Source organism: Roseobacter denitrificans OCh 114 (assembly GCF_000014045.1).
Taxonomy (GTDB): Bacteria; Pseudomonadota; Alphaproteobacteria; order Rhodobacterales; family Rhodobacteraceae; genus Roseobacter; species Roseobacter denitrificans.
In genome coordinates this window covers 2,195,057-2,252,727 of sequence record NC_008209.1, presented here as the reverse complement: position 1 = coordinate 2,252,727, position 57,671 = coordinate 2,195,057, and the positions used below count along the sequence as shown (strand labels likewise).

The window sequence follows — 57,671 nt, the reverse complement described above, 5'->3', positions numbered from 1 at the left end:
CTCATCGGGGTCAAATTCCCTCGGGCGTCCGGGTTGCTGCATGTGTCATTGTCCTCGCGAAGCTGTGAACAGATAGTTGTTGACCGATTGGTCCGTAATCTCTAGGTGTTGGTCATCGGCACTGACGCCGCACAGCTTTACCCAAATAAAGACCACTCGGTCAAGAAAGGAAACACATCATGACACATGTCACAGAAACCCCCGCCGCCGCCGTGAACCTCGCCGATCTGGGCGACACCGTGGCGAATGCGGGCACCCATGCGATCCGCTTTTCCAGCGCGATCGTGCTGGGCTGGATCGGCGCGATGAAATTCACCGCCTATGAGGCGGGCGCCATCGAGGGTCTGGTCGCCTCCAGCCCGCTGACCAGCTGGCTCTATTCGGTGTTTTCGCTGCAGGGGGCGTCGAACCTGATCGGATCCGCCGAGATCGCGATTGCCCTGCTGCTGGTGGTGGGTGCGAAATTTCCCAAGGTGGCGCTGCTGGGGGCCCTGGGCGCGCTGGCGACCTTCTTTGTGACGGCCAGCTTCCTGTTCACCGCGCCCGTGACCGAGCCGAGCCTCGGCGGCTTTCCCGCGCTATCGGTCGTGCCGGGCCAGTTCCTGCTCAAAGACATCGTCCTGCTGGCCGCCGCGCTGTTCTTGTCCGGTGACGCCCTGCGCCGCATCGCCCGCAGCTGACCCATCACCGCCCCCGCCAATGCGGCGGGGGCGCAGACCCGGAGACACCCCATGCCCCCTGAAATCACACTCTACACCAAGGGCTATTGCCCCCATTGCAAAGCCGCCCGCGCCCTGCTGAGCGCCAAAGGCGTGCGCTTCGTGAACCACGACATCGACATCACCCCGGAGCGGCGCGGCGAAATGATCGCCCGCGCCGGCGGGCGCACCACCGTGCCGCAAATCTTCATCGCAGACTTCCACGTCGGCGGAAACAGCGACCTCACCGCCCTCAACTCATCAGGCACCCTCGACGCGCTGCTCAATATCAAACAACCAGCGTGAAACCACTGCACGCACAGGATGCGCCCTGCCCGGCAGAGCGCATCTTTCACGTCTTGATCGGCATCTCAATTAGGTTTGTGCGGAACGCGGCGCAAACCATAGCTCTTTGGTTTCGGGAAACTCCCGGGCTGCAAATTGATAGGTCGGATCAAACAATTCACGCAGCTTATGTTTCGTTTCTTCTTTCACCGGCTGTTCCGAGCGCGATTCATAAAACCGCTTCTTCACCCTTTCGGGCATGTAGGCCGCGCCCATGAAGGTGGACACACGCTCGACCTCCTCAAGCTGAAACATCGTCTCGTAGAGACCGAGGTAGACATTCTGCGCACCGAATACACTGCGCGCCTGCGTCACGGTATGCTCATAATTGGCAATGAGATTGTGATGCGTGGACGTTGCATAGCGCAATATCGCGCGATCAAAATCACCGAAGGGCGGCACGCTTTCGCGCCAATCCCGCTTGCGGCGGTTCATGCGCGCCGCCGAAATCGCCCTGGTCACCGGATCGCGCATGATGAAGAACACTTTGACGTCAATGCCTGCCTGCGCGAACTGGTCGCGGATAGTGCAAAGCGTCGGCGCAGAGAGACCCGAATAGGAGGGCGTCACATCCCCGGTCATGCGAATGCCCGGCTGCGCAAGCCGTTCCTTGAAATAGGAGAAATAGTTTGCGGGATCATCCTGCAGATGCCCCCTCAATTTCCATGCATTTGACGCACGCCCCCGCACCCGACTTGTCAACGCCACCACGAGCCGGTTAACGGGTTTCGATGGCCGCACGTCGAAATAGGACATTTCCGGAAGCTCAAGCGCGTCCCATACGCGATATTCCTTTAATCCACCAAAGTCCGCCGCAGGGTCAGCATTCAGATAATGATACAGCCAGCTTGTTCCGGCCTTTTGCGCGCCCAAGCCCAGAACGAATGTTTTTTTGTCAGATGTCATATAAACGCGGTCATATCAGTCTTGTGCAAATGGTCAGTTAAGGGTGTGCCAGCATCTTGATGCATAACCTCTTGATACAGAAAACCGCATAAATCAATTGGTGACCTGCATCAAAGGCCAGATATCGCTGCCGCGTCCAAGCCTGAGACCGGCAGGCAACAGAGTCCAAGGGTTAATGCTTTGTCCGGCCCCAGAGCGCTCACATCGGAATAAGTCAATTTTTGTGCGCCACCCTGTGCACTGATCGAAGTGACCATGTGGGGTGGCCGGGCGTGCACAGAATGCTGCGGGCAGACAAAAGCTGCGCGGCATCCGTGCTTGCGCCTTCTGCATGCCTTGCCTGCGCGACCACTGCGACACGAATGACCCGTCGGTGCCCTGGCACCCTTTGTAAACAGAACAACGGCAATGTTTAGGACTTATAATCCATGAATATACTTAGTCTCGGCGTCAGCCAGTCCACGACGGCCCCTCAGATCAAGATGTCAGTCGCATCTTCCTTTGACACGACTGCAATGCAGTTGAGACTGAGGCTTGCGCGGTTGCGCGCGGATGGGCCCGTTGATCTGACCTTATCGGAACTGACCCTTGATGATCGTGATACAAGTGCCTTGCTGCGCGACGCGCCAACCAGCCCTGAACTCGCGGAAATGGTGAGCAGCCTTTCTGCACCCTCAGAGGATGGCAGCACTGTCGCAGCACAACTGACGCAAACGCTGGAGGTTGGTGCGCGCTATCTTGTATCCTATGAAATTCGTGAAGCGGGCCCCTCGGCGCATGTCTATTTCCCCGCTTCTGGCTGCCCGTTTGACTTTGCGCACCTCAACGCCGCGCCGGGGGTGCACAATCGCCTTGTGACAGCAACAAATGACACCGACACGACGCTCATGCATACCCAAGGCGACGTCGTTTTGGGATTTGCGTCCTGCCGCAAGGCGGAATGGACCGTCGATCTGCCCCTGGGCACGTCGGGCGAAGAGCTCAGCAACACCACGGCAGGCCGCTTCAGCGGATCCGGCGCAGCCATAGCGACAGCATCGCGCGCTTTGACCACTGGTGAAGATTACGTTCTTTTTTATGAAATCACAGAAGATGGCGGCTCAAACGGGCTGTTCACGGCGATCAATGGCCCGTTCGGCTTTCGCCAACTCCCCCGGAGCGTCGGTGTGCACAACGTGATCCTGACCTGCCGTAATGAGGGGTTGAACCCGTATTTGCGTATCAACGGCGATCTGACCTTTGGGGTGATATCACTTCGCCAGCGTGGTCCGGATGCCGGTCGACGGATCAACTGGGAGGTCGGCGCGGGGGAGCTGCGCCGCGCAGGCAAAGCCTATGTCCCTTCGGCGGATATCTATGTTGCGCCCACAGGCAGTGACAGCCTCGGAACCGGGGCGGCCACGAACCCCTACCAGAGCCCGGAATATGCCACATCCAGAGCCATGCCCGGTGACACGGTCTTTCTGCTCCCCGGCGTCTACGATCCCTTCGAGGTGCAAGGCAGCGGCAGCCCCGGCAGCCCGCTTACCATCACGGCCCTGCCCGGCGCGGAGCGGCAGGTCATCATACGGGGCGATTTACTGAGCCATGTGACCTATGGCGGCCCCGGTGTGCCTCAGAATAATGCCATGCGTGATGGCATTCGGATCGTGGGCAAAAACTACGTGGTGCTGCGGGGACTGACTGTGGAGTACTGCTGGCGCAATGGCATCTTCATCGCGGGCAATGGCGAAAACACGATCACGGGCAACCATATTGTCGAGGATTGTTTCACGCAACACACCGGCCTCAGTGGCATCCTCGCCTGCGGCGAACGGCCGGAACTGTCCGTGTCCCCCGATGATCCCTTTCGCACGCGTCAGATCATCATCCGCAACAATGAGGTGACACAGACCAATGTGGTCACCGATTACAATGATACGGTCACGAACTCCTTCGGCGAACCGGGTGGCGTTGGCGAAGCGATCACCGTCGCCAATAGCGTGCAGCACGTTTTTGTTTACGGCAATACCGTCCACAACAGTCGCCAATACGGAATCGACTTCAAGAATCACGTGGTTGATGGCGAGATTCATGGCAACCGGATTGACCGCGTCATCCGCTATGGGATTTATCTGGATGCGGGTGAAACCGATATTCGCAGAATCTCCGTCAGGGATAACGTGGTGACGCATTGTCGTGCGGGCATTGTTCTGTCGCGTGAAGAAGACGGCGACGACAGTGGCGACGGTCTTGTGTTCGAAGACATTGATATCGACAACAACACCCTCGCCCATCTCTCGCGCATCGGTATTCACTTTCAGCGGCACCCCTCAAAGGACTTGCAGGACATTGGTCACATACGGCGCATCCGCGCACGGTTAAACACGCTTTACAACACGAACACGGACGGCTTTTACCGCGATCTCAACATTGATGACTGGGCGACATTCGGCACCAATCTGGCCGGTGAACCGATCTTGGAGGGAATCGAATTGCGCGGCAATATCGCGTGGAACCCGGATGGCGAGATGCGCATGAGGGTGGATGTGGCAGGTGATCCGCGGTTTACAGTGGTCGATAATTTCAATGTTGCGGACGGGCAAACCACCGGCATCGACCCTTTGTTCACCGATCCCCTGAACGGTGATTTTACATTGCAAACGGGATCCCCTGCCGAGGCGATGGTCAGGCGCGTGCGCCTTGCCTTGGGGTTGGAATGAAGCGCCCGGACTTGCGATCCGCACCGCTTTAATAAATCGCCGTAATTTATTGTTATCGTGACAGATTATATGCGGCTATTTATTCGCTCCATGCGCGTTTTCGGCAAGGCACAGCGCTGATGGTTTTCATGCTGCGCAGGCCACGCCGAGTGCTGCGGTTTCATGATCCCGCAACGCCAGCCCATGGCGCGGCTGGCGCCCCCGCGCGACATCCACGCCGTTTTCAAACAGTGCAAAAGTGTAATGCAGTCCCGCACGACGTAATGCGGCCTCCAATCAGACGCTTCAACGCGCTACATGACCCTTCATGTTTCAGGATTCTCGTCAGAGACCCTAAAGCACCGCGGTTAGGCGTCAGTCCATCTTCATCGCTTCGGTTTCGATCTGGATATCCACCCTATCGCCGACCAGCCCATTGCCGACCGCGTAGGTCATGCCAAAATCACTGCGCTCAATTGACGCCTCGATCGACAGTCCGAGCGTCATGCGTTTGTGACCAAATGGATATTCGGCCGCCTTGTTCAGCGTTACATCCAGCGTCACAGGCCGGGTCTGTCCCAGAATGGTCAGATCCCCCGTCACGGTGCCTGCCGTATCGCTCGTCGGGGTCCCGCCGGTGGCCACAAATGTGATCTCCGGGTGGTTTGATACATCCAGAAAATCCTTGTTTCTGACATGCCCGTCCCGCGCGTCGTCAAACGTATTGACGCTTGCCGCATCGATGCTGACACGCACATCGCTCAGATCCTGCGTCTCCATGTCATAGGTGAATTCGCCACTGACGGTGCCGAAAATGCCCAACGTCTTGGCGTAACCGATGTGATCCACGGTAAAGAAAACAGCCGTATGGGAGGGGTCCAGTTCGAACCGTGCTGGCTCGGCCAGAGCGGTTGTGCCAAAGATGGCCGTGGCGACAGCGGTACACGTCAAAATGCGCATGATCTTCTCCCTTTTCGGTTTGCTCTCCATTAAGATAATTCGATTTCAGGTTTCCGACAGGTGCGCAGCCGCTGTTTTATCCGAATGACCTCAATGTGACCGAAAAGGCAGGCGGGTTTGAGGGAGTTGTCCCGCAAAAAATGCGGCATCTGATCACCATCCGGCAGTTGCCATGCTCACTGTCGCGTGAACAGGCGTAAAAATGCCACTTACAACGGGTCGCTACCGTAGCCGTGTTCCATCCGTGACCTAAGTCCTTTTAATGGAGACGAAAGGTGGGACCTAGGTGATCGAAAGCAATCGGCAGAATGTTTGGACAGACCGCATCGCGCCGGGTCCGCAGTCGCTGTTCGCGGTGCTGAGTCTTGCGCTGTTGGGGCCCGTTTCATTTGCTGCGCTGGCGATCTTTGGCAATCTCGCTGTGCCGATTGCTTTATTTGCATTCACGGCTGGCATCGCCCTGCGTGGCATTCTGGTTCACTACCCGCACCGCGCGCTTGGAATGGGCAATGGCGTCACGTTGATACGCGCCGCACTGGTTGCGGTGCTTGCCGGGGCGGTCATGGCCCCGCACCCCGCAGGCTGGGTCGTGTTTGCGCTCGCCTGCGTGGCCTTTGCGCTGGATGGTCTGGACGGATGGCTTGCCCGCCGGTCCGGCCTTACGTCTGCTTTCGGCGCGCGTTTTGACATGGAGATTGACGCGCTGCTCGCCGCCGTTCTGGCACTCATTCTGCTGAGCGACGGTCACGTTGGCCTCGAAATCCTGTTCCTGGGCTTCACCCGTTATGCATTTGTCATCGCAAGCCTGTTTTTGGACCGACTGCGCAGACCCCTGCCCGACAGCCTGCGACGCAAGACCATATGTGTTATACAAATTGCAGCGCTGATCGCATTGCTGTGCCCGCTGACGCCTCTGTGGCTGATGCCACCACTGTCGTGGGGCGCTGCGGTATTGCTGCTGTGCTCCTTTGCAACAGACATACGTTGGTTGCTGGGCCGTCCTTGATGATAAAGATCATAAGCCTCGCACTTGCCGGTTTCACAGTTTTTCTGGCGCTCGTTCTGCCCAATCATCCGGGCACGATGTCGCTTTCGGCCCTCAACCGGTTTCCGCTGGAACTGCCGGTGCTGCTTCTGGGCATGATTGCGCTTGGTAATCGGCGATGGGTCATCGCCGCGCTGGCCCTGATCCTGCTTGCCGCGATATTCCTGAAACTCGCCGATTTTGGTATGTTCATCGCCTATAATCGCACCTTCAACCCCGTCCTTGATGCCTTTCTGATCAAGGCCGGGATCGCGCTGCTGAGCAATAGCATCGGCACGCCACTCACATATCTCGCCATCGCCGGCGCTATAGTCCTGCTGGCCATGATGTATGTTGCGCTGATGCGCAGTCTGCGGGCTTGGGCGACGCTTGCCCTGCCGCGCTGGGGCCGGATCTGCAGCCTGATTGCGGCATTCGGGTTTGGGGGTTGGGCCGTGGCAGATGCGGGTCATCACCTCGATTATTGGAATTTCGAACGCAGCCCTCCTGGCACCGCGTGGACATCGCGCCTTGTGTTCAAACGCGCCGTGGAAATGCAGGAGACGACCACCGATCTGATCCGCTTTGCCGAAGAAGCACAGACCGACGTTTTTGCCAGCGCCACCGGTTTGCTGGATCGGCTGGACGGGCGTGACGTGATCATGATCTACATCGAAAGCTATGGCCGCGCGAGCTTTGACAACCCGCTTTATGCCCCGCAGCATCTCGAAACGCTGAAGGCGGGCGAGACCGCGCTTGAAGCGGCCGGTTTTGCCATGCGCAGCGGTTGGCTCACCTCTCCCACGGCGGGCGGTCAAAGCTGGCTAGCCCACGGCACGCTCGCCAGCGGGCTGTGGACGAGCGACAACGGGCGCTACACCGCCATGCTGGCCAGCGGTCACAAATGGCTGTTCCATTTCGCGCAAGACGCAGGCTATCGCACCACGGCCATCATGCCCGCGATCACGCTGAACTGGCCGGAAAGCAGCAAGATGGGGTTTGATCAGGTCTTTGCCGCAGCCGATATTCCCTACAAGGGCGATCCCTTCAACTGGGTCACCATGCCTGATCAGTTCACACTGGCGACCTACCCCCGGCTCATCTCCGATGATCCGCGTCCGGATTTCATACAAATTGCGTTGATCTCGTCACATGCGCCTTGGGTCCCCGTCCCACAGGTGCTTGAATGGGACGACATTGCAGATGGCACGGAATTCAACGAAATGGCAGCCCAAGGCCCGACCCCGCGCGAATTATGGAAAGACCGTGACAAGGTGCGCGCCGCCTATCGCGATGCGATCGATTACTCCTTGCAGGTGACACTCTTCCATATCGCGCAACTGGGCGCACGCGCGCCGCTGGTGATGGTGATCGGCGATCATCAGGCCGCAGGTTTCGTTGCAGGCAGCGACAATCGCGACGTTGCGGTGCATATGATCGGACCCGCAGACCTGCTGGCGCAGATTGACACATGGGGGTGGCGCGACGGGTTGATCCCGGATGCAACCACTCCCGTGCGCCGCATGGACAGGTTTCGCAACGATTTCCTGTCGGCCTTTTCCACGGCGCAGCATATGGTCGGGGTGGTCGAGTGATGCGATGGTTTGTCAAGCTTGCCACCTCATCCGCGGTGATGGCCGCGCTGCTGTGGTGGACCGACCCGGTCATCGTGGCCAATCAGCTGCGCGGTGCGGATGCGAGATGGCTTTTCGCTGCGCTCGCCTCTCTGACCCTGCTGACCGCCCTGATGGCATGGCGCTGGCAACATGTGGCACAAGCCTTTGATATCCGGATTTCTTTCACGCAGGCGTGGCGCGAATACTATATCGCGCAACTGGCGAATATGGCTCTGCCCGGCGGGGTCGTTGGCGATGTCGGGCGCGCGTATCGCATCCGGCGACAGGGCGACCTTGTGCGTGCCGCGCAATCTGTCGCGGCAGAGCGGCTGATCGGTCAGATTTCGATATTTGCGCTGATGGCGGCAGGCTTTTCCTGTGCGCTGATGATCCCGGGCGGGGCTGCATGGCCTGTGTGGACGTGGCTCGCCATTGCGGCCTATTGCATCGCGATGTGCGGCGCGGTGGTTTTTGCGCGCGGCACATCTGCATCCGCGCGCTTTATGAGGCTGACGCTTGTTCTGCTTAAAGCCCCGCGCATGATCGGGCTCGCGCTGGTGATTACAGCCCTGTTGATTTTCAGCTTTTACGCCTGCGCCCGCGCCACGCAGACCGTTATTCCGCTGGCCGACCTTGCCACGCTCGTGCCCCTGATCCTCTGCGCCATGCTGATCCCGCTGTCTGTGGGCGGCTTGGGGTGGCGCGAGGGTGCCGCCGCCGCCCTGTTTCCCCTGATCGGCGCCAGTCCAGGTGCAGGGATCGCAGCGGGCATCGCCTATGGTGCGGTGATGCTGCTGGCCGCCCTACCCGCTGTTTTGCTCGCGCTCAAACCTACACAGACCCACCCTATCCCTCACACCTCGAAAATGGACGTTCTATGAAACAGATTACCCCCTCCACCCGACGCGCTTTTCTTCAGAGCAGCGGGGCTGCTTTGGGTGCGACCGCCCTTGGCCTGCCGGGTCTGGCCCGTGCTGATACAGCTGTCAATTTTCAGCTTTCGTGGCTGCATTCCGTGCAGTTTGGCGGCAGTTATATCGCGCTGGATCGTGGCTACTGGGCGGACCGGGGGCTTGATGTTTCCCTCTCCCAGGGCGGCCCCAATGCCCCGGTCGAGCCGCCGGTTGTCTCGGGAACGGCACTGGTGGGCATCTCGGCCGCCGATTATACCGCCGCCGCCGTGGCACAGGGTGCGCCTTTCAAGATCATCGCGGTGGCCATGCAAAAGAACCCCTTTGCCATTGCCTCGCTTGCGGCCAACCCGGTCAACAGCCCGGCGGATCTGATCGGCAAGAAAATCGGGATGTCCGTGTCCAATACCCCCGTCCTGCAAGCGTTGTGCACCATCAACGACATCGACATCACACAGATCGAGATCGTCCCGACCCAATATGACCCTGCCCCGCTGGTCAGCGGACAGGTCGATTGCCTGCTCTGTTGGGAGACGGACCTGCCGGTCGCCATGGACATCCAAGGGGTTGAAAACACCACGATGCTGATGGCGGATCACGGCTATTCCGTGCATTCGCAAACCTATATCGCAACCGAAGACAGCATCGCCAACCGCCGCGCGGATCTTGTCAGCCTGCTCAAGGGCGAAGTGATGGGGTGGAACGATTATCTGTCCGACACGGATGCCGCCGCCGCGTTGACGGTCGGGATGTTTCCCGATGCGGGCCTTGATTTGGCCACACAAGAGTTGCAGGCGAAGCGGCAGGTGCCGCTGATGTTCTCGGATTTGACGCAGGCCAGTGGCTTTGGCTGGTTCACGGATGAAACCATCGCCGCCAATGTGGAAACGCTCGCGCTGCTGGGCCGGAACGTCAGCGCGGATTTATGGGACAGATCGCTGCTGGAAGAGGCGCACGCGTAAACCCCCATGTCAGGCAAGGACATTTGCTGCGCGGGGCTTACCAAACGCTTTGAGGATGGCGCGGCCATCGGACCGCTTGACCTGACCTTTGAAGCCGGTCAGACGACGGCTCTGGTCGGGCCGTCGGGCTGCGGTAAATCCACGCTGTTGCGGTTGATCGCCGGGCTGGATCAGCCCACCGATGGCACGCTGCGCATCGGCGACAAGCGCCCTTGGGACGTCGCCCGATCCGGCGCGCTCTCGATGGCCTTTCAGGATCACGCGCTGCTGCCCTGGCGGACGGTGCGCGCGAATGTCACCTTGGGCGCACGGCTTGCGCGCAAACCGGCTGACCGTGCGGATGCCCTGATCACCATGGTGGGTCTGGCGGGGTTCGAAGGGCACCGTCCGGCAGAACTGTCGGGTGGAATGCGTCAACGCGCGGCCATCGCGCGCGCTCTGGTTTCGGAACCTGATGTGCTCTTGCTCGATGAACCCTTTGGCGCGGTGGATGCGCTGACGCGCAGCAAGCTGAATGCCGAATTGCCCCCCCTGTGGCGCGACCGGGGCACGACGACGGTCATGGTGACGCATTCCGTGGAGGAGGCAGTGCTGCTCTCCGACCGTGTCATCGTCCTCTCAGAGCGTCCCGCGCAGATCGTTGCGGATATTCCGGTGATCTTTGAGCCCCCGCGCGGCATCTCCGTCACGCGGTTGCCGGCGTTTCAATCCAAAACCAAAGAGGTGCTCGACGCCCTTGGGGTCATCCTCTGAATGTCCATTCGGCGCGGCACAATCGCAGCGGTTGTGCTGCTGGGTCTTTGGGAAGGGGCGGCGCAGGTCCTTTCGGATGGCGTGTTATTCGTCGGCCCCCTCGGGATCCTGTTCCATATCGGCGCAAACCCCGGTCTTTTGGTCCGCGCCACGGCCACCACGACCCAGAATGCCGCGCTCGGGTTCCTCTGGGGAAACCTTGCTGCCGTCCTCATGGCCAGTGTCGTGGTTGTGCTGCCGCGCACGGAGCGGGTGATTTCCTCTGCCGCCCTTGTGGTGTTCTGCCTGCCGCTTGTGGCAACCGGGCCGATCCTGCGCGTCATTTCAGGCCCCGGCGATACGCCACAGATCGCCCTCGCAGCGCTGGCGGTCTATTACACGACATTCCTTGCAATGCGTGTGGGGTTGCGTGCGATGCCGGCCAACTGGTCCGACCTGATGTCTGTTTACGGGCGGGGGGCCCTGGCGACCCTTCTCACCGTGCGTGCACGCGCCAGCCTGCCCTATTTGTTTGTCGGCCTGCAGATCGCGGCCCCCGCCGCCTTTCTCGGCGCGATGATCGGAGAGTTCACGGGCGCCGAACGCGGCCTTGGCGTGCTGACGCTGCGGGCGATGCGCAGCTTGGATGTCGAGGCCACATGGTCACTTGCGGTGATTTCCGCCGCCATGGCGATGCTGCTTTATGCACTGGTGGGAGCAGCGGGGCGTTGGCTTGTCGGATACACCCCTGACATCATCCTGTCCCCGCCCCGCACGATGGCGCACAACCGCTGGACGGGGATGCTTCAGGCATGTGGCGCGGCACTGCTGTTGATCCTGCTGTGGCAGATCAGCATGGATCTGGCAGACCTCAACCGTTTCTTTGCAAAACGCCCAGCAGATGTGCTGAGCTATCTGCTTGCCGATGCCCCGGCCCGCGCCACATTGCTGCGCGCGCTGGCAGAGACAACGGCGACCACGATCCCCGGTTATCTTGCCGGGCTGGTGCTGGGGGCCGCACTTGCGATGGGCGTCATCCTTCTTCCCAGGGCCTCAGGTGTCGTTTTGCCCGTGGCCGTCGCCTTGCGCGCGATCCCCATTATCACCACCGCACCGCTGATCGTGCTGGCGCTGGGGCGCGGCGCGACCGGCACGATCGCGGTCATTGCGGTGATGATCTTTTTCCCGACATTCGTGGCCTGCCTGCAGGGGTTGCGGCAAACGCCTCGGGCCGTGAGCGACCTTTTTCGCAGCTATGGCGCCGGCCCCGTGACCGTCCTGTACCTCGCCCAGATCCCGGGCATGCTGCCTGCATTCTTTGCTGCGGCGAAAATGGCGGTGCCTGCCGCCATTCTGGCCGTCACAACGACGGAATGGCTGGTCACGGGCAAAGGGATCGGGCTGTTGGTGGCCTTGACCTCCACCACCTCCAACTACAATATGTTGTGGTCCTGCATCGTTGCGACAACGGTGCTTGCGGTCGTGATCTATGCGGTTGTGGTCCGGGTGGAGCGCGTGGTTTTATCAAAATATGCAAGTGAACAGGTGATATGACACGGGCGGTCTTTGCAATTCCGGGCGACAAGGATCGCAGAACCGGCGGCTTTCTCTATGAGGCCACGGTGTTGCGTGTGCTCAACGATATGGGGTTTGAGACCGCGCATCTGCAACTTCCGGATGGGTTTCCCGATCCATCCGCCCGCGACATGCAATGCGCACTCGCAGCCCTGCGTGATGTGCCCGCAGATGTGCCGATCATTCTGGATGGTCTGGTGTTCGGGGCCATTGACCCTCAGGGGCTGGCGCAGGTGCAAGCACCGATCATCGCGATGATCCACCATCCCCTCGGCACTGAAACCGGCCTGTCACCAGCGCGCGCGGCCTTCTTGCGCGCCAATGAGGCGGCGGCGCTTGCGCATACGGCGCAGGTGATCGTCCCGAGCCCGCACACCGCGCAGGTGCTGACACAGGAGTTTGGTGCCGACCCCGAAACGATCACCGTCGCGCTGCCCGGATTTGACCGCCCCACGAGGAGCAGCGCCCCGGTTGACCCCCCGTTGATCCTCTCTGTCGGCCTTCTGGCAGAGCGCAAGGGGCATGACGTGCTGCTCGATGCGCTGTCGAGGATCAGGGATCTGGACTGGAGCGCGGCAATCGTGGGGCAGGCGCATGATCCGCTGGTTGCCGACAAGCTGCGTGATCAGTGCCGTGACCTTGATCTGTGCGCGCGTGTCCGTTTCGCCGGAGAACTGGGCGAAGCAGCGCTGCGCCAGCATTTCGAGGCGGCGTCGATCTTTGCCCTTGCCACCCGCTACGAGGGCTACGGCATGGTGTTGAGCGAGGCGATGCTCTTTGACCTGCCGGTCGTGTCCTGCCATGTCGGGGCCGTGCCGGAAACCGTTGGCGGCGCAGGTTTGCTGACACCGCCCGATGACCCGAGCGCCTTTGCGGCTGCGTTGCGGCGCATTCTTGAGTGCCCGGAAACCGCGGCGCAATTCAGCGCTTTGTCCAAAACCCGCGCCAACGCCCTGCCCACGTGGCAGGACACGGCGACAATATTTAAAACCGTTGTCCAAAAAGCGTCCCCCTAGACGCAGCACCCCTTGGCAGAAAACATCAGCTTCGCAGCGGCCAAGCGGCACCGCCTGCCTCTGCTCCTTCGGGGCGTTCCTGTGCCATGTCGCCCTATCTGATCGATCTGTTTCAGGTCATCGGTAGGTGGGAATATCCGCCCTTTGCGCACCCCGCAACGGCTTTGCGGCATTGAAGCGTCATGCAAAAATCTTGCTTCACATAACGCTGCCTGAAATCAAAGATTTCAACGCGTTACGTGATACGCGATGTTTCAGGTATTTCGTCAGACGCTCTAACTGCGCCTCAACACTTATTGCGCGCGCGCCTGCAATGCGGCAACGCGCGTACCCGACAGAAACGCAGTGAGGTCCTTTTCGTTCACGACGAAGCCAAGCTTCGCGTAAAAGGCGCGTGCGGGCGCATTGTCCGAATAGACCGTCAACCTGATCCCCGAAGTCTGCCACCGGCTGGCCCCTTCGGCGGCGGCAGCGGCCAGCAAACGTCTTCCAAGCGACTGTTTGCGCACCGAGGCATCGACCCAAAGGTCCGACACATATAGCACGGCACCGCCGCCCAGCGTCGTGAACAAGGGGGCTGCAAAAACCGCGCCAAAGACTTTACCGCCCTGCCGGGCCAGCAAGGCCATGGTGAAGCTGTCGGGGCCGAAAAGCGCCTTGGATACATCCTCTGGTGTGACCTTGAAGGGATCATCCAGATTGCGCGCCAGTGCCTGCAAAGCCGCCATCAAATCCGGCACATCAGCAGGACCCACCGTTTGGATGCGCACCTTGGAATCAGACATATTCAACCCCTTTCAACCCCGCTACGTCGCGTGTCACAGCAGCGGTTGCAACCCTGTGGTCCGGACTTTCGACACACCTTCTGATCTTGCAACCAGCCGCAAGGCCAATTCCTGTTGCGCGGCAACGACAATTGGCAAGCATCAGGCCGTTGAGGTAACGCCCAAAGCGTCGCGCAAAAACCTGAAGCATCCGCCGCTGACTGAAATCAGGGATTTCAACGCGGTAGGCGATATGCGGCCAATCTGGAGTTTCGTCAGACGCAATCGACAAGGGTGCGACGTCACACAGACCGTTTGCATCCCATGTCGATGCGTGCAAGCTAGCGGCATCAGGCGGCGGGACATTGCGTTCGCGCGCCTGGCAACTTTGGTATTTACCCGGTGAGACAAAAAGACATCGCTGACCAGCATGCGGGAGCACGCCATGAGCCGCTTTGAGCCGACAACAAAACCGATCGTTGCCGTCACCGGGGCCAGTCGTGGCATCGGGCACGCCATCGTCAAGAAGTTCTACGAGGATGGCTGGGACGTGCTGACGCTGGCGCGCACCCCCTTCAGCCAGGTGTGCCCATGGGCGGAAGGCATCGTGCATCACATCGAGACGGACCTGTCGGATGAAGCCTCTGTGCGGGCGGCGGCGCTGAACCTTCGCGACCGCCTCGGGGGCCGTGGGCTGGATGCGCTGGTGAACAACGCCGGAATCTCGCCCAAGGATGCGGCCGGCGGGCGTCTGCTGGCCACGCAAACCGAGATCGAGGTCTTTCGCAGAGTGGAGATGGTCAATCTGATCGCGCCGCTCATTCTGGTGCGCGAACTCCTTGACCCGTTGATGCAGGCGGGTGGGTCGGTCGTGAATGTCTCCTCCATCGCCGCCACGCAAGTGCACCCGTTTGCGGGCGCGGCCTATGCGATTTCCAAGGCCGGGCTGTCCGCGCTTACGCGCGAACTGGCGCATGAATTGGCCGCCAAGGGCGTGCGCGTCAATGCCGTCTCGCCCGGAGAGATCGAAACCTCGATCCTGTCACCGGGCACCAGCGAAGTCGTCAGCCGGGATGTGCCGATGAAACGGCTCGGTCATCCCGGAGAGGTTGCGGATGTGGTGGCTTTCCTGTGCTCAAAGGCATCATCCTACGTGAACGGCGCTGAAATCCCGATCAACGGCGGGCAGCATCTGGCGTGATCACGCCACCTCCGATGCGAAGGTTTCAAGGCTTTTCTCAACGATATCCACCATGTCGGAAACCTGTTGCTGCGTGATGATCAGCGGCGGGCAAAATGCCATTGCATCCATCACATTGCGCGAAATCAACCCGTTCTTGTGGAAAATCCGGTTCATATGCAGTCCAAGCGCCCCCGGCGCACGCGCATCGCCCGCCCCCTCGGGCGCGACAAGCTCAAGCGCTGCGATCAGGCCAACACCGCGGGTTTCACCCACCAACGGATGATCGGCGAAGCGCGCCAGTCCCGCCTGCAATTCCGCGCCACGTTCGGCTGCATTGCCGACGAGGTCACGCTCTTCGATGATCTTGAGGTTTTCCAGCGCAACCGCCGCGCCCACCGGATGCGCGCTCGCGGTATAGCCATGGCCGAGAATACCGATGCGGTTACCCTCATCCGCGATGGGCTCATAGACCCGCTCATTCATCATGAAGGCCGAGAACGGGAAATAGGACGAGGTCAGTTGCTTGGACATGGTCATGATGTCCGGTTTGATGTCATAGGTGTTTGATCCGAACATCTTGCCGGTGCGACCAAAGCCACAAATCACCTCATCCGCGATCAGCAGGATGTCATATTTCGCCAGAACCCCCTGTATCTTTTGCCAATAGGTCGCCGGTGGCACCACGACGCCCCCTGCCCCCATGATCGGTTCGGCAATGAAGGCGGCGATTGTGTCGGGCCCCTCGGACTGGATCATCGCGTCCAGATCCTCAGCACAGCGGGTCGCGAATGCCTCTTCACTTTCGCCGTCCCGCCCCTCCTTCCAGTAATGCGGGCATGTGGTGTGCAACACGCCCTCAATCGGCAGATCGAACGAGCGGTGATTGTTCGGCAACCCGGTCATGGACGCCGATGCAATGGTCACGCCATGATAGCCGCGCAGGCGTGAAATCACCTTCTTCTTCTCAGGTTTGCCAAGCGCGTTCGAGCGATACCAGATCATCTTGAGGATCGTGTCATTCGCTTCGGACCCCGAGTTGGTGAAAAACACCTTGCTCATCTGCACCGGTGCCATGTCGATCAACCGCTCCGCCAGATCAATCGCGGGTCCGTGCGATTTATGCGAAAAGCTATGGTAATAGGGCAGCGCGCGCATCTGGTTCTGCGCGGCGTCCACAAGGCGGCTTTCGTTGAACCCCACCGCGACGCTCCACAGACCGGCCATCCCTTCGATGTAGCGCTTGCCCTGATTGTCAAAGACATAGACCCCCTCGCCACGCTCGATCACCATCGGACCCTGCTCTTCATGTGCCCTGGGGTTGGTGTAGCCATGCAGATGATAGGCAACATCACGGGCTTCTATCGAATTGGGGCGCATTTCCATCAGGCTCAACCTTTTATTGTCATCCAGAATCAAAAGCCAATGGCATGAAAACGCACTGACCTGTTCCAATCATTGCTAGCGGTTCGCGGGCGGGTATGGCAACAGGTTATCATGACGAACATGCGCACACAGGTGGTGATCATCGGCGGCGGGCCCTCCGGCCTGTTACTGGCGCAGCTGCTGCACACATGCGGCATCGACAGTATTGTGCTGGAACGCCGCACGCGCGCGCATGTGCTTGCCCGGATCCGCGCGGGCGTGCTGGAAACCGGGTTGATCGACCTTTTGGAACAGGCAGGGGCCGGGGCGCGCGTGCGGCAGGATGGCATGCCGCATGAGGGCACATGGATCAGCTACGGGGACGAAGCCTTTCGCATTGATTTCGCCAAACACACGGGCAAATCCGTCATGGTATACGGACAAACCGAAGTGACCCGCGATCTTTACGCCGCGCGCGACCGCACCGGCGGGCAGACTGAATTTGAGGTCGAGGACGTCCGGATCGAGGGGGCCGACAGCGATGCACCGGCAGTCAGCTATCTGCAAACGGGCCAGCGCAAACGCATTGCCTGCGATTTCATTGCCGGATGTGACGGGTTTCACGGGGTCAGCCGCACCAGCATCCCTGAGGCCAAACGACGCTACTATGAAAAGACCTACCCCTTCGGCTGGCTGGGCATTCTGAGCGAAACGCCCCCGGTAAACGATGAGCTGATCTATGCCAATTCTGATCGTGGCTTTGCCCTGTGTTCCATGCGCACCCCGTCCCTGTCGCGGTACTATATCCAGTGTGAGGCAGGCGATCACACCGACAACTGGAGCGATGACGCCTTTTGGGCGGAACTGAAACGGCGGCTCCCGGCGGAACAGGCCGCCAATCTGATCACCGGCCCGTCGATTGAAAAATCCATTGCGCCGCTGCGGTCATTCGTCTGCGAGCCGATGCAATGGGGCCGGTTGTTTCTATGTGGCGATGCCGCCCATATCGTGCCGCCCACGGGTGCCAAGGGGCTGAACACGGCGGCGTCGGATGTGCATTACCTCTTTTCGGCGCTATCCCGCTGGTATCAGAACAATGATGCGGATGCGGTGGCGCAGTATTCGCAACATGCGCTGGCGCGGGTCTGGAAGGCCGAACGGTTCAGCTGGTGGTTTTCAAAACTCATGCACCGGTTCCCACATCACTCGGGCTTTGATTTGCGGATGCAGCGCGCCGAGATCGAATTTCTGCGCAGCAATCAAGCCGCACAGCAGGCCATGGCAGAAAACTACGTGGGCCTGCCCTACGACGACTAAAGCGTCATGCGCAAAAACTGAACCACATAACGCCGCCTGCAATCAAGGATTTCAACGCGTTACGTAATACTTGATGCGTCAGGTATTTCGTCAGACGCTCTAGCCCGCCAGCGACGGCAAAAACAGCACGATAGCGGGAAAGGCGACCAACAGCGCGATGGTGACAGCATCGGCCAGAAAGAACGGCGTCACACCCTTGAACACATCCTGCACATTCAGATCATCGCGCACCCCGGCAACCACGAAACAGTTCAGACCGATGGGCGGCGTGATCAGACAGAACTCCGCCATCTTGACCACCAGAATGCCGAACCAGATCGCACACATGGGCCCGGACATCCCGAAAGCACTGTCCGCAGCGGTCACGTATTCACCACCATTCAGCGCCATAACCGCCGGGTACACCACCGGCAGCGTCAACAGCAGCATGCCGATCGCATCCATGAACATGCCGAGGATGGCATAGGCCAACAGGATGCACACAAGGATCAGCATGGGCGACATATCCAGACCGGTGATCCAGCCCGCAAAGGCTTCGGGCAGTTCGGCAAAGCCGAGAAAGCGGACGTAGATCAACACTCCCCAGATGATCGAAAAGATCATCACGGTGAGTTTCGCGGTATCCAGCAAGGCGGTTTTAAGCTGCGACCAGCGCATGCCCCGGTAAAGGGCCATCAGGAAGATGATGAAAGCGCCGATGGCCCCCCCTTCGGTCGGGGTGCCCCAGGCATCTCCGAAAGGGTTGTAGACAAAAAACACGATGATCACGACCACCGCCACAATGGGCAAGGCGGGCGGCAGCGATTCAAACCGTTCGCGCCAGGTAAACCCGCTGACCGGCGGCCCGACGGATTTGAAAATGACCGCGATACCGATGATCAGCGTTGCATAGACCAGCGCGGAGAACATACCGGGGATAAACCCCGCGAGCAGCAACATGCCCACGTCCTGTTCCACGATGATGGCATAGATCACCAGAATCGCCGATGGCGGGATCAGCGAGGCCAGCGTGCCACCGGCGGCCACAACACCGGCTGCAAATTGTTTGTTGTACCCGATCTTCAGCATTTCGGGGATGGCAATGCGGGCAAAGACCGCCGCCGTCGCCACCGATGCGCCTGACACAGCCGCAAAGCCGGCGGTGGCGAATACCGTTGACACCGCAAGCCCACCGGGCACCCATGCGATCCAGCGTTTGCAGGCGGTAAACAGCGCCGTGGTCAGTTTGGCATGATAGGCCAGATAGCCGATCATGATGAACACGGGGATCAGGCTCAGCACCTGTGCGGACACTTTGGAATGCGGCGTGAGGCCCGCGATCTTGACGCTGATCTCGACCGCCTTCCAGAACCGTTCAGGATCATAATCAAAGCCGTTCCAGCGCAGCCAGACCAGCCCAACGAACCCGGCCAGACCCGCCGCAAAGGCCACGCGCATGCCAAGGATCACAAAGACCAGCAGCCCTCCGCTGACCCACAACCCGATGTCGATTGGCTCCATCAGTCGGCCCCTTCCAGCGCTTCGGCCTCAATGCGGGCCTGCTCGGCAATGGTCAGGTTCAGCGGGACCGCAACGGGGTTTTCAAGCCCCAGCACCAAAGCACGCCCGTAGCCCCATGTTTGCAGCAGTAGACGCAGCACCAGCACCCCAAAGGCGATGGGCACAACCAGTTTGGATGGCCAGAGCGGAATGCCCACATCAATCGAACTGTCCCGGCTGCACAGCGGGCGCGCGCAATCAAAGGAGCGGTCGAAATGGTTCCACGCCCCCCAGGTCAGGGCGACAATCAAAACGAGGATCAACAAGACCGAAATCAACTCAAAGAGCCAGAGCAAACGCCCCCTCAGCGCGCCCACCAGCATATCCATGCGCACATGGGTGCCGTCCCGCTGCACATAAGCGATACCCATGATCGCAATGATGGGCATCATGGCCTCGATATAATCCACATATCCGGCCATCGGTGAGCCAAAGAACTTGCGCCCGGTCACCGAATAGACGGCAAGAAACATCAGCGAGAAAATGGCAAGACCACTCAGCAAGGCGCAAAAGCGTTCAAGTGGTAAAAGTGCGCGGTCCAATCGGCTCAGCAGACTGGAATCTTCGAGCACCGCAGCGGAACCTGCCATGGCCCACCTCCCGTTGTATTTGGAACATCATGAAAAAAGGCCGCCCCCGGGGGGAGCGGCCCAAAACAGCTTAGCTGCCGCCCTTGGCTTCGGCCAAGGTGCTTACCACCAGATCATAGAGCTCTTGTCCCGGCAGGCCCTGCGCTTCCATGTCAGCGATCCATGCTTCATGGTTCGGTTTGCCTGCCTTGGCCTGAAACGCCTCGATCACCTCTGGCGCGATCTCAACCTTCTGCACGCCTTTTTCCGCCAGCACGGAATCCCAGCGCTCCAGAAGTTTGGCGTAATTTGCGAGGTAATAGTCGATGGCCTCGTCAACAGAGGAATCCAGCGCTTCACGATGCGTGTCCGACAGCGATTCATAGGCGTCGATGTTCACAACCACCGGGCAGTTCACCGTGCCGGGGTTGAGGTTCGCCGTCCACCAATCCGCCTGATTGATCGTGCCAAAGCTCAGATGCGCGTGCTGGGCAAAAGCGACCGTGTCCACCACGCCGCCCTGCATGGCCTGATAAGCCTCGGTTGCCGTCACGGATGTCGGCACCGCACCAACCGTCTTGAACGCTTCACCCAGACCACCTGTGGCGCGCACCCGCATGCCTTCGAACTCCGCAAGCTCGTCGCGCGGCTCGCCCGTGCCGACGATGTTATACTGCGGCATGGGCGAGGTCATCAGCAGCTTGGCATTCCACTGCGCCATCTCTTCGGTTGCCGCCGGGTGTGCGTAGACCGCGTTGGCTACCGCGACCTCCTGCTCAAGGTTTTCAACACCGAGGAAGGGCAACTCAAGCACCGTGATCACCCGGTTTTTGTCCGGATGATAGCCCGCACAGAACTGCGCCATTTCAAACGCCCCGATCGAGATCCCGTCAAGGTTTTCGCGGTTCTTCGACAAGCCGCCGTAGCTGACATTCATGGTGAATTCACCACCGGTCTTTTCCGACACGAGCTCGGCAAGTTTTTCAACATGTTCGGTAAAGGCACGGCGTTTGCCCCAAACCGACACGTTCCATTCCGTGGCCGCGGCCTCGGACACGAATGCAAAACTGATGGCGGCAACGGCCGCCCCACTGAGGTATTTATTCATGATATTTCTCCCTGGTTGCCCGTATTATTCAGAACGGATTGGGGCAAACCTACTCAACGCCAGCAAGACTGCCAAGCCCCCTTTGAATGCCTGCGTGAGCAACATCCCAGAACACGCCGGGATTTTTCAGATCTCACACCATCAGGCGCATCCGCACCGACAATGCAATCAAAGCCATCCATGAGGGCAAACCACATCATTTTACGCGGGCCCGCCACAATTTCCCCACCTCATTGAGGGTTATCGGCTTGTTTTTGATCCGCGATTGACTTCAAACTACACCCAGCACGCAAAGGGCTGGCAGCCAAGTCATCGGCCATACACAAGATGCCGCCCCATACGCACACGATCAAAGAGGGAGGAGCCACAATGTCCGACACGAAAAACACCCCGAAATCCTATCCGCCATCCGCTGACATGGTGGCAAATGCCCACGTCACCTTATCGCAATACGCGTCTCTTTATTCGGAGTCTGTTTCGGATTCTGAGGGGTTTTGGCGGCGTGAGGGGGGGCGGGTTGACTGGATCAAGCCGTTCACCAAGGTCAGGGATGTGAACTTCGATCTCGGCTCTGTGTCGATCAACTGGTACGGCGATGGGACGTTGAATGTGGCGGCCAATTGCGTCGATCGCCATCTGGCCACGCGCGCCGATCAGACCGCGATCATCTGGGAGCCGGATGACCCCAAGGATGCCGCCAAACATATCACCTACAAGCAATTGCATGTTTCGGTCTGCAAGATGGCCAATGTGCTGGAAAGCCTTGGCGTGCGGCGCGGCGACCGGGTGGTGATCTACCTGCCGATGATCCCCGAGGCGGCCTATGCGATGCTGGCCTGTGCGCGCATCGGCGCGATCCACTCCATCGTCTTTGCCGGGTTCTCGCCCGATGCACTTGCCGCGCGGATCAATGGCAGTGACGCCAAAGTCGTCATCACCGCCGATCACGCCCCGCGCGGCGGGCGCGCCACAGCGCTCAAGGCCAATACGGATGCGGCCCTGCTGCACTGCAAGGACAGCGTGAAGTGCCTCGTCGTCAAGCGCACAGGCGGGCAGACCACCTGGATCGACGGGCGCGATTTTGACTGCGGCGAGATGATGCTGGAGGCCTCCGATGTCTCCCACCCCGCCGAGATGAACGCCGAAGACCCGCTGTTCATCCTCTATACCTCCGGCTCCACCGGGCAGCCCAAGGGCGTCGTGCACACCTCGGGCGGCTATCTCACCTATGCCGCGATGACCCATGAGATCGTGTTTGATTACCACGATGGCGATGTGTTCTGGTGCACCGCCGATGTGGGCTGGGTGACGGGCCACAGCTATATCGTCTACGGGCCGCTGGCCAATGGCGCGACCACCATCATGTTCGAGGGCGTGCCGACCTACCCCGATGCCAGCCGCTTCTGGCAGGTCTGCGAAAAGCACAAAGTCAACCAGTTCTACACCGCCCCCACCGCCATCCGCGCGCTGATGGGACAGGGCAAGGAGTTCGTCGAAAAATGCGATCTGAGTGATCTCAAGGTGCTGGGCACCGTGGGCGAGCCGATCAACCCCGAGGCCTGGAACTGGTACAATGACGTGGTGGGCAAGGGCAAATGCCCCATCGTCGACACCTGGTGGCAGACCGAAACAGGCGGGCATCTGATGACCCCTCTGCCCGGCGCGCATACCATGAAACCGGGCTCGGCGATGAAGCCTTTCTTTGGCATCAAGCCGATGGTGCTGGAGCCTGCGTCAGGCGAGGTGCTGGAGGGCAACGACGTCGAGGGCGTGCTGGTCATCGCCGACAGCTGGCCCGGCCAGATGCGCACCATCTGGGGCGATCACGAACGCTTCGAAAAGACCTACTTCTCTGATTACAAAGGCTATTACTTCACCGGAGATGGCTGCAAGCGCGACGCGGACGGCGATTACTGGATCACGGGACGGGTCGATGACGTGATCAACGTCTCGGGCCACCGCATGGGCACCGCAGAGGTCGAAAGCGCGCTGGTCGCCCACGCCAAAGTCGCCGAAGCCGCCGTTGTCGGATACCCGCATGACATCAAGGGACAGGGCATCTACTGCTACGTCACGCTGATGAACGGCGAAGAGCCCAGCGATGAGCTCTATCAGGAATTGCGCAAATGGGTCCGCGCAGAAATCGGCCCCATCGCATCCCCAGACCTCATCCAATGGGCCCCCGGCCTGCCCAAAACACGCTCCGGCAAAATCATGCGCCGCATCCTGCGCAAAATCGCCGAAGACGACTTCGCAACCCTCGGAGACACCTCAACACTCGCAGACCCAACCGTCGTAGATGACCTCATCAAAAACAGAATGAACAAACAGGACGCTTGATAATATGGATGGGTCGTGCCTCGCGCGATGTCACGACCCCGAATTGCTGCGCGGCAGGCCGTGGATACTGTCTGGCGCGCAGGATCCTCTTGCCCTGACAGGTTTCGAATTTATATCGTCACACTCCGAGCGTCATTGGGAATGCGGTATCAGAATGTGCGAACTCAAATCTCTGCGTCAACAGCGGTTTCAAACGTGAGCGCGGCCCATGCTTTCGAGCCGAGCCCGGATCATAGCCGTGACCTGCGCACCGCATTCGGGTGTTTTGGAACCGGGGTGACCGTGATCTGCGCCCAGACGCCCGATGGACCGGTGGGGATGACGGCCAACTCGTTTTCCGCCATATCGCTTGACCCGCCGCTTGTGCTTTGGGCACCGTCCAGCAGTTCGAAACGGCATGCGGCCTTTGTGAGCGCTGAACACTTCTGCGTTCACATCCTCGCAGCGGATCAACTCAGCATGGCGCGCCATTTCGCCAGTAACGGCACGGATTTTGACGCCTTTGATTGGTATAAGGGGCCTTTAGGCGCCCCTACGCTGCGCGGATGCATTGCGGAGTTTCATTGCGACACGGATGCGATCCACCCGGCCGGCGATCACTCCCTGATCCTTGGGCTTGTGCGCCGCGTTGTACACCGCGCCAATGGCAAGAACGGTCTGTTGTTTGATCAGAGCCGTTTTGGACAGTTTTCGCCCACCGGACCTGCCGATCAATAATCCCGTTCGAAAAAGAAGCCCACACTGCTGTCGCCATCCTCAGCCACGGTCGCCTTGCCTTTGAGGTCGCTGGTCAGATCGATGTTCAGCGAGATATCCGTGCCCTTGTCGCTGTTGTTGGTCACATCCGTATAAATCGTATCCGTGATGTATTTCCCCGCCGACACGGAGGTCGCGCCATCCTCATCGGTGGTGACATCCAATTCGTCCAGCCCGGCCCCGCTGCGCAAACCGCCAAGCACATTGACGCCGCCACGCCCGGAAAGCTGAGAGATGCCATTGGCCAGTTGCAGCGCCTGGAATGCCGACAGTTCCGACACGTAGCGCCCGAAGAGGATCAGCGACATCACCTCGTCTTCCGGGGCCTCGGGCACGGCGCTGAAGGTGATATCCGGCTCATCCGCCAGACCGTCAACGGTGATGCTGGCCGTGCCTTCAGGGGTCTGCGTGGTCGTGACAAAGCGGATGTAAGGGGTCACACTGCCCTGAAACTGGATCGACCCTTCGTCCAGTTCAAACCGCTTGCCGATGATATCCAGACGCCCCCGGATCAGATCGAAACTGCCTGATGAGATGATGTTGTTGGTATCCCCGCGCACCGACAGATCGCCGCCCATTTCGGCGTTGATCCCACGCCCGCGCACAAAGAGTTTTGACGGCGCATTGATGTCGATGGCGAGGGGAAATGCAGGCGCGTCGGTGCTTTGCTGTTTCTCTTCCTTTGGCAACACGCCCGCATGGGCCTGGGTCACAGCGGCGCGCTGCGGTGCGCCGATGTGACGGATTTCAGGGATCGCGCCGATGGAGGTCACACCAGTGCCCGGTACGGTAATATTGACCTCTTTCAGGTCAATCTGCCCGGCAATCCGCGCCCCGCCCGTCAATGGCCCGTCAACGTTGATATCCGCACCGATGGTTGCGGCATAGAGGTTGGGATCCAGCAGCAGCGCGTCGCGCAAGGCAATCGTGAGATCGCCCACAAGAGTGGCCAGATTGACCGAGCCACCGACTTCGACCCGGCCACCGGTCACGAAATTCGCCCCCACGTCCAGCTGAGCGGTATTGCTGCGCAAATCGACACGGGTATCCAGATTTTCCAGCCCAAGACGCAGGTTCGGGTCAGAAAACTGCGCCCCGTTGCTGGTGATCTGCCCGCTCAGCGCCTCCAGCGATGGCGCGCCTTGCAGGGCGAGGTCAAAGGCCGCCTGCCCCACGAGGTTGCGCGGTGCAAGGAATGGCGCGGCCAGACCAAGCGGCACTGCCCCCTCGATGTCCAGATCAACCGTGCTCGCGTCCTGTGCAGCAGTGCCTGCAATCGTCGCGGTCATTCCCGCCGGCCCTTCGAGCAGCGTATCCACCGCCCACCCTTCGCCCGCGCGGGCCAGATCGCCTTTCAGCGCCAGAGGTCCGCCGATATCAGGGACCAGAACGCTCATATCGGGCAGGCTGGCGTCAAAGGTGACTTTCGCGTCAGGCCCCGTGGCAAGGCCCAGAACCTCAAGCCGCCCGTCAAAGGGCACATCCGCCTTGACGTCGATCTGATAGCCGGCGGTGGACTGCCAAAGCCGCCCCTTTGCAGAAACCGGCCCCTGCGCATCCGGCACAAGCGGCTGGATTTCCGGGATCGAGACGTCAAAGTTCAGGTCGGCGTCCGGACCGGTCGCAAGCCCCGAAACCACCGCGCGCGCATCATAGGGCGCATCGAGCGCGGCTTCGATCTGCCAACCTGCCTGTGACTGGCTTGCATCCGCATCAAGCGACAACGCTCCCTGATACTGTGGTGCGACCAACGCAACATCCGACAGCCTGACCCGCGCGACCACCTCACTGCCCATGCTGCGCAGCGCGGCATCGGCCGTCACATCCAATGCATCATTTTGCAGCGACAAGTCGCGCAGGAATGTCCCCGTGGCATCACGTGCCGCACCCAGTGACAACTCTGTGCGACCTGTCAGCAGGGCGTCTGCCTGCGGGACATCGACGATCACATCCTGTGCGGAGCCCGCGATCTTGAGGTCGAACATGCTGGACAATGGCACAACGCGCCCGGCAACCGACAGATCCGCCGCCCCGCTCAAGGGTCGCCCGGCAAGACCGGCAAAACGCGATAAATCCCGCGTCACGACGGCCAGATCAAGGGTGGTGGGAAAGCCGCCGTCCAACCCTTCGATCACCACGTCGCCATCCAGTCCGAAATCGGGACCAGCCAGCGAAAGGTCGGTGATCTCGATGGGTTCATCCTCGACATACGTGATCGTGGCAAAGCCGTTTATCGCATCACCCAAGGCCTGCGCCGTGTTCTCATCGCTCAGTTCCACGCCCGTCGCATCAAGCCGCAGATCGGTGGCAAAGCGGCCGATGCTGTCCACGCTGCCATCGAGCGTGCCATCCAGCACCAGTTCGAGGCGCGCAACCTGTGCCGCCGAGTGTTGCAGATTGTCGATGTCAAACACACCCGTGAATACATCCCCTGCCGTCTCGTCAAATGAGATATCCAGCCCGATGGCACTGACCGTGACACCCGCATCCGACCCCGGCAGGACAACATCCCCATCATCCTGCGCAATCAAACCCTTGACGTCGACAAAGCTCGGCCACATGTCACTGTTAAGTCGCACTTTACCAGCAAGATCAACGGCCTGCGCGTCGATGCTAAAGTCCTGCACATCAACGGAACCATCCGCCACCAGAAGCGTGTCCAGTTTCAGCCCCACGTCGGGGCCAAAGAAATCCTGATACTCCGGTGCGATCAAGGCGGTGATATCGCCCCCGAGATCAGCGCGGATGCGGCGGTCAGGACCGGCATCAACCACAGCGCTTTCTTCGGCGCGCAAGGAGACCTGCCCGGCGAGACGCGGCTGCCCTGCGGTCGATAACGCGATATCAGCGGTAAAGTCATCCAGCGGGCCAAGACCGGCGACGCTCAGATCCACCGATGGTTTGTCCGGCAGGTTGAGCAATTGCGCCGTAATGCCATCCGCCGCTTCGGACAGGGTCAGGTTGAGGTCAATCTCCGCGCCATCCCGCTCCACATTTGTGCGCAGGGCGAATGTACCTGCGACCTCGTCGATACGGTCAGCCGTGAGGTCCAGAAACAGCCCGTCATCATCCAGCCGCGCGCGCGCTTTGAGGGACAGTCGCGCCGCCACCCCCAGAATGGGCTCTCCCAGATCAATTTCAGACACTTCAAAGGCATCAATGTTGATCGACACAGGCAATTCAGGCAATTGCAGGCTGAACTCTTCCGCCTCGGCGGGTGGGATCTCAACGGGTTGCTCTTCTGCGATGGGCAAGCGTGCCACCTTCAGGGAACTTGCGGTCAGGCTGTCGACCTTGAGACGTCCGCGCAGCAGTGCGGTGCGGCTCCAGATCAGCGATACCTCTTCCAGCGTCAGCCAGATGCCTTCGGCATCGGCGATCGTCATGGTCTCGAACGTCGCCTCGGAACTCAGCGCGCCGGCAAAACCAACGATGTTCACCTCGCGTCCGGCCCCCGACAGCGCACCCTCGATCGTGCGGGTCAGAAAGCCACCGTCATCCTCATCCTCTTGCGCCACGAGCGAGAGCGGCAAACATGTCAGGGTGACAGCAATGATCAGCAGGTATCTCAAAACGACTGGCCTATCCCGAAATAGAGTTGGAAGCTTTCCCCATCTGTATCACCGCTTGTCGGTACACCAACATCAAAACGCAGCGGCCCGATCGGTGTCTCATACCTGATGCCAACGCCTGCGCCGCTGTGCCACTCACCGGAGCCATCTGGAAATGCTTCCTCACCGATGTAGCCTGCATCGACAAAGCCAATATACCCAAGACTGCCGGTCGTGCGCAGACGCAGCTCCGCGGACAGGCCCAGAAAGGAGCGGCCACCGATAATGTCACCGCCGCCCACATCCACGCCGAGGGATTCGAAATCCTGTCCCCGCACAGTGCCCCCACCACCGGAATAGAACAGGAAATCCGCCGGTGCGTCACGCAGCGACGGTCCGGCCAAGGACCCCAGTTGCGCGCGCAGCGCCAGCGTTGTGGGGCTCGTTTCGCCAGCGGTCAGATAGGTGCGCACATCCAGTTCAGAGAGCAAACCATTGTCGGTCCCGGACAAGGCAACAAACGGCGTCAGCTTCGCCTCTGCGTAATAGCCGCGCCGCGCGTCCAACTCGTTGTTGCGATAATCATAGGTCGCGCCCACCGGCAGGAGGAAAAGCGTGTAATCGCTGTCACCGAAGGCGTCTTCGGTGGTGGCGCGGCTGAATCCGAGGCCAAAGCGGTATGTGCGCTCATCCGTTGCGAAATACGTGATGCCCGCCCCGACCGAGACGCTGCGCGAAAAGTAGTTTGGCTCATCTTCCTGCTCAATCTCGCCGAAGGCAAAAAAGTTGATGTCCTTGCTGAATGTCGCCGGGCGCTCAAAGCGGGTTCCGAGCAAATAATCGATCCCCCCGGTATCTCCACCGATACCGCCGATTTCGGCATCAAAGCGCAGGCTTTCAGCCCCGCCAAAGATGTTGCGGTGCAGCCAGAAACCGCTGAGGGTCACGCCTTCGATCGTTGCGAATTCACCGCCAAAACCCAGGCGACGCGGCTTGTTATCCGCGACGCGCACATTGATGGGCAGCGTATCGCCACTGTCTGACACCTCGCCTTCGATCATGGCCACAGATCGGAACGCGCCCGAACGGCGCAGGCGGCCAGCCGCATCCCTGACTTCCTCGGGGGAAAACTGTTCCCCCTCGGGCAGCCCTGCAATCTCGATGATCCGCTCTCGACTGACCGCCGACTCGCCCCGCACGCGCAACGCGCCAAAGCTGAGCTTTGGACCGGGATCAATCCGCACTTTTGCGTCGATCTGTGCGCTGCCATGGCGCGCCGTGATTTGCTGGTCGGTGACTTCGGCCTTGGCATGCCCCGCATCGCGCCACCCCGATACCGCCGATGCGGCTGCGGATTGCAACAAGGTGATGCGCGCGACCTCGCCCTTTTCCAATTCTTCTGGCAAGGTCGTGTTTTGGTTCAGCGGGCTGACCTCGACCGCGCCAAAGCGGAACTGACGCCCCGGATCAACGGTGATGGTCGCCACCGACACGCGTTCGGGCGGCGTAACCGCAAGAATCGACGCGGCCTCGCGCCCATCGAGTTTGATTTCGATCGTGGGGCCAAAATATCCCCTGCTGTAGAGCACGGCCAGCAGGCGACGATAATCCGCCTGCGCTGAGGACACGATTTCACGCACATCCGGCGTTTCTTCCAACAGCGATTGTTCGATCAGGAGCGAGCCGCCTTGCAATTCAGCCGCAAGCTCTTCGTCCAGGGGGCCCGACAGCGTCGCCTCATAGGCCAGAGCAGAGCTTGCGAAACAGATGCACAATGCCGATGCCAGCGCAGAGATGTTCCGACTGCCCCAAGACGCATTGTGCATCGCCATATTACCTCTGCCCCCTCTTGGATACGCATCTGACGTCTATATGTTGGGGTCAGGATGCGCCCGGATGCTAGCCTTATAGCGGCAAACTGTGACGCGCTGCAAACAGTCTCCCGGCCCGGCGCTGCCGTTTTTTCAGTTTTTTAACTCTCGCGGACCAGTTATCCGGCAATTCCAAATGTCAGCCAGCACCAAAGCATGATGATATAGGTCAGCTGATGCAACGCCTGGTCCACACCCGTCGCCCGCCAGTAAGCGGCATCGTCAGGTGTCAGGTTTTGCCGCGCCGTATAGCGCCCCTTCGCCCAATCGATGTGATAATGCGCGATCCATTCGCCAACAGCGACCAACAGGATCAACATCACCGGGGTGCCCATGATGAGAAAAGCCAGCGCCGAACCCGCAGCGTGAACGCCCGCGTGCAAAAAGCGCCCCTGATGCAGATAGATGTCACGTCCGCCCAACATGGATCTGGTTTGCAGGAAATAATCGGCAAACATGTGTTTTGCCTGCAGCAAACAGAGGAGAACAATCAAAGCCTCAAATACGTCGCCCAAACCAATCCCCTCTCGGACCTGAACCAAAACCTTAAAATAAAAATACCTTACACCCAGTAAATACAGGCTGCATACAATTTAACGGGGAAAACGTCACCTCTCTTCCCGCACCGATGAAATAATGACACGGGAGGGGATATGCGCACCAAGGCTTAACGATAGAGCAGCGATTGACCGTTCTGGAACAGGTGCACCTTGGCCGCATGAGCCGTCATTTTCATTTGTGACCCTTTCACCCCGGCATGGATACCTTGCAGCTTGCCAATGACGGCTGCGTCATCCGCACCCTTCTTTTCGAAATAGAGCTGCGTCACCTCGCCCAGGGCTTCAACGATTTCAACCTTGCCGGCAAAGGCATAGTCCTCATGCTCCGTGGCGATCATGTCTTCGGGACGAATGCCCACGTTGACCCGCGCACCGCGGTCGTTTTCAGTGGTCGGGATATCCGCCACGATGGTGCCCTGCCCTGTGTCAACGCGCACCTTCGTGACCTCACCGGTTTGGACGATCTCTCCGGGCATCAGGTTCATGGCCGGCGAGCCGATGAATTGCGCGACGAATTCGTTCTCGGGCCGCTCATAAAGTTCCAGCGGCGTGCCGACCTGCGCGATCCCCTTGTTGGCCAGCACCACGATACGGGTGGCCAGTGTCATCGCTTCCACCTGATCATGTGTGACGTAGATCATGGTTGAATTCGGCATGCTCTCCTTGAGCTGCGCGATCTCGATCCGCGTGGCCACGCGCAAGGACGCATCCAGATTGGAGAGCGGTTCATCAAAGAGATAAACCTTGGGGTTGCGCACAATCGAGCGCCCGATCGCGACCCGCTGACGCTGCCCGCCCGACAGCGCCTTGGGCAGACGGTCAAGGTATTCATCCAGTTGCAGCACCTTGGCCGCACGGTTGACCGCCTCGTCAATCTCGCTGGGTGATTTCTTGGCGAGCTTCAAGGCAAAGGCCATGTTGTCGCGCACCGTCATATGCGGGTAAAGCGCGTAGGACTGGAAGACCATGGCGATCCCGCGCTGCGCTGGCGGGACGTCATTCATTCGCTGACCGTCAATCAGCAACTCACCCGACGTGATCTTTTCAAGCCCCGCAATCATCCGCAGCAGTGTCGATTTTCCGCATCCCGACGGGCCAACAAAGACGATCAACTCCCCGGTTTCAATATCGAGGTTGATGTTTTTCAGCACCTCAACAGTGCCCCCATAGGCCTTGCCAACGTCTGTCAGATTGAGATTTGCCATATCTTACGTCCCTCCCAAGACGCGGGTTAGTCTTGTTTCTTCGCGAGGCAGACCTGCCACGGCCCAAAGTGCAATTGGCCCTGGGGAGACGCGCTGGCGCTGCCCAGTTCCTGTCCGATCACCTGCCAGGTGCCTTTGGGCATCTGGTGCAACGACGGCGTGTCCGACATGTTGAACGCGCAATAGAGCGTCTGACCGTCATATTCGCGGGTGAAGTGCAACACATCGCCGTTGGCCTGCACCCCGTCGTGTGACCCTTTGGTCAGCGCAGGGTGCTCGGCGCGAAATGCAATCGCATTTCGGTAGTGATGCAGCAAGGAGCCGGGTTCGGACTCCTGCACTGACACCGCGTGGTTGAGGTGTTCATGGCTGACCGGCAACCACGGAAACCCTTCGGAGAACCCCCCGTTCTGGTTGGACATTTCCCAGACCATAGGCGTGCGGCACCCATCGCGGCCCTTGAAATCAGGCCAGAAGGTGATGCCATAGGGGTCTTGCAGGTCTTCAAAGGCGACATCGGCCTCAGACAGGCCCAGTTCCTCCCCCTGATACAGGCACACCGACCCGCGCAGACACATCAGCAGGGTCGCAAACAGCCGTTCAGCAGCCGGTGACAGCTCCCATCTGGTGGAATGGCGCATCACATCGTGGTTGGAAAACGCCCAGCACGGCCAGCCGTCCGGCCCGACCATATCCAGCTGGCCAAAGACTTCGGCGACGCGCGCGGCATCGAGTTTAGTCTTGGACAGAAACTCGAACGCATAGCACATATGCACCATTTCAGGCCCCGAGGTGTAAGCCCCCAACAGTTCCAGACCCCGCTGCGCATCGCCCACCTCGCCGACACAGGCCGCCGCCGGGTATTCATCCAACAGCGCCCGGAAGCGTTTGAGAAAGGCGATATTTTCAGGCTGGTTCTTGGAGTAGAGATGTTCCTGATGGTTGTAGGGATTGACCGAGGGCGCGATGGTATCATTGCGCTGCTCGGGCGGCAGGGCCGGATTGTCGCGCAGGTCTTTATCCGCATAGTAAAAGTTGATCGTATCAAGCCGGAAGCCATCCACCCCCCGATCCAGCCAGAACCGTGTCACATCCAGAAGCGCGTCCTGCACATCCGTGTTGTGGAAATTCAGGTCGGGTTGTTCGATCAGGAAGTTGTGCAGGTAATACTGCTGACGCCCCGCATGCCACTGCCACGCAGGCCCGCCAAAGATCGACAGCCAGTTGTTGGGCGGTGTGCCGTCCGGTTTGGGGTCGGCCCAGACATACCAATCCGCTTTGGGGTTGTTGCGGCTCGACTTGCTTTCGATGAACCACGGGTGCTGGTCCGAGGTGTGGCTGAGCACCAGATCAATCATCACCTTCAGCCCGTGGTGATGCGCCGCCTCGACCAGCACATCAAAATCCGCGAGCGTGCCAAACATCGGGTCAACATCGCAGTAATCGCTGACATCATAACCGAAGTCTTTCATCGGCGAGGTAAAGAACGGCGAAATCCAGATTGCATCGACCCCGAGCGAGGCCACATATTCCATCCGCTGCGCGATCCCCAGCAAATCGCCGATCCCGTCACCGTTGCTGTCCTGAAAACTGCGCGGATAAATCTGGTAGATGACGGCACCGCGCCACCAGTCCTTGTCGACTGCACTCAGGTGCAGATTGTGTTCCATCTTGGCCATGGAGCAGTTCTTTCCTACTTGACGGAGCCGGCCAGCAGACCGCGCACCAGATAGCGTTGCATTGTGAAAAACACGATCAGCGGCACAGCGATCGAGATAAAGGCCGCCCCTGCCAGAATGCCCCAGTCCCCGCCGCGCGAGCCCAGAAGGTCATCGGCGATCTTCACCGTCATGACCCAGCTTTCCGAGTTGGAAGGCAAAAACACCTTGGCCACCAGCAGGTCATTCCAGACCCAGAGGAACTGAAAGATCGCAAAGGAAGCAAGGGCCGGAAAGCTCAGCGGCAGCACGATCTTGGTAAAGACCTGAAAATCGGTCGCGCCATCGACTTTCGCAGACTCGATAATATCGCGCGGCAGACCCACCATAAATATCGCGCGGCAGACCCACCATATAATTTCGCAACAGATAAATCGCGAGCGGCAGGCCGAAGCCCGTGTGCGCCATCCAAATCCCAAGGAAGCTCTGCCCGATGCCGACCTGGTTATGAAACTGCAACAGCGGCACCAGCGCCAGTTGCAAAGGCACGACAAGCAGCCCGACGACCATCGCGATCAGGAAACCGCGTCCCTTGAAATCCATCCACGCAAGCGCGTAAGCCGCAAAGGCCGCAATCAGGATCGGGATGATGGTGGCAGGGATCGTCACGGTAAACGTGTTGATAAAGGCCACATCCATGTTGTTGGAAAACAGGATCGTTCGATAGTTATCCAATGAAAAACTCGGCGGCGTGGCGCTGGAGTAATAGATGCTGGGATCGCGCGTGATTTCATTGGGGTTCTTGTAGATGAAATCGCCGTTTGCCTCGACAGTCAGCGAGCGGTCCCGGCGCAGATCCGCGGTCTCTCCCGGGGCAAAGGCGGTCGGGGCCGAACGTGTGCCGCCAAAGCGGATGATTTCATTCTCGCCACCTGAAAAGATGTTGCCCTGAATGACGAAGTAATCCCCATCCCGCACGGCCTCCTCGGCCGGGATGCGCGCCTGAAAATTCTGCTCTACCGCGAAGGGGGACAACCACCAGCCCGTCGCCGTGATCTGGTCGCGGTCGCGAAAGGAGGAGACCAGCAGCCCCACAGTGGGGATCAGCCAGAGCAGGACCAGAAACACCACCGAGATATTGACGGCCCATCCGAGCGAAGACTTCGTTCCAGCAATATTATCCATGGCTTACCTCATCTCCGCGCGGGCTTGACGGATGTTCCAGATCATCACCGGTAACACGATGATCATGATGACAAAGGCCACCGCGGTCGCGCGCCCGTCATCCCGGAACATGTAGGACATCATGTAACTGGGCAGGATTTCGGTGCCGAAGTTACCGCCCGTCATGGTGTAAACGATATCGAAAACCTTGAGCACGAGGATGGTGATCGTCGTCCAGACCACGACAATCGTGCCCATGATCTGCGGCACCTTGATCTTGAAGAACACCTGAAACGGGTTGGCCCCGTCGATGATCGCGGCCTCTACGGTCTCTTCGGGGATGCCACGCAGGGCCGCCGACAGAATGACCATGGCGAACCCGGTCTGGATCCAGATCAGGATCACCATCAGAAAGAAATTGTTCCAGAACCGCACCTGCAGCACGTCGAGCGGTTCTTCGGCGCCGAAGAAGTCGCGCAGCGCGTTGATCAGACCAATATCCGCGTTGTTTGCGTAGACGAATTTCCAGATCAGCGACGCGCCTACGAAGGAAATCGCCATCGGCATGAAGATCAGCGATTTTGCGATATTGCCCCATTTGAGCCGATCCGTCAGCTGCGCCACCAGCAGGCCAAGGAACGTGGCCCCGGCGGGCACGATCAGAACCCACAGGAAGTTGTTGAACAATGCCACCTGAAAGCCGTCATCGCTGAACATGACCGCGTAATTGCCAAAGCCAATGAATTCGTCGCCCGACCGGTTGTAGAGGGACCGCCAGAACGAACCGACCACCGGATAAACAAGGTAGAGGCCCAAGGCAGCCATCGCCGGAAACAGAAACAACCAGGGCCGCACTAGGTTGGCACGGTTGATGTTGATCCCGGGGTTGTCGCCCCTGGCCGGGAAAATCACTTTGTCGAGGATCAGGTTCGACAGGTAGAAATATCCGACACATCCACCGACACCGATAAAGATGGTCAACATTCCTTGCACGAGTGGTGACATATCAGACGCTCCCCAGGATGACATGTGATCCGCCCGGCAGGGTGTTCCTGCCGGGCGAAGTGATCTAGGCGGTACTTACTGGATCGCGTCCCAGCGGTCCTGAATACCTTTGGCGACCTCTGCCGCGGGCGTGCCGGTGGTGTAATCCACCATGCCCGTCCAGAAAGCGCCCGCGCCGATCTCGCCCGGCATCAGGTCGGATGCATCAAAGCGGAAGGTGGTCGCGCCCAGCAGGATTTCACCCTGCGCGCGCAGACTGTCGTCCATGTAGGTTGCAGGGTTCACGCCCTTGTGCGGTGTCAGGAACCCGCCCTGCGCCATCCACAATTCATGGCTGATCGGGGTTTTCAGGAACTCGATCATGGCGTTTGTCGCCTCGGACGGGTTGGTGATCGCGAACAGCGCCCCTGCCCCCAGAACCGGCTTGCCGAGGTCTTTGCTCTCATAGGCCGGGAAGTAGAAGAAATCGACATCTTCACCCGCCTGCGTGCCTTCCGGGAAAAACGCCGGGATGAAAGACGCCTGACGGTGCATGTAGCACTTGGGCGGGATCGAGAAGAGACCTGTCGGGCTGTCGCGGAAATCCGTGTTCGCCACCGCTTCGCTGCCGCCATCCACATAGTCATCATTCAGCGCGAAATAGCCGAACTCTTCCATGGCGGCGATGACCTTTGGATCGTCAAACTTCATCTCGTTTGACACCCATGCGTCATAGTCTTCAGGCGACTGCGTGCGCAGCATCATCTCTTCGACCCAGTCCGTCGCAGGCCAGCCCGTCGCGGCCCCGGATCCAAGACCGATGCACCATGGTGTGCCCCCGTCCTCAACGATCATGTCGGTGAGTTCTTTGAGCTCTTCCATCGTTTCGGGAATGTCATAGCCGGATTCATCAAAGGCAATCGGCGAATACCAGACCAGCGATTTCACATCCACGCGGTAGAACAGACCATAGATGTCCTCTTCGCCCTGATCATTGGCATAGGTGCCAAGGTCCACCCAGGACTGTCCTGCGGCAAAATTCTCGGCAACCCATTCCGCTGATCCCTCGGGAAGCGGCGTCAGCAGCCCCTGACTGGCCAGATCCGCCGCAAGACCCGGTTGCGGGAAGGCCGCGAGGTTGGGCGCGGAACCGGAGCGGGCCGAAATCACGATGTCCTGTTCAAAACTGTCTGACCCGGAATAATTGACGGTCGCGCCCGTGGCGCTTTCGAAATAGGAAAAGACGATGTCGACTTTTTCCTTTTCATTGCCGGTCCATGCGCCGGTGATCTCGACCGTCTGGCCGCTCAGGTCATATTTATCGGCAAAGGCCTGATAACTGTCCCAGTTGAAATCGCCCTCACCCACGGCAAAAGGCTGATGCCCGTCGGCATAAGCCGCCCCTGCGAATAAAGCCAGCGCCGCTGCGCCGGCGTAAAACCGTGCCATTGTGATGTCCTCCCGTTGAGCCGGTGTCTTCACCGGTCTCGTATGTTTCTCTGTCAGCGCTTTTAGAATCGCCTCAAAGCGCTTTGGATGCCTAAAACGTGACCTATGCGTGCAATTCTGTCAACTCGCGTTATCGTTCTGTCACAATTTTCTCAAAGCGCTTTGAGAATGGCGCGGCTGGTGGCATGATATCCGGTGACTCGACGCATGCGCCCCTCGGCCATGCACCCCTGTGATGCCACCAATGAGGCCGGACCTTGAACCTCAGAGAATTGTCAAAACGGCTGAAACTGTCGCAAACGACGGTCAGTCGCGCCCTGAACGGATACCCCGAAGTCAATGAGGCGACCCGCAAGCGTGTGACGGAAGCCGCTGAAAAGTACCATTACCGCCCCAATGTGCGCGCCCAGACCCTCGCTACGGGCAAATCCAGATCGGTGGGCCATGTGATCCCCCTGTCCAAGCAAAGCGAGTTGGTCAATATGGTGTTTTCGGATTTCATGGCTGGCGCGGGGCTGGTCTATGCCGAACATGGCTACACCATGACCCTGTCGATTGTTCGGGATGACGATGAACTGGACTCCTATAGCGCCTTTGCGGAACGGGGTGCGGTAGATGGGGTCATCGTGCAGGGCCCGACCTGTGATGATCCGCGCATTGCCCGCCTGCTCGAACTGAACATCCCCTTCATGGTGCACGGGCGGGCCTCCGGGATCGACACGCCCTATGCGTGGCTGGACGTGAACAACCACCGCGCCATCAAGGCAGCGACACAACATCTGATTGACCTTGGCCACAGACGCATCGCCCTGATCAACGGGCGCGCGCAAATGGACTTCGCGGTGCGCAGGCGCGCCGGTTATGAGGCTGCACTGGCGGGTTCGGGGATCGCGGCGGATGCGTGCCTTGTGCGGTCCGGCGACATGTCGGAGCCCAATGGCTACATGGCGGCCTTCGAAAGCCTTGCACAACAGAACCCGCCGACGGCCTTTGTCGCCTCCTCCATCGTGATCGCCCTCGGGGTGAAACGCGCCATCGAAGAACGCGGGCTGCGCATCGGCAAGGACGTGTCGGTGATCTGCTTTGACGATGATATCTCCTATTTGCCCAATGCCGGGCGCACGCCGCAGTTTACGGCGATGCGCTCCTCGGTGCAGGCCGCCGGTGCACGCTGCGCGACCCTGCTGCTTGAACGGATCAAAACACCCGGCACCGAACTGCCCTGCGAACTGTGGGAAGCTGAATTTGTCCAGGGTGCTTCCACTGGCCCCGGTCCTTACGCATAAAGGTATCCCCATCATGAAGTTTTCCCGCAGCAGCTTTCCGCCGGGCTTCCTGTTTGCCGCCGCAACCTCCAGCTATCAGATCGAAGGACATGGGTTCGGGGGCGCGGGGCCGACGCATTGGGACACCTTCGCCGCAACACCGGGCAATGTGGTGCGGGCAGAGCATGGGCAGATCGCCTGCGATCACTATTCCCGCTGGGAGGAGGATCTCGATCTGATGCAGGCGATGGGCCTTGATGCCTATCGCTTTTCCACCAGCTGGGCGCGGGTGCTGCCCGAGGGGCGTGGCACGGTCAATCAGGCGGGTCTGGATTTTTACGACCGCCTTGTTGACGGCATGCTGGCGCGTGACCTGAAACCTATGGCGACGCTTTATCACTGGGAATTGCCCGCCGCGCTCGCGGATCTGGGCGGGTGGCGCAACCCCGACATTTCCCATTGGCTTGCCGATTTTGCCAGCATCGTGATGGAACGCATCGGCGATCGTGTCTTTAGTGCCGCCCCCATCAACGAGCCATGGTGCGTTGCGTGGCTATCCCATTTCATGGGACTGCAAGCACCGGGTCTGCGCGATATTCGCGCCGCCGCCCATGCAATGCATCACGTGCTGACCGCGCATGGGCGCTGCATTCAGGCCATGCGCGCCCTTGGCATGAACAACCTTGGCGCTGTGTGCAATTTTGAATATGTACACGCCGCAGATGACACGCACGAGGCGTCGGAGGCCGCGCGCCGCTATGAGGCGATTTACAACCGCTTTTTCGTGGGCGGGCTGTTTCACGGGACCTATCCGGACGAGGTGCTCGAAGGGCTCGGGGCCCATATGCCCAAAGGCTGGGAAGATGATTTTGACCTGATCGAGCAGAAACTCGACTGGTTCGGTGTCAACTATTACACCTGCAAACGCATTGCGGCGGACAGCGGCCCATGGCCATCGCTGCGCGAGGTCGAAGGGCCGCTGCCGAAAACCCAGATGGGTTGGGAGATAGAACCTGAAGGCCTTGAACATATCCTGACGTGGTTACAGCAAAACTACACCGGCGCACTGCCGCTTTACGTAACGGAAAACGGCATGGCCAATGCCGATGACACAACCACGCCTGATGACGCGCGCATGGACTATCTGGACGCACATCTTGCAGCCTCCCAACGCGCCATCGCGGCGGGCGTGCCCTTGGCGGGCTATACGTTCTGGTCCCTGATGGACAATTACGAATGGTCGCTGGGCTATGAAAAACGCTTTGGTCTGGTGCATGTGGATTTTGACACGCTGCACCGCACGCCCAAGGCATCCTATCACGCGATAGCCCGCGCGCTGGCACGATAAAGTGTCATGCGAAAAACCTCGCGCACGTAACGCCGCCTGAAACTCAGGGTTTCAACGCGCTACGTGTTTCAGGTATTTCGTCAGACGCTCTAAGGCACGAAATCCGACGGTATGCCAAACGCTGGCGTATTGACGCTTGCCCCGGTCAGCGCGTGCATGAAGGCGACCAACTGCGCGATTTCCGCATCTGTCAGTTGCAAGGGTGTCACCGCTATTGCCCGTTCCTGTCGGGCCATTTCCAATGCGTCAGCGCCCAGAATGAAATCCGTTGCCGCAAGCCACGCAATATCGGGAAGCTGCGCCATCTCGCGCTGCCATGCAGCCCTTGCTGCCACCGGGTCCAGATGATGGCGAATAATCCCTTCGAGCGTCGGATAGGCCCCGTTGTGCCCATATGGGGCGGTCAAAGCCACATTGCGCAGCATCGGCGTGCGAAAGGCATAGGCATCGCGCAACCGGTTGCTTTCGGCCATGCGCCCAACATCGCGGGCATAAGGATCGAATGCGCGTGTGCGACCCGGCCCGAATGCCGGCAGGCCCAAGGCGTGAAACTTCTGATCGCTCATCAGCGATCCGGCGTGGCAGTCAGCGCAAGCGGCCTTGCCGTAGAACAATGCCATCCCCGCCTGTTCGGCAGGGTTTAACGCCGCCTCATCCCCGGCAAGATAGGCGTCAAAGGGGCTGTCGGTGCTGCGCCATTCCAGCGCCATGAAGGCGGCCAGCGCATTTGCGATATGCACGATGCTGACCTGCTGCGCCGTGTCGATCTCGTCAAAGGCCGCTACGAAGGCCGGGCCATAGTCAGCATCCGTGCGCACGCGTTTTGCGAGGATCGGCCATGCCGCATCAATGCGGTCATGCACCGCGCCGATCACGTCATTTTCGCCCGGATTGCCCGCCATTTCGAACTGGGCGACGAGGGGGAACAGCGCCTGCGCGGCCAGCAGCGAATTCAACCCCTCGGGCAACCACTCCTGCGCGGGTGAATTGAACCCGTTGCCGTAGATATCCGACAGGCTCAGCCGCCCGTCATGAAACATCGTGTGCAGATCACGCGCACCCAGATTCCACAGGCCAGGCGCATTGCGCGGAATGCGTTTGGCAACCCGATCCGCGCCCGCACCGGGCGTGCGATCAGGTCCCAGCCCCTGCCCGCCCTCCCCGATCCCGAGGGACAGCCCATCGCCCGTGCCAAATTCCGGATGATGGCAATGGGCACAGGTGATATTGCGATTGCCCGACAGGATCGGATCATAAAACAGCGCTTGGCCCAGTGCGGCTTGCGCTACGTCGAATTCGATGAAATCCTCATCTGTCAGCGGCGGCAGTAAATCTGCGGCGGCGGCCAGTGATGCAAAACAGGACAGAACAAGCCCATGCGCACAATAGCTTTTGCCCTCGCTCTTTTGGCCACGCCGGTTGCGGCGGAATTGGAAGCGGCGCGCGATCTCATGGATGCGGGTCGATTTGACGAGGCCTATGCAGCACTTTGGCCCGCGGCGCGTTCGGGCAATGCCGAAGCGGAAGAACTGATCGGTGTCATCTATGCCATGGGTCTGGGACGGCCCCGCGATGACCAGCGCGCGTTTGAATGGTATCTGCGCGCGGCCATGAAGGGCCATCCCGGTGCGCAATCGGGTGTCGGCTGGTACTACGAAGTGGGTCGCGGCCTGCCCGCACCGGACCTGATGCGCGCCTATATGTGGTACACGCTTTCCGCGATTGGCGGGGACCCGGACGCGGCAATCAGCCTTGAAGAGGTTGCCAAGAAAATGACGGCGGAAGAAATCAACAAGGCCCATGTTCTCGTCGCTGACTATAAGGTGTGGATGTATCCGTTCAGATGATCGGGGCGACCCGGAGGCCGCCCTTTCGTGGTCAATTCAGATCGGCGGCACGCGCCGCACCGACTTCGGCTTCGGCCTGCGCCACGGCCTCTGTCAGCGCGTCGAATATCTCATCCCCGCGCCCCACATTGGCCTTGAACCAGTCGAACACAGGGGCCGCTCCCTCTTTGAAGGCCGCTTTTTGTTCAGGCGTGGGCACGTATAGATCACCGCCATCGGCCACGAATTCCTCATAGGCCGCGATGGATTTGCGCTTGGGCGAGGCAAAAGTCGCCTGCTGCAGCGCGTAAAACCCATCCACGACCACCCGGCGCATATCCTCTGGCATGCCGGTGAATTTCGCGTTGTTCATCCACCACAGCGCGCCCATGTAGGCGTGCCCATCCAGCGTGACATATTTCAGCCCGGCGTCCGGAAATTTCATGCCCATGATATCCGTGATGCCGTTCTTGGACCCTTCAACCACGCCGGTCTGGAAGGACGTGAAAAGCTCAGGCCACGGAATCGGCGTCGGGGATGCGCCAAGCGCACGCACCAATTCCTGCGGCAAATCCGCAACCACTGTTCGGATCTTCAGACCTTCCATATCAGAGGGCTCAGCGATGCGGCGCTTGGTGTTGGCAAAGTTGCGCCACCCGCCGGTGTTTCCAATCGTCATCAGGCGGATCATATCGCCTGAATCCTCCAGCGCCATCGCCCGCATTTTCCGTGTAAAATCACCCGACAGCACATGTTCGGCAATACGATCATCCGCCATCAGATAAGGCAGATCGAGCACCTGCACGTAAGGGAAAATCCCCGACGCGCCGCCGGATGTGGAAACGTAAACGTCAATCGTGCCATCCGCCACGCCTTGCAGACATTCGGCACCGTTGCTGCAAAGCTGCGTGCCGATGAACAGTTCAACCGCGATGGTGCCGTTTGACGCGGATTCCACGTAGTTCTTGAACACGACGAGACCGTCGTAGTCTTCGTCGTTTTCGTTGGAATTGGCGGTGGCGCGGATGGTGTATTCCTGCGCCTGTGCCGCAATCGCCGTCCCGGCGAGCAAGGCCGCAAGGAGCGCGCATTTCAGGGTTTGTTTTATCATTTATTCCTCCCAGTTGGATGATGTGTCAGTTGGCAAAGCCCGTCAGTCGCGGGATGGTCATGGAAATGGCCGGTATGTAGGTGATCAGGAAAATCACCACGATTTCGACCGCCAGAAACGGCAGGATCGCCTTTGAAATCGCCTCGACCCGCTCGCCCGAAACCGAGGAGGCGACAAAGAGCACCAGCCCCATCGGCGGTGTGGCCAGCCCGACGGTCAGGTTGACGCTCATGATGATGGCAAAATGGATCGGGTCCACGCCGAGGCTGACGAAAATTGGCCCCAGAATTGGCCCAAGGATGATAATCGCAGGCCCCGCATCCAAGAACATCCCCACCGCAAAGAGCAAAAGGTTGATCAAAAACAGCAGGATGAGCGGGTTGGACGTGAGCGCCAGCACGAATTCGGCCATGGCTTCGGGCGCGTGGCTGAGGCTGACAACGGTTTTGAACGCCATCGCCGCACCGACCAGCAACAGCACAACCGCCGATGTGAGCCCCGCGCGGCCCAGCACATCCGGCAACTCGCTCAGCTTGAGGCTGCGCATCACGAAGAGGCCGATGAAAAGCGCATAGGCCACGGCGACCGCCGCCGCCTCGGTCGGGGTAAAAACGCCTGCCAGAATACCGCCGAGAATGATCACCGGGGTCATCAGCGGAAAAAACGCCTTGAGGCTGGCCTGCCCGCGTTCGCCCCACGTGTGTTTTTTGGTGGCGACGGGAAAATCATATTTGTCAGCCATGATCTTGACCATGAACATCAACCCAAGGCCCACCATCACTCCGGGTACAATGCCCGCCAGAAACAGGGCGGCAACGCTTTCGCCCATCACATAGGCATAGATGATCATGATGCCCGAGGGCGGGATGATCGGCCCGATCACGGAACTGGCCGCCGTGATCGCGGCGGCGAATTTGCGGCTATAGCCCTGTTTTTCCATCGCCGGGATCAACATCGACCCGAGTGCGGATATATCGGCCACGGCAGACCCCGAAAGCCCGGCAAACAGCATGGAGGACAGGATGTTCACATGCGCCAACCCGCCGCGAAAATGCCCCATCATGGCCTGACTGAATTCAACCAGACGCATGGTGATCCCGCCCCGGTTCATCAACTCTCCGGCCAGCATGAAGAAGGGGATCGCCATCAGGGGAAAGCTGTCTATCCCGTTATAAACATTGCGATACAGCAGCGTGATGTCTTTTTCCTGACCGTTGAGCCACAGCAGTAGCCCCGGCGCTGCGAGCAGGCCGAAAAATACCGGCAACCCGATCAGCAGGAACAGCAAAAACAGCGGAAGAAACCAGACCAGCATCTATTCCGCCCCGACTTTCTCATCATGCGGAATGACAGGCAGGCGATCCGCACCGCCCAGCAGTTTGACAATTGCGCGCAGGATCAGTTCCACGTTGACAGATATCAGCATGATCAGCCCCACCACCAAAGAGGCCATCATCCAGCTGCGCGGCACGCGGAACCAGCTTTCGAAACTCATGTCGGTCGGAAGATAGAGCGAGGCCGTCGCGAAACGCCCGGCAAAACCCGTCACTTCGGACCAACCGATCTGCACCGCCACCACAAGCACGGCAAGGCTGACAAACAGCAAAAAGAGCGCCAGCAGGCTGCCCAACAGCTTGGGCAAAAGGATCACCAGCGTGTCAATCGCCACAAACCCGCCGCGGCGAAAAGCGGTAGGCGCCATCAGGCCCGTCATCCATAACATGCAAAAGCGCGCCGCTTCATCGGGCCAAGGCAGGGCATTGTTGAGCACATAGCGAAAAAACACCTGCACCAGAATTGCGATGACCATCGCGGCCACGGCGACAATGCCAATCGCACGCCCAATGGCCAGCGCGCTTTCGTTGATCACCCGAAGCGGTGCAAGCACCAGCAGCAGTGCCCCCATGAATGGGCCTCCTCCCTGCAACCGACATTCTGCCGGCGGCGCGCGGGTTTCCCCGCCGTTTTATACGTTCGCCTTTTCAACCTCTTTGTCAAATTGTCCGAAGTCACCTTGCGAAAAAATCAGCGGCGCGCCATGCCGGAACGCCGCGTGGCGCACCATGCCGACCATGATCGAATGATCACCCGCATCGTGCAGCGCGTAGGTTTCACACTCAAACCGCGCCAGACAAGCATCAAAAATCGGGACGTCCCGGTCGCTGAGGGCGGCATCAATCGCCTCGAATGCCGTGCCCGAGCGCGCAAAGGCAAGAGCAAGTGCCTTTTGATCTGCCCCGAGCACATGGATCGCGAAATCAGTGGCCTGCGCAAACAGCCCGTAGCGGCTGGACGATTTCGCCGGGCACCATAGAACCAGCGGCGGCTCCATCGAAACGCTGGTAAAGGAATTGGCCGTCATGCCGACCGGCCCCTGCGGCGTATTGGCCGTCACGATCGTCACACCTGATGCAAACCGTCCCAACGCATCGCGAAACATGCGGTGGTTGTCCTGTGTGGGCTCGAAGTGCAGCATCGCCGTCCCTTTGGTGGTTCCATCCGGCATCAAGGCACCTCATGCCCGTTTGCGGCTTCAAACAGCTCAAACCACGTCTGGCGGTCCATCTCAACCTTCGTTGCATCGCTGAAGGTCGCAATGCGGGGCAGCGTGTTGGTGCCCATCACCGGCAAAATCCCCGAAGGATGCGCCAGCAGCCATGCAACCGCGACCGCTGCGCGATCAACGCCTTGCGCCTCTGCGACTTTTTCCAAGGCAAGGCCCGGTTCGCCCTGCTGTGTCATCAGAGAGCCCCCACCCAGGGGCGACCATGCCATCGGGCGCACGCCATGTTGTTGCGCATGGGCCAGATCGCCGTTGGTGAAACTGTCGCGCGCCGCAAGGCTGAGTTCGAGTTGGTTGCTCACAAGCGGGTGTTTCATATGCGCTTGCAGCAAATCCCAATCCCACGGTTTGAAATTCGACACGCCTGCCGTTTTGATCTTGCCGCTGTCAATCAGCGCATCGAGCGCCGCACCGGTTTCACGCGCATCCATCATCGGGTCCGGGCGGTGAATCAGCAAAACATCGATCTGCTCAATGCGCATATTCGACAGCGACGCCTCCACCGATGCGGTGATATGGGCGGCGGATGTATCGTAATGCTTGACCCGGGCCGCAGCGTATTTGCCAACCGGCGCGACGATATCGCATTTCGTGATGATCTGCAGGTCATCGCGCAGGCCCGGGCTTTGTTCAAACGCCGCGCCCAACAGCGCTTCGGCCGCATATCCACCGTAGATATCGGCCTGATCCAAAGTGGTAATCCCCTGCGCAAGACAGGCGTCGATCTTGGCGCGCACATGGGACGGAGATGTGTCTTCGTCCTCCGCCAGACGCCACATGCCATAGATGATCCGGCTGACGTGCACATCAGCAGACAGGCTTACACGTTCCATCAGCGGCGTTCTCCTGTTCCAAGCGGTGTTGCGGGGCATGTGTCCGGGACGCGGCCATAGGCATGCGGCAAGGAACATGTTTCAAGCTCCGGCAGCACCAGTCGGCCAAAGTGTTCGGCCTCGTCAATATGCGGATAGCCCGAAAAGATGAAGGCGCGCATCCCCATTTTGCGATAGGTCTCGATCTCGCTCAGCACCTGATCGGCAGAGCCGACCAGAGCCGCGCCGCAGCCAGAGCGCGCCCGCCCGATGCCCGTCCACAAATGTGGCTCGATATAGCCGAAATCATCTGCGATATCGCGGTTCTTGGACTGATGCGCGACGCCCAGTGACGTGGCATCAAGTGCGCGTTCGCGTATCTTGCGCCCATGCTCATCATCAAGCTTTGACACGATATATTCCGCATATTCCTGCGCCTCGGCTTGCGTGTCGCGCACGATCACATGCACGCGCAGCCCGTAATCCAGCGTCCTACCCCGCGCGGCCGCGTGATCATGCACCGCCCGCATTCTGTCTGCCAGCGCATCTTTCGGCTCCGGCCACATCAGGTAGACGTCGCAGTATTCAGCGCATAAATCCAGCGCATCCGGGGAATAGCCCCCGAAATACAAGAGCGGCCCGCCCGTCTGATAGGGTTTGACCGGATCGGTGGTCAGGCCAGAGAAATTATAGACCTCTCCGGCATGATCGATCTGGTCACGCGTCCAGGCCTGTTTGAGGATCTGCACGACCTCGCGCGATCTTTGATATCGGTAGGGGCTGGGCTCTTTCTGCCCCGGAAAATCGGATGAGATGATGTTGACCGTCAAGCGGCCCTCCAGCATGTGATCAAGCGTGGCAAGAGTGCGCGCCAGCATGATCGGCTGCATCTCGCCACAGCGCACCGCCGCGAGCATGTTGATGCGATCCGTGATCGGGGCGCATCCGGCCACAAAGCTCAGCGTGTCCTGGCCGACCTGATAGGAGGAGGGGCACAGGATGTTGCGAAACCCCTGCGCCTGTGCTGTTTTGACGATGTCCGAACAATGCGCCCAACTGGAGCGTAGATCACCATCCGGCACCCCCAGAAACCGATAGTCATCCGAGCAAAGCGCGGAAAACCACGACACCTCTGAGGCGCGCAAACCTGCGGATGTGATCGGCACAACGGTCATCTGGCCCCTCTTGGCAACAGTTCGTGAATTTTCTTGAATAGCACCGCGAAACATGTAGATCAATCATGTATCAATTTTCACCCACCCCGGTCGTTTGTTTGCAGGCATCACACGATACCCGAGGCGCTTTGCCCAAATACATCCAGCTTTGCGAACATATCATTCGCGAGATTGATGCCGGTCGTTTGCTGGACGCAGAACGCCTGCCCCCCGAACGCGAAATGGCGCGCAGCTATAGTGTCTCCATCGGCACGCTGCGCAAGGCGCTTGCGGAATTGCATAAAAAGGGGCTGTTGGAGCGGGTTCAGGGCTCCGGCAACTACATCCGCAAAGGCCACACGCCCACAGGTGTCTATGCCATGTTCCGGCTTGAACTACCAGACGGGGGCGGCCTGCCAAGCGCGCGCATCCTGTCGCTTGAGGTGATGCAGAAACCCGCCACCCTGCCCGGGTTCGGACGCTCGGATCAGGCAACGCGCATCAGACGTCTGCGCTTCCTGAACGATATCGCAATCGCCGTCGAAGAGATCTGGCTGGATGCGGCCGTTGGCACGCTGAATGCAAAAACCGTGTCTGATTCCCTTTATCAGACCTATCTGAAACACCTCAACTTCTGGATTACGCGCGCGGAGGATCGCGTCTCTGTCGGCCGTTTTCCCGACTGGACATCCCCCGACTTTGCCCGGATGGACCAACCCTGCGGTTACATCGAACGCTTTAGCTGGGCAGAACATCCCGAAGCGGTGGAATTCTCGCGCACATGGTTTGACCCGAACCGCGCGGTATATGTGCAGCGTTTGAAATAAGGAGTCGCCCGATGACCCAACTGGTAAGATACGGCATCATTGGCTGCGGCATGATGGGGCAGGAACACCTGCGCAATATCGCCCTGCTGGATGGCGCAGGCGTCAGCGCGATTTTTGAACCGGATGCCGCCATGCAACGGGCCGCACACGCCATCGCGCCACAGGCCGCTTTTTATCCGTCTGTGCAGGCGCTGCTGGCCTCTGCCGATATTGACTGTCTCGTTATTGCCAGCCCGAATTACTGCCACGCCGATCAGATCGTCGAAATCGCCGCCACACGCCCCCTGCCCCTTCTCGTTGAAAAACCCCTGCTGACTGATCCCGCCGATATCGCGCGACTGACGCAAACGGCAGAGCGCTATCCGGCCCCCATCTGGGTCGCGATGGAATACCGTTACATGCCGCCGATCGCTGCCTTGCTGGCGCGTGCCGAGGCTGTCACCGGTGGCATCAAGATGCTGAGCCTGCGCGAACACCGGTTTCCCTTTCTGGAAAAGGTGGGCGACTGGAACCGGTTCAATGTCAACACTGGCGGCACATTCGTGGAAAAGTGCTGCCATTTCTTTGACCTGATGCGGTTGGTCTTGCGACGCAATCCGGTGCGCGTCATGGCAAGTGCCGCGCAATCCGTGAACCATCTGGATGAGCGTTATGACGGCAAAACCCCCGACATTCTTGACAATGGATATGTCATTGTCGACTTCGAGGGCGGCGCACGGGCGATGCTGGAACTCTGTATGTTCGCGGATGGCGCAAGATATCAGGAGACCATTTCAGCCGTCGGACCGGCGGGGAAAATCGAAGCCTTCGTGCCCGGGCCGACGCGTTTCTGGCCCGGCGATCTGGGCGCCCCGCCCGTCCCCCTGATCGAGATCAGCCCCCGCCTGTCAAAACAGATCAAAGTGCATGAAATACCTGTCGATCCGAAGCTGCTCAAGGCGGGGGATCACAATGGCGCCACCTATTTCCAGCATCAAAGGTTCATGGCCCTTGTGCAGGGCAGCAGCACCGAAACAGAGGTGTCCTTCAGCGATGGCCTGTGGGCTGTGCGCATGGGGATGGCCGCGCAGCATTCGGCCGCCACCGGGCAGGCTGTCACCCTTGAGGGCTGAGCTTTCTGTGGAGAAGCACCTTTGGTGTGCACCTCTCCGCCTAGTCGCGCGTGGCGATATCACTTAAACAACAGCGCTCGGCTTACGTTTTATTCGTGCGTTGTGGTGATCCAACCTGTCCCGGGGCCGGGTGCTGCGGATATGTTTCACCCTTCAGCCGTGGCGCGCAAAGACTTCGGTCATACCGCTGCGCAACACCAGCAGCGTGTCATAGGCGTCGCGCTGGTTGCCCATCTCCATCCCCGGTGAGCCGATTGGCATGCCCGGCACCGTCAGGCCAAGCGCATCAGGGCGCTGTGATAACAGCCGCTGAACGTCAGTGCCCGGCACATGGCCCTCGATGAAATAGCCCTCGACAAAGGCCGTGTGGCAGGAACTCAGCTCCGGTGTGACACCTGCGCGGGCCTTCATCGACCAGAGCGTTTCCTGATCAACGTCACGGGTCACGGCCTCAAACCCTGCTTGGGTCATATGCTCGACCCAGGCGGTGCAACAGCCACAGGTGGGTGATTTGAAAACCTCAACCCGGGCCGACATCGCATGTGCCGGAGCGGCGAGCATCCCGGCCCCAAGGCCGGAGGCGAGGCTGTTAAAGATAAAGCGTCTGCGGTTCATTTTGTATCTCCTGTTACGTGTGTTCGTCAGATGGCGCGTTACAGGACGCGCAACCAGGTCATCATCCCGCCCGCGGAATGCTCCAGCATATGGCAATGCAGCAGCCAATCGCCCGGATTATCCGCGACAAAGGCGATCTCAGCCGTCTCGCCCCGGTTCATCAGCAGCGTGTCCCGCAGCGGACCCAAAGCGCCATCGCGCCCAATCTGCCTGAAATGATGCCCATGCAGATGCATCCCATGCTGCCAGCGGGTGTCGTTGGTCATCGCGATCCGCACGGTCTCGCCACGGTTTGCCTCGATGAGGGGGGTGTCAGCCATATCGGCCATGCCGTTGAACGCCCAGACCTTTCCGGCAGCGACCATCTCGCGCATTTCCATCCTTTGACCGCCCATCATCGCGCCCGCCATGGCGCCCATGGCCCCGCCCTCCATCAGCAGATCAGCGCGCCGCGCGCTCTCCAGCGGGCCGAGTGCAGGCACCGGGTTTGGGGGTAAGGCAACAGGTGCGGTCATGCGCATTTCCCGCGCCGAACGGGTGACCGGGAAAGCCGCAACGGCATAGCCGCCGTCGCGCTCATAGCTGACGAGAAAGGCTTCTTCCCCCTCACCAGCCACCACATCGACGATCAGGTCAGCGCGCTGTGCCGGGGCAAGTGTCAGTTCAGCCAGCGGCTGCGGAGCCGCAAGCGGCATCCCGTCCAGAGCGACCACCCAGCCCTCAAGACCGCGCGCCGCCAGCGTGAAAATCCGCGCATTGGCCGTGTTCACAAGGCGCAGCCGCATCCGGGCAAGACGCGGCACCGCGCGCGACCAGCCGCCATCGCCGTTCACCGTGATCCAGTTGCCGATCCGGCCCGCATGGGACCAGTCACGCATGTTGCCAAACCCTTCGGCGATCTGGGCGTCATCATTCAGACGCCAATCATCCAGCAGCAACACCTCGTCCAGATCGACCTCGGGCGCGCCTGTCGCCTCATCCACGATCAGCGCGCCATAAAGGCCACGCGCCATCTGCTCATAGGTGCGGTTATGCGGGTGATACCAATAGGTGCCCGCGTCCGGCAGCACGAAATCATACAGAAACGCCGCGCCCGGTTCCACCGCCGCTTGCGTCATGCCCGGCACCCCATCCATGGCGTTTTCGATCCGAATGCCGTGCCAGTGCACGGATGACGCCTGCGGCAGGTCATTTTGAAAGACCCTGCCGATGCGCTGTCCCTGTTGGGCGCGCAGGATCGGCCCCGGCACGGTGCCGTCATACCCCCAAATCCGCGTTTCCGGGTATTGTGCCGGCGCAAGCCGCGCGCTGCCCGTCCGCGCATGAAGCACGGGCGCCGTCTGAGCCCCTGCGACGCTCGGCAGTGCTGCTGCCGCTGCGGCACTGAGAACCGATTGATGAAACTGCCTGCGGGTGAACCCTGTCATGCCGCGTCTCCTGATGTGTGCCCTGCCGCCCCGATGGGTGGCAACATAAGTGGTGTCGATGCGCCGGGGCCTTTGCCCGGCAGGGGTGTCACGGTGATGAGCGTCACCATTTCGCGCCCGCCATCACGCAACGGGCGCAAAGGCGATTTCATGGCTCGCGCTCTTGAGCGGTCCGGTGCTGTCCAAGGTCACAGCCCTATCACAGCCCACCGACGGGGGAGCAAGGGGAGCGGTGCCAGAACATATCTCGGATGCAACGATCATGCAGTTGCCCCCTCACCACCAGCGAGATCATTCAGGATCGGGCAATCCGGGCGGTCATCCCCGTGACAGCGCGTGACAAGCGTTTCGAGTGTCGATTTCATCGCCTCCAGTTCCTTTATCTTTTTCGCGACACGTTCCAGATGTTTGGCGGCAACGCTCTTGACGTCGGCGCTGGCGCGGTCGCGGTCTTCGTAAAGCGACAAAAGCGTGCGGCATTCCTCAATAGAGAAGCCGAGCGAGCGCGACCGCCCGAGAAAGGCCAGCTTGTGCCCGTCCTGCGCGCTGAAATCGCGATAACCGTTGGCCCTGCGCGCTGGCGTCACAAGGCCGATGTCTTCGTAGTATCTGATGGTCTTTGTCGGCAATCCACTGACGCGCGACACCTCTGCGATATTCATGTGCAAGGCACCTCCTGAGCGTTCGTTTACGGCTTCCAGCTACTGGAGAGTCAATAGCATATTTCCCCTTGACCTTCCAGTTGCTGGAGGCCCTATGTGTCAGCACAGCAGACATGCCAACGCAAAACAGGAGCCCGGTCATGCCGACCGATCCCACAACAATGCAGAACCTGACATTGCCCATCGACGGCATGAGCTGTGCCTCATGCGTGGGCCGCGTTGAGCGCGCGCTCAAGGCGGTTCCCGGTGTGTCAGACGCCACTGTGAATCTTGCCACCGGGCGCGCGGACGTGCGGTTTGACGCGACTTTGGAGGCAAATGCGCTGATCAAGGTCGTTGAAGGTCTGGGCTACCGGGTGCCGGCGCGCAGCGTGACGCTGAGTGTGGAGGGGATGAAATGCGCAAGCTGCGTGGGCGGTGTCGAGCGCGCGCTGCTGGCCGTGCCGGGCGTCACCGCAGCACATGTGAACCTTGCAACCGAGCGCGCGGTTGTCACCGGCGTCGCGCCGGTCGACGCATTGATCACGGCGATCGGACGCACGGGCAAAACCGCGCAGGCATCAAACCGCGACGCGCCGCCCGTCGATCAGGTCGCCAAACGGGATGAAGAAGCCCGCAGCCTGAGAGGGCGCGTGGCGCTGGCCACCCTTCTCACAATGCCGGTCTTTGTGCTGGAAATGGGCAGCCATCTGGTGCCCGGCATGCACCATCTGATCATGACCAGCATCGGCATGCAGGCCAGTTGGCTGATCCAGTTCGCGCTGACCACCGCCGTGCTTTTGGGTCCGGGGCGCGGGTTTTACATCAACGGCCTGCCCGCGCTGATCAAGGGCGCACCGGACATGAACAGCCTTGTGGCAGTTGGCACCGCTGCGGCCTACGTCTTTTCCGTGATCGCCACCTTTGCGCCCGGTCTGCTGCCGGCTGGCACGGTGCACGTCTATTTCGAAGCGGCTGCGGTGATCGTAACGCTGATCCTCGTGGGGCGATGGATGGAAGCGCGGGCAAAGGGGCGCACGTCGCAGGCGATCCAGCGCCTCGTGCGGCTCGCCCCGAAAACCGCGCGCGTCCGCCGCGGCAGCGAAACGCTGGATATAGACGTCGCGCAGGTCGTTATCGGCGATGTTATCGAGGTGCAGCCGGGGGCGCGACTGCCCGTCGATGGCGACGTGCTGGAGGGCAGCAGCTTCGTCGATGAAAGCATGATCACCGGCGAACCCGTCCCCGTCGCCAAAACGGCAGGCGCGCAAGTTGTTGGCGGCACGGTCAACCAGACCGGACATTTCGTATTCCGGGCGACGGCCGTGGGTCACGATACGATGCTTGCCCAGATCATTCGCATGGTCGAAGACGCGCAGGGCGGCAAGCTGCCGATACAGGCGCTGGTTGACAAGGTGACGATGTATTTCGTCCCGGCTGTGATTGCTCTCGCGGCCCTGACTTTCGGTGTCTGGCTGCTCTTTGGCCCTGAACCTGCGCTGAGCTTTGGCCTTATCAACGCGGTCGCGGTTCTTATCATCGCCTGTCCTTGCGCCATGGGTTTGGCGACGCCGACCTCGATCATGGTTGGCACGGGCCGCGGGGCCGAGATCGGCGTTCTGTTCCGCAAGGGAGAAGCCTTGCAGGCGCTGTCGGATGTGCAGGTTGTCGGCTTTGACAAGACCGGTACATTGACCGAAGGTGCCCCCCGGATGACGGACCTGCATGTGGCAGAAGGCTTCGAGCGCAGGCAGGTGCTGGCGCGGATTGCCGCTGTGGAAGCGAAATCCGAACACCCCATCGCCCGCGCCATTGTCGCGTCCGCTGACAGCGAGGGCTGCGACCTGCCGGAGGTATCCGGCTTCCAAAGCCTCACCGGCATGGGCGTCAGCGCCCGCGCCGGTGGCACGCCCGTGGAGATCGGTGCCGCGCGCTATATGGCGCAGCTTGGCCATTGCGTGGCGCAGTTTGCTGAAACGGCTGAGCGGCTGGCGGCGGATGGAAAGTCGCCATTCTATGCCGCCATCGACGGTCGCCTCGCGGCGATCATCGCCGTCTCTGATCCGATCAAGGAAACCACCCCCGCAGCCATCGCCGCGCTGCATGCGCTGGGTCTGAAGGTGGCCATGATCACTGGCGACAACCAGCGCACTGCCGACGCCATCGCGCGGCGGCTCGGCATTGACGAGGTCGTCGCCGAGGTGCTGCCCGAAGGCAAGGTCGCGGCCATAGGTGCCCTGAAATCGCGCCACGGGCGGTTGGCCTTTGTCGGCGATGGGATCAATGACGCGCCCGCACTGGCCGAGGCCGACGTGGGGCTGGCGATCGGCACCGGCACCGATGTGGCGATCGAGGCGGCGGATGTGGTTCTGATGTCAGGCGCGCTTGGCGGCGTGGCCAGGGCCATCGCATTATCGGCGGCCACGATCCGCAACATCCGGCAGAACCTGTTCTGGGCCTTTGCCTATAATACAGCGCTTTTGCCGGTTGCGGCGGGCGCACTCTATCCGGGTTTTGGCATCCTGCTGTCGCCTATGTTCGCCGCCGGTGCGATGGCGTTGAGTTCGGTTTTCGTGCTCGCAAACGCACTGCGTCTGCGCAGTTGGACACCGGAACCCATCGGCCAGAGCGCGCGTGAAAACGCATCGGTGGACCTGCATCCGGTGCCTGTGAAATGACGCGATGGCTCTTGCCTGCCGGGGTGGCAGGGGGGCTCGTGGCGCTCACCAGTATGGCTTTGGCGCCGGGGTCAGATCTGCGCGTCACAGGGGTCACACCCGACCTTGCCCGCGGTGAAGCGATTTATGCCGAGGCCTGTGCGGCCTGCCATGGCGCCAACCTGCAGGGAGAGCCGGATTGGCGCACGCCCGGACCCGATGGCAGGCTGCCAGCGCCCCCGCATGATGCCACGGGCCATACCTGGCATCACCCCGACCGCCTGCTTCTGGACATCACCCTGCATTGCACCGCAGCCGTTGTGGGCGGCGGCTACGAAAGCAACATGCCGGGTTTCGCTGGGGATTACTCCGAAGACGCACTGAAAGACGTGCTGGCATGGATCAAAACGCAATGGCCCGAAGAACAACGCATATATCAGGCAAATGCCACCGCACGAGATGAGCAGAACCGTGCCAATTAGAGCGCCTGACGAAGTACCTGAAACATCGAGTATCACGTAACGCGTTGAAGTCTGTGATTTCCGGCAACGTTACGTGATCGAGGTTTTTCGCACGACGCGTTAGAACCACAACGCCCAAAATGCGAGGGTCACAAACTCACAACCGACGCTCACCCCTGCTGTCCCACACGCCTCCCCTGCCGGTGCTTGGAACAGGGGCAACACAGACAACCCTTCCTCCGAAGGTGGGGCGCAGGTACATCACAGGGATCATGGCGGAGCGACAGGGATTCGAACCCTGGAGACGGTCTCCCGCCTACACACTTTCCAGGCGTGCGCCTTCGACCACTCGGCCACCGCTCCGTTGGCGCGGTGTAGCGCGGCGGTGAGGTTCTTTGCAAGAGGCAAATTCGGGAAAGCGGGCATCACTCGCTTTTGTCAGATCCTGTTTGCAAGACTTCCGGGTTGCGCAACCAAACGTCGCGCTGTGCAAAGGGTATTTCGATCCCCTCCTCGGTAAAGCGCGCGGCGATTTCGTGGTTGATGTCATTCTGAACCGAGAGAATCCAGTTTACATCGCGCAGGATGGCCCGGATTTCAAAATCCAGCGAATCCGCTCCAAAGCCCATGAAAACCACATTTGGCGGCGGATTGTTCAGCACCATGGGCTGCGCATTCGCGATCTCGCGCAAAATCCTGTCAACACGTTTGGTGTCGGTGCCGTAAGCGACGCCAATTTTAACGATCAGACGCCCGATTGTATTGCCGCGCGTATAATTGGTGACCGTCCCGGCAATCAGATCGGAGTTCGGCACGATGACATCCGTGCGGTCGAAGGTTTCGATCCGGGTGGAGCGGACAGAGATGTGTTTGACCACCCCCATCTGACCGCCCACCTCGATCCAGTCGCCCTCGGAAATGGGCCGTTCCACCAACAGGATAATTCCGGACACAAAATTGGACACGATGGTCTGCAGGCCAAAACCGATGCCAACCGATAAGGCCCCCGCGACAATGGCAAAGGCGGAAAGATCGACGCCCGCCACCGTTACAGCAATCAGCGACGCCAGAAAGATACCAACGTAACCAATGCCGGAAATCAGGGCATTCTGCCCGCCAATATCCAGCCGCGTTTTCGGCAGCACGTTGGTGCGCAAGGTGCCCTGCAACAGGCGGGTCACGGTGTAGCCGATGACAAAAACAATGGCGAACGTCAGGAAATCCGACGGCGAAATTCGCGTGCCGCCAATTTCAAAACCGTCCAGGAACCTGCGCCAGAGTTCGGTCAGATCCGTTACGCGCGCGCCCCAGAGCAGCGCCAGAAAAGGAAGGCTTGCCAGCACCAGTACGAAGCCGGCGAATATCGCCATGAGACTGTCGCGCGCCTCCACCCCCTGCCCCGTAATCAGCCCGTAGACATCAGCCGCGAAGCGCTGAAGCACCATGACCAATCCCAGCACCAGCATGCTCAGAATCGTGGGATACAGCATCGCGTTGCCCGCCTCGGCATACCCGATGGCCGTCATTGAGGGGGCGATCACACTGACTGCAATCAGGATGAGCCCAAAGAAGCGTATGACACGCCCCACACCGGCTTTCTGCGCGTGATCCTCTGCTTCCTCTGACTCGTCCGTCAGGTCGTACTTCCGCAGCATGAAGCCCATCGGAAAGAGGACGAAACCAAAGAGAACCACGATCGGGAATGCGATCACGGCAAGCGTTTCCGGCGCCGCCTGTTCCAGGTCAAACAGAACCGCAATCAACCCATGCGACAGGAACAGAACGGACAGCACGAACATGTAAAACCGACCTGCGCGCCGCCCTTCAGGCGTCAGGCAAATCACGGCATCGTCTTCCTCACGGGCGAAAAGCCGTTCCGCGAGCCAGCGAAAACCCAGCAAAAGGAGGCCCCAGACAGGGAAAAGCGCGATCAATTCCTCGATGGTGTCGCCGAAACGCGCGGTCAGCAAAATCGCATGCGCAAGGATATATACCCCGGAAAGCGGCAGGATAATGCGCAGCAAGGACACAAGAAAGCTCCATACGCCGGAGCCTCGACCACCAAAGCGGCGCATGAAATTAACGGCCTTCCCCGCCCACACGCGTCCTCGCACAATGAGGGTCAGCGAAATGACCAGCAGCAAAGCCACAAGCGGCAGGTTGTTGCGGAGTTGGCGTTGATTGGCCGTGTTGGCGATGCCTGACAGATCATCGCCAAGATCACGCAGAATGCGTTCGGTATCACCAAAGGCAACGGACCATGTTTTGGGGTTCAGGGGTGAAGGCCCGAGTGACAGCAAACGACGCGTTTCACGCTCCCGCAGGATCGTGTCGATTTCATTGATGAGACCATCCGCGCGACGAAATGCGACATCCGCTGCCAGAATGGGAGCTTGCAGGTCGTCGAACTGGCCCGCCAGTTCGGCCCGTGTCGCAGCGATTTCCGGGGATTCCTCGCCATTTTCCGGCACGGGTCCCAGAGCGTTGATCTGCGAGCGGATGGTCGCGATACGCGCTGAATTGGCCTGTCGTGCCAAATCGAACTCGCCCCGGAACGTCGCGAGCCGTTGTCGCAGCGTTTCGAGGTCTTCGGTGCTCGTATCGTCGGCTGTGTCGATGCGTTGCTCTGCCCGGGACGCCGCATCCTCCCAGAAGGAATAAAGCGAATCGTCCTCGTCGCGCACCGCCAGTTCCTGCGCCTGCGCGATCGCCCCCCACAGCGCGAGGAACATCGCCAGCAAAAGAGGCATGAGCGCCCTCATACGTCTTCAAACACGCCCGGAATGCTGGCCGGCGCGCGGTCCAGCCACGCCGGGACAGGCAGACCCTTGCTCGCCAGAAACTCCGGGTTGAACAGCTTGGATTGATAGCGCGTTCCGTAATCACACAGGATGGTCACAATCCTATGCCCCGGCCCCATGTCGCGCGCCATGCGCACGGCCCCCGCGATATTGATGCCGGAGGAGCCGCCAAGGCACAGGCCCTCGTGTTCGAGCAGGTCAAAAACGATGGGCAAAGCCTCTGCATCATGCACATTATAGCTTAA

The 57,671-nt window shown here is 60.1% G+C and carries 49 protein-coding genes, 1 tRNA gene and 1 pseudogene (2 of these 51 running past the window's edge); 21 read left to right on the top strand and 30 right to left on the bottom strand.

The window, feature by feature from the left end:
- Positions 1–42 carry the start of a TetR/AcrR family transcriptional regulator gene (locus RD1_RS10845; RefSeq protein WP_011568549.1) on the bottom strand. Its footprint begins 555 nt before the window's first position, so 42 of the gene's 597 nt are visible here — the first part of the coding sequence; its start codon is at positions 40–42; the stop codon falls past the left edge of the window.
- Positions 43–179: 137 nt separating this feature from the next.
- On the opposite strand from RD1_RS10845, the gene RD1_RS10840 reads away from it, so the two are divergent.
- Complete coding sequence (locus RD1_RS10840; protein WP_011568548.1) at positions 180–680, top strand: YkgB family protein; 501 nt, start codon at positions 180–182, stop codon at positions 678–680.
- A 51-nt stretch (positions 681–731) separates the two neighbouring features.
- Positions 732–1,004 carry a glutaredoxin 3 gene (gene grxC / locus RD1_RS10835; RefSeq protein ID WP_011568547.1) on the top strand — a complete coding sequence of 91 codons (273 nt, stop codon included), beginning with the start codon at positions 732–734 and terminating at the stop codon, positions 1,002–1,004.
- Positions 1,005–1,073: 69 nt separating this feature from the next.
- Here grxC and RD1_RS10830 read toward each other — a convergent pair whose 3' ends face one another.
- Positions 1,074–1,949 (bottom strand): sulfotransferase domain-containing protein, encoded by an 876-nt coding sequence (locus RD1_RS10830; protein WP_011568546.1) that lies wholly within the window; start codon positions 1,947–1,949, stop codon positions 1,074–1,076.
- 428 nt (positions 1,950–2,377) lie between these two features.
- Here RD1_RS10830 and RD1_RS10825 point away from each other — a divergent pair, with 428 nt between their 5' ends.
- Positions 2,378–4,651, top strand: coding sequence for a right-handed parallel beta-helix repeat-containing protein (locus RD1_RS10825; RefSeq protein ID WP_011568545.1), 2,274 nt, complete (start codon positions 2,378–2,380; stop codon positions 4,649–4,651).
- Positions 4,652–5,005: 354 nt separating this feature from the next.
- Here the strand turns inward: RD1_RS10825 and RD1_RS10820 are convergent, their stop codons facing one another.
- Entirely contained in the window at positions 5,006–5,590 is a 585-nt protein-coding gene (locus tag RD1_RS10820; RefSeq protein WP_011568543.1) for a YceI family protein, read from the bottom strand.
- A 286-nt stretch (positions 5,591–5,876) separates the two neighbouring features.
- On the opposite strand from RD1_RS10820, the gene RD1_RS10815 reads away from it, so the two are divergent.
- The 7 genes from RD1_RS10815 to RD1_RS10785 are packed head-to-tail and all read left to right on the top strand — an operon-like array spanning position 5,877 to position 13,426.
- A complete protein-coding gene (locus tag RD1_RS10815; RefSeq protein WP_044033083.1) occupies positions 5,877–6,596 on the top strand; it encodes a CDP-alcohol phosphatidyltransferase family protein in 720 nt (239 codons plus the stop codon).
- Positions 6,596–8,209, top strand: coding sequence for a sulfatase-like hydrolase/transferase (locus RD1_RS10810; RefSeq protein ID WP_011568539.1), 1,614 nt, complete (start codon positions 6,596–6,598; stop codon positions 8,207–8,209). The genes RD1_RS10815 and RD1_RS10810 overlap by 1 nt, the downstream gene beginning before the upstream one ends.
- A complete protein-coding gene (locus tag RD1_RS10805; RefSeq protein ID WP_011568538.1) occupies positions 8,209–9,111 on the top strand; it encodes a lysylphosphatidylglycerol synthase transmembrane domain-containing protein in 903 nt (300 codons plus the stop codon). Before RD1_RS10810 ends, RD1_RS10805 begins: the two co-directional genes overlap by 1 nt.
- Positions 9,108–10,103: an ABC transporter substrate-binding protein gene (locus RD1_RS10800; protein ID WP_044033082.1), complete on the top strand. Its 996-nt coding sequence runs from the start codon at positions 9,108–9,110 to the stop codon at positions 10,101–10,103. Before RD1_RS10805 ends, RD1_RS10800 begins: the two co-directional genes overlap by 4 nt.
- A 6-nt stretch (positions 10,104–10,109) precedes the next feature.
- On the top strand, positions 10,110–10,856 hold the full coding sequence (locus tag RD1_RS10795; RefSeq protein ID WP_011568536.1) for an ABC transporter ATP-binding protein: 747 nt from the start codon (positions 10,110–10,112) through the stop codon (positions 10,854–10,856).
- Positions 10,857–12,389 carry an ABC transporter permease gene (locus RD1_RS10790; RefSeq protein WP_011568535.1) on the top strand — a complete coding sequence of 511 codons (1,533 nt, stop codon included), beginning with the start codon at positions 10,857–10,859 and terminating at the stop codon, positions 12,387–12,389. It begins immediately after the preceding gene.
- Complete coding sequence (locus RD1_RS10785) at positions 12,386–13,426, top strand: glycosyltransferase family 4 protein (protein ID WP_011568534.1); 1,041 nt, start codon at positions 12,386–12,388, stop codon at positions 13,424–13,426. The genes RD1_RS10790 and RD1_RS10785 overlap by 4 nt, the downstream gene beginning before the upstream one ends.
- Before the next feature lie 293 nt (positions 13,427–13,719).
- Here the strand turns inward: RD1_RS10785 and RD1_RS10780 are convergent, their stop codons facing one another.
- Positions 13,720–14,211, bottom strand: coding sequence for a GNAT family N-acetyltransferase (locus tag RD1_RS10780; protein WP_011568533.1), 492 nt, complete (start codon positions 14,209–14,211; stop codon positions 13,720–13,722).
- Between the two features lie 424 nt (positions 14,212–14,635).
- Between RD1_RS10780 and RD1_RS10770 the strand changes: the two genes are divergently transcribed.
- Complete coding sequence (locus RD1_RS10770; protein ID WP_011568531.1) at positions 14,636–15,391, top strand: SDR family NAD(P)-dependent oxidoreductase; 756 nt, start codon at positions 14,636–14,638, stop codon at positions 15,389–15,391.
- Here the strand turns inward: RD1_RS10770 and RD1_RS10765 are convergent, their stop codons facing one another.
- On the bottom strand, positions 15,392–16,756 hold the full coding sequence (locus RD1_RS10765; protein ID WP_044033419.1) for an aspartate aminotransferase family protein: 1,365 nt from the start codon (positions 16,754–16,756) through the stop codon (positions 15,392–15,394).
- Between the two features lie 120 nt (positions 16,757–16,876).
- Between RD1_RS10765 and pobA the strand changes: the two genes are divergently transcribed.
- A complete protein-coding gene (pobA, locus tag RD1_RS10760) occupies positions 16,877–18,052 on the top strand; it encodes a 4-hydroxybenzoate 3-monooxygenase (RefSeq protein WP_011568529.1) in 1,176 nt (391 codons plus the stop codon).
- Between the two features lie 99 nt (positions 18,053–18,151).
- Here the strand turns inward: pobA and RD1_RS10755 are convergent, their stop codons facing one another.
- The 3 genes from RD1_RS10755 to dctP (RD1_RS10745) form a co-directional block, all read right to left on the bottom strand.
- Complete coding sequence (locus RD1_RS10755; protein ID WP_011568528.1) at positions 18,152–19,552, bottom strand: TRAP transporter large permease; 1,401 nt, start codon at positions 19,550–19,552, stop codon at positions 18,152–18,154.
- Entirely contained in the window at positions 19,552–20,181 is a 630-nt protein-coding gene (locus RD1_RS10750; protein ID WP_011568527.1) for a TRAP transporter small permease subunit, read from the bottom strand. Before RD1_RS10750 ends, RD1_RS10755 begins: the two co-directional genes overlap by 1 nt.
- A 70-nt stretch (positions 20,182–20,251) precedes the next feature.
- Positions 20,252–21,268, bottom strand: coding sequence for a TRAP transporter substrate-binding protein DctP (gene dctP, locus RD1_RS10745; RefSeq protein WP_011568526.1), 1,017 nt, complete (start codon positions 21,266–21,268; stop codon positions 20,252–20,254).
- 369 nt (positions 21,269–21,637) lie between these two features.
- On the opposite strand from dctP (RD1_RS10745), the gene acs reads away from it, so the two are divergent.
- Together acs and RD1_RS10735 are read left to right on the top strand one after the other, a co-directional pair.
- On the top strand, positions 21,638–23,608 hold the full coding sequence (gene acs / locus RD1_RS10740; RefSeq protein WP_011568525.1) for an acetate--CoA ligase: 1,971 nt from the start codon (positions 21,638–21,640) through the stop codon (positions 23,606–23,608).
- A 195-nt stretch (positions 23,609–23,803) separates the two neighbouring features.
- Positions 23,804–24,325 carry a flavin reductase family protein gene (locus RD1_RS10735; protein ID WP_011568524.1) on the top strand — a complete coding sequence of 174 codons (522 nt, stop codon included), beginning with the start codon at positions 23,804–23,806 and terminating at the stop codon, positions 24,323–24,325.
- On the opposite strand, the gene RD1_RS10730 is transcribed toward RD1_RS10735, so the two are convergent.
- The 8 genes and pseudogenes from RD1_RS10730 to RD1_RS10695 all read right to left on the bottom strand — a co-directional run bounded on the left by RD1_RS10730 (position 24,319) and on the right by RD1_RS10695 (position 36,806).
- Positions 24,319–27,936 carry a translocation/assembly module TamB domain-containing protein gene (locus tag RD1_RS10730; protein WP_011568523.1) on the bottom strand — a complete coding sequence of 1,206 codons (3,618 nt, stop codon included), beginning with the start codon at positions 27,934–27,936 and terminating at the stop codon, positions 24,319–24,321. The genes RD1_RS10735 and RD1_RS10730 overlap by 7 nt on opposite strands.
- Entirely contained in the window at positions 27,933–29,741 is a 1,809-nt protein-coding gene (locus RD1_RS10725; protein WP_245897262.1) for an autotransporter assembly complex protein TamA, read from the bottom strand. Before RD1_RS10725 ends, RD1_RS10730 begins: the two co-directional genes overlap by 4 nt.
- A 164-nt stretch (positions 29,742–29,905) precedes the next feature.
- Positions 29,906–30,244 carry a DUF3307 domain-containing protein gene (locus RD1_RS10720; RefSeq protein ID WP_050759129.1) on the bottom strand — a complete coding sequence of 113 codons (339 nt, stop codon included), beginning with the start codon at positions 30,242–30,244 and terminating at the stop codon, positions 29,906–29,908.
- Positions 30,245–30,453: 209 nt separating this feature from the next.
- The gene (locus RD1_RS10715) at positions 30,454–31,551 is read right to left on the bottom strand and encodes an ABC transporter ATP-binding protein (protein WP_011568520.1); all 1,098 of its coding nucleotides are present in this window, start codon (positions 31,549–31,551) and stop codon (positions 30,454–30,456) included.
- A gap of 26 nt (positions 31,552–31,577) precedes the next feature.
- Positions 31,578–33,230 (bottom strand): alpha-glucosidase, encoded by a 1,653-nt coding sequence (locus RD1_RS10710; protein WP_011568519.1) that lies wholly within the window; start codon positions 33,228–33,230, stop codon positions 31,578–31,580.
- Between the two features lie 14 nt (positions 33,231–33,244).
- Positions 33,245–34,394: pseudogene (locus RD1_RS10705) on the bottom strand (carbohydrate ABC transporter permease).
- Positions 34,395–34,397: 3 nt separating this feature from the next.
- Positions 34,398–35,378: a carbohydrate ABC transporter permease gene (locus tag RD1_RS10700; RefSeq protein ID WP_011568518.1), complete on the bottom strand. Its 981-nt coding sequence runs from the start codon at positions 35,376–35,378 to the stop codon at positions 34,398–34,400.
- 75 nt (positions 35,379–35,453) lie between these two features.
- Positions 35,454–36,806, bottom strand: a complete 1,353-nt coding sequence (locus RD1_RS10695) for an ABC transporter substrate-binding protein (RefSeq protein WP_011568517.1) — start codon at positions 36,804–36,806, stop codon at positions 35,454–35,456.
- A gap of 257 nt (positions 36,807–37,063) precedes the next feature.
- Here RD1_RS10695 and RD1_RS10690 point away from each other — a divergent pair, with 257 nt between their 5' ends.
- Positions 37,064–38,092 (top strand): LacI family DNA-binding transcriptional regulator, encoded by a 1,029-nt coding sequence (locus tag RD1_RS10690; protein WP_011568515.1) that lies wholly within the window; start codon positions 37,064–37,066, stop codon positions 38,090–38,092.
- A gap of 13 nt (positions 38,093–38,105) precedes the next feature.
- On the top strand, positions 38,106–39,419 hold the full coding sequence (locus RD1_RS10685; RefSeq protein ID WP_011568514.1) for a GH1 family beta-glucosidase: 1,314 nt from the start codon (positions 38,106–38,108) through the stop codon (positions 39,417–39,419).
- Positions 39,420–39,508: 89 nt separating this feature from the next.
- Here RD1_RS10685 and RD1_RS10680 read toward each other — a convergent pair whose 3' ends face one another.
- Positions 39,509–40,693, bottom strand: coding sequence for a cytochrome-c peroxidase (locus RD1_RS10680; RefSeq protein WP_245897326.1), 1,185 nt, complete (start codon positions 40,691–40,693; stop codon positions 39,509–39,511).
- A gap of 102 nt (positions 40,694–40,795) precedes the next feature.
- On the opposite strand from RD1_RS10680, the gene RD1_RS10675 reads away from it, so the two are divergent.
- Positions 40,796–41,266: a tetratricopeptide repeat protein gene (locus RD1_RS10675; protein WP_011568513.1), complete on the top strand. Its 471-nt coding sequence runs from the start codon at positions 40,796–40,798 to the stop codon at positions 41,264–41,266.
- A 31-nt stretch (positions 41,267–41,297) separates the two neighbouring features.
- Here RD1_RS10675 and dctP (RD1_RS10670) read toward each other — a convergent pair whose 3' ends face one another.
- Genes dctP (RD1_RS10670) through RD1_RS10645 form a run of 6 tightly spaced genes read right to left on the bottom strand, consistent with a single transcriptional unit; the run spans position 41,298 to position 46,906 of the window.
- Positions 41,298–42,356, bottom strand: coding sequence for a TRAP transporter substrate-binding protein DctP (gene dctP, locus RD1_RS10670; RefSeq protein ID WP_011568512.1), 1,059 nt, complete (start codon positions 42,354–42,356; stop codon positions 41,298–41,300).
- Positions 42,357–42,381: 25 nt separating this feature from the next.
- A complete protein-coding gene (locus RD1_RS10665) occupies positions 42,382–43,671 on the bottom strand; it encodes a TRAP transporter large permease (protein ID WP_011568511.1) in 1,290 nt (429 codons plus the stop codon).
- Entirely contained in the window at positions 43,672–44,262 is a 591-nt protein-coding gene (locus RD1_RS10660; RefSeq protein ID WP_011568510.1) for a TRAP transporter small permease, read from the bottom strand.
- A gap of 60 nt (positions 44,263–44,322) precedes the next feature.
- Positions 44,323–44,832: a flavin reductase family protein gene (locus tag RD1_RS10655; protein ID WP_011568509.1), complete on the bottom strand. Its 510-nt coding sequence runs from the start codon at positions 44,830–44,832 to the stop codon at positions 44,323–44,325.
- 29 nt (positions 44,833–44,861) lie between these two features.
- Positions 44,862–45,752: an aldo/keto reductase gene (locus tag RD1_RS10650; RefSeq protein ID WP_011568508.1), complete on the bottom strand. Its 891-nt coding sequence runs from the start codon at positions 45,750–45,752 to the stop codon at positions 44,862–44,864.
- Positions 45,752–46,906 carry an LLM class flavin-dependent oxidoreductase gene (locus tag RD1_RS10645; RefSeq protein WP_011568507.1) on the bottom strand — a complete coding sequence of 385 codons (1,155 nt, stop codon included), beginning with the start codon at positions 46,904–46,906 and terminating at the stop codon, positions 45,752–45,754. Before RD1_RS10645 ends, RD1_RS10650 begins: the two co-directional genes overlap by 1 nt.
- 65 nt (positions 46,907–46,971) lie before the next feature.
- On the opposite strand from RD1_RS10645, the gene RD1_RS10640 reads away from it, so the two are divergent.
- Together RD1_RS10640 and RD1_RS10635 are read left to right on the top strand one after the other, a co-directional pair.
- Positions 46,972–47,712 (top strand): GntR family transcriptional regulator, encoded by a 741-nt coding sequence (locus tag RD1_RS10640; protein WP_050759071.1) that lies wholly within the window; start codon positions 46,972–46,974, stop codon positions 47,710–47,712.
- An 11-nt stretch (positions 47,713–47,723) separates the two neighbouring features.
- The gene (locus RD1_RS10635) at positions 47,724–48,824 is read left to right on the top strand and encodes a Gfo/Idh/MocA family protein (RefSeq protein WP_011568505.1); all 1,101 of its coding nucleotides are present in this window, start codon (positions 47,724–47,726) and stop codon (positions 48,822–48,824) included.
- A gap of 153 nt (positions 48,825–48,977) precedes the next feature.
- On the opposite strand, the gene RD1_RS10630 is transcribed toward RD1_RS10635, so the two are convergent.
- The 4 genes from RD1_RS10630 to cueR form a co-directional block, all read right to left on the bottom strand.
- The gene (locus RD1_RS10630; RefSeq protein ID WP_011568504.1) at positions 48,978–49,439 is read right to left on the bottom strand and encodes a DUF411 domain-containing protein; all 462 of its coding nucleotides are present in this window, start codon (positions 49,437–49,439) and stop codon (positions 48,978–48,980) included.
- Positions 49,440–49,477: 38 nt separating this feature from the next.
- The gene (locus tag RD1_RS10625) at positions 49,478–50,866 is read right to left on the bottom strand and encodes a multicopper oxidase family protein (RefSeq protein WP_011568503.1); all 1,389 of its coding nucleotides are present in this window, start codon (positions 50,864–50,866) and stop codon (positions 49,478–49,480) included.
- On the bottom strand, positions 50,863–51,018 hold the full coding sequence (locus tag RD1_RS21155) for a hypothetical protein (RefSeq protein ID WP_011568502.1): 156 nt from the start codon (positions 51,016–51,018) through the stop codon (positions 50,863–50,865). Before RD1_RS21155 ends, RD1_RS10625 begins: the two co-directional genes overlap by 4 nt.
- 108 nt (positions 51,019–51,126) lie before the next feature.
- Positions 51,127–51,528, bottom strand: coding sequence for a Cu(I)-responsive transcriptional regulator (cueR, locus tag RD1_RS10620; protein ID WP_011568501.1), 402 nt, complete (start codon positions 51,526–51,528; stop codon positions 51,127–51,129).
- A 140-nt stretch (positions 51,529–51,668) separates the two neighbouring features.
- Here cueR and RD1_RS10615 point away from each other — a divergent pair, with 140 nt between their 5' ends.
- Entirely contained in the window at positions 51,669–54,185 is a 2,517-nt protein-coding gene (locus tag RD1_RS10615) for a heavy metal translocating P-type ATPase (protein WP_011568500.1), read from the top strand.
- Complete coding sequence (locus RD1_RS10610; RefSeq protein WP_011568499.1) at positions 54,182–54,646, top strand: c-type cytochrome; 465 nt, start codon at positions 54,182–54,184, stop codon at positions 54,644–54,646. The genes RD1_RS10615 and RD1_RS10610 overlap by 4 nt, the downstream gene beginning before the upstream one ends.
- Before the next feature lie 252 nt (positions 54,647–54,898).
- Here the strand turns inward: RD1_RS10610 and RD1_RS10605 are convergent.
- The 3 genes from RD1_RS10605 to RD1_RS10595 all read right to left on the bottom strand — a co-directional run.
- Positions 54,899–54,988: transfer RNA gene (locus RD1_RS10605), tRNA-Ser, on the bottom strand.
- 62 nt (positions 54,989–55,050) lie between these two features.
- Positions 55,051–57,375 (bottom strand): DUF3772 domain-containing protein, encoded by a 2,325-nt coding sequence (locus RD1_RS10600; RefSeq protein WP_245897260.1) that lies wholly within the window; start codon positions 57,373–57,375, stop codon positions 55,051–55,053.
- Between the two features lie 8 nt (positions 57,376–57,383).
- Positions 57,384–57,671, bottom strand: the final stretch of a protein-coding gene (locus RD1_RS10595) for a cysteine synthase A (RefSeq protein WP_011568497.1). The gene runs 750 nt beyond the window's last position; 288 of the gene's 1,038 nt are visible here — the last part of the coding sequence; its start codon lies beyond the right edge, outside the window — the gene reads right to left on this strand; the stop codon is at positions 57,384–57,386.

Bases quoted from the DNA above. Each gene is read 5' to 3' on its own strand.
- RD1_RS10645 (WP_011568507.1), bottom strand. From the start codon at position 46,906: ATGACCGTTGTGCCGATCACATCCGCAGGTTTGCGCGCCTCAGAGGTG.
- RD1_RS21155 (WP_011568502.1), bottom strand. From the start codon at position 51,018: ATGAAATCGCCTTTGCGCCCGTTGCGTGATGGCGGGCGCGAAATGGTG.
- pobA (WP_011568529.1), top strand. From the start codon at position 16,877: ATGCGCACACAGGTGGTGATCATCGGCGGCGGGCCCTCCGGCCTGTTA.
- RD1_RS10615 (WP_011568500.1), top strand. From the start codon at position 51,669: ATGCCGACCGATCCCACAACAATGCAGAACCTGACATTGCCCATCGAC.
- RD1_RS10625 (WP_011568503.1), bottom strand. From the start codon at position 50,866: ATGACAGGGTTCACCCGCAGGCAGTTTCATCAATCGGTTCTCAGTGCC.
- RD1_RS10710 (WP_011568519.1), bottom strand. From the start codon at position 33,230: ATGGCCAAGATGGAACACAATCTGCACCTGAGTGCAGTCGACAAGGAC.
- RD1_RS10685 (WP_011568514.1), top strand. From the start codon at position 38,106: ATGAAGTTTTCCCGCAGCAGCTTTCCGCCGGGCTTCCTGTTTGCCGCC.
- RD1_RS10755 (WP_011568528.1), bottom strand. From the start codon at position 19,552: ATGGAGCCAATCGACATCGGGTTGTGGGTCAGCGGAGGGCTGCTGGTC.
- RD1_RS10750 (WP_011568527.1), bottom strand. From the start codon at position 20,181: ATGGCAGGTTCCGCTGCGGTGCTCGAAGATTCCAGTCTGCTGAGCCGA.
- RD1_RS10765 (WP_044033419.1), bottom strand. From the start codon at position 16,756: ATGGAAATGCGCCCCAATTCGATAGAAGCCCGTGATGTTGCCTATCAT.
- RD1_RS10770 (WP_011568531.1), top strand. From the start codon at position 14,636: ATGAGCCGCTTTGAGCCGACAACAAAACCGATCGTTGCCGTCACCGGG.
- RD1_RS10830 (WP_011568546.1), bottom strand. From the start codon at position 1,949: ATGACATCTGACAAAAAAACATTCGTTCTGGGCTTGGGCGCGCAAAAG.
- RD1_RS10820 (WP_011568543.1), bottom strand. From the start codon at position 5,590: ATGCGCATTTTGACGTGTACCGCTGTCGCCACGGCCATCTTTGGCACA.
- RD1_RS10805 (WP_011568538.1), top strand. From the start codon at position 8,209: ATGCGATGGTTTGTCAAGCTTGCCACCTCATCCGCGGTGATGGCCGCG.
- RD1_RS10800 (WP_044033082.1), top strand. From the start codon at position 9,108: ATGAAACAGATTACCCCCTCCACCCGACGCGCTTTTCTTCAGAGCAGC.
- RD1_RS10655 (WP_011568509.1), bottom strand. From the start codon at position 44,832: ATGCTGCACTTCGAGCCCACACAGGACAACCACCGCATGTTTCGCGAT.
- grxC (WP_011568547.1), top strand. From the start codon at position 732: ATGCCCCCTGAAATCACACTCTACACCAAGGGCTATTGCCCCCATTGC.
- cueR (WP_011568501.1), bottom strand. From the start codon at position 51,528: ATGAATATCGCAGAGGTGTCGCGCGTCAGTGGATTGCCGACAAAGACC.
- RD1_RS10825 (WP_011568545.1), top strand. From the start codon at position 2,378: ATGAATATACTTAGTCTCGGCGTCAGCCAGTCCACGACGGCCCCTCAG.
- RD1_RS10795 (WP_011568536.1), top strand. From the start codon at position 10,110: ATGTCAGGCAAGGACATTTGCTGCGCGGGGCTTACCAAACGCTTTGAG.
- dctP (WP_011568512.1), bottom strand. From the start codon at position 42,356: ATGATAAAACAAACCCTGAAATGCGCGCTCCTTGCGGCCTTGCTCGCC.
- RD1_RS10715 (WP_011568520.1), bottom strand. From the start codon at position 31,551: ATGGCAAATCTCAATCTGACAGACGTTGGCAAGGCCTATGGGGGCACT.
- RD1_RS10660 (WP_011568510.1), bottom strand. From the start codon at position 44,262: ATGGGGGCACTGCTGCTGGTGCTTGCACCGCTTCGGGTGATCAACGAA.
- RD1_RS10635 (WP_011568505.1), top strand. From the start codon at position 47,724: ATGACCCAACTGGTAAGATACGGCATCATTGGCTGCGGCATGATGGGG.
- RD1_RS10610 (WP_011568499.1), top strand. From the start codon at position 54,182: ATGACGCGATGGCTCTTGCCTGCCGGGGTGGCAGGGGGGCTCGTGGCG.
- RD1_RS10700 (WP_011568518.1), bottom strand. From the start codon at position 35,378: ATGTCACCACTCGTGCAAGGAATGTTGACCATCTTTATCGGTGTCGGT.
- RD1_RS10785 (WP_011568534.1), top strand. From the start codon at position 12,386: ATGACACGGGCGGTCTTTGCAATTCCGGGCGACAAGGATCGCAGAACC.
- RD1_RS10810 (WP_011568539.1), top strand. From the start codon at position 6,596: ATGATAAAGATCATAAGCCTCGCACTTGCCGGTTTCACAGTTTTTCTG.
- RD1_RS10600 (WP_245897260.1), bottom strand. From the start codon at position 57,375: ATGCCTCTTTTGCTGGCGATGTTCCTCGCGCTGTGGGGGGCGATCGCG.
- dctP (WP_011568526.1), bottom strand. From the start codon at position 21,268: ATGAATAAATACCTCAGTGGGGCGGCCGTTGCCGCCATCAGTTTTGCA.
- RD1_RS10720 (WP_050759129.1), bottom strand. From the start codon at position 30,244: ATGTTTGCCGATTATTTCCTGCAAACCAGATCCATGTTGGGCGGACGT.
- RD1_RS10790 (WP_011568535.1), top strand. From the start codon at position 10,857: ATGTCCATTCGGCGCGGCACAATCGCAGCGGTTGTGCTGCTGGGTCTT.
- RD1_RS10630 (WP_011568504.1), bottom strand. From the start codon at position 49,439: ATGAACCGCAGACGCTTTATCTTTAACAGCCTCGCCTCCGGCCTTGGG.
- RD1_RS10650 (WP_011568508.1), bottom strand. From the start codon at position 45,752: ATGGAACGTGTAAGCCTGTCTGCTGATGTGCACGTCAGCCGGATCATC.
- RD1_RS10725 (WP_245897262.1), bottom strand. From the start codon at position 29,741: ATGCACAATGCGTCTTGGGGCAGTCGGAACATCTCTGCGCTGGCATCG.
- RD1_RS10665 (WP_011568511.1), bottom strand. From the start codon at position 43,671: ATGCTGGTCTGGTTTCTTCCGCTGTTTTTGCTGTTCCTGCTGATCGGG.
- RD1_RS10840 (WP_011568548.1), top strand. From the start codon at position 180: ATGACACATGTCACAGAAACCCCCGCCGCCGCCGTGAACCTCGCCGAT.
- RD1_RS10640 (WP_050759071.1), top strand. From the start codon at position 46,972: ATGTATCAATTTTCACCCACCCCGGTCGTTTGTTTGCAGGCATCACAC.
- RD1_RS10675 (WP_011568513.1), top strand. From the start codon at position 40,796: ATGCGCACAATAGCTTTTGCCCTCGCTCTTTTGGCCACGCCGGTTGCG.
- RD1_RS10780 (WP_011568533.1), bottom strand. From the start codon at position 14,211: ATGTCTGATTCCAAGGTGCGCATCCAAACGGTGGGTCCTGCTGATGTG.
- RD1_RS10695 (WP_011568517.1), bottom strand. From the start codon at position 36,806: ATGGCACGGTTTTACGCCGGCGCAGCGGCGCTGGCTTTATTCGCAGGG.
- acs (WP_011568525.1), top strand. From the start codon at position 21,638: ATGTCCGACACGAAAAACACCCCGAAATCCTATCCGCCATCCGCTGAC.